The organism is Actinoplanes sp. G11-F43 (genome assembly GCF_050589265.1).
Classification (GTDB): domain Bacteria; phylum Actinomycetota; class Actinomycetes; order Mycobacteriales; family Micromonosporaceae; genus Actinoplanes.
This window is the reverse complement of the sequence record NZ_JBNZCE010000059.1, coordinates 1-57,671: the sequence shown is the minus strand read 5'-3', so window position 1 is coordinate 57,671 and position 57,671 is coordinate 1. Positions and strand designations below refer to the sequence as shown.

Sequence of the window (57,671 nt, the reverse complement as noted above, 5' to 3'; positions counted from 1 at the left end):
GGCCCGCGCCTGACCGTTGAACCGGGTGATCGTCGCGCTCAGCGCCGCCGCCGGCACCCCGATCTTCGCGGCCAGCCCGGCGATGGTCCAGTCCTTGACCAGGGCGCCGCTGGTGTACCAGTCGTCGGGGTAGGGCAGCAGCGGCGCGAGATCATTGAACAGATAGCGGTTCCGGTAGTCCTGGTCGGTGATCATCCAGCAGGGCACGTGGCCCTTCTCGTACATGGTGTGCACGACGTCGCTGTACGGGGCGGCCTCGTTGACGAACCGCTTCCCGGCCTGGTTGACGAAGATCGTGCCGGGCAGGGTGCGTTCGGAGAGGCAGAACCACGGCTCGCCGGGCAGCGGGATCATCGGCCCCCACCAGGAGTCGTCCATCAGAGCGAGCGCCGCCCCGGCCCGTTCACCGGCCTCGATGCCGTCGCCGGTGTTGGAGTCGGCGCCGATGGTCCAGTCGGTGCCGATCGGCGCGGCCTGGTACTGCTTGCGCATCCGCTCGTTGTGCTCGAAGCCGCCGCTGGCCACCACCACCCCGCGCCGGGCCCGGATCAGGGTCTCCACCCCGTCCTTGCGGACCAGCACCCCGGCGGCCCGGCCGTTCGCCACGTGCAGGTCGAGCAGTGGGGTGTTCAGCCAGACCGGCACCCCGGCCGCGATCAGCCCGGCCCGCAGCCCACCGGCCAGGGCCTGGCCCATCGTCACCGGTTTCTGCCCCTGCGCGGAGAGCTGAAGGTAGCGCCAGACCAGTTCGGTGGCGGTGGCCAGCCCTTTCGGGTGCCGGGCGATCAGCGACAGCCACTTGTAGTCGACCGTGTAGACCACGGTCCCGGCCGGGCTGGCCTGGTAGGCCGGGTTGAGGTGGGCCGCCTCGCCGCCGAGGGTGTTCAGGTCGAAGGCCCGGGGCTCGATCGAGCGGCCGTTCGGCATCCCGCCGGCCAGCTCCGGGTAGTAGTCCGGATAGCCCTCCATCCACGCGAACCGCAGCGGGGTCCAGCGCAGCAGGTAGGAGATGGTGCGCGGACCGTAGGTGAGGTAGGCCCGGCGGCGCGCGGCCGGCACTTCCGGCCCGACCACGGCGGCCATGTAGGTGTCGGCCTTGTCGAAGCTGTCCGGCACTCCCGCGGCGAGCAGCACCTCGTTGTTGGGCACCCAGATCCCGGCGCCGGAGCGGGCCGTCGAGCCGCCGAAGACGGCCGCCTTCTCGACGAGAACCGTGTTCAGTCCGCTGCGGGCGGTGGTCAGCGCGGCGGTCATACCGGCGGCGCCGGCACCCACCACGACCACGTCGTATTCCACGGTGACCGCCATGGCATCCCCATCCGCCGAGGTGTTTACGCCGCCGCAATAACTAGAACAGGTTATAGGAGTGTGATGAGATTCACTAGGTCCGATACTCCTGTGTAGAGGAGTCTGTTGCTGTGAGCGACAACGGTCTTCCGCGGCGCCGGGCCGCCATCAACGAGCTGGGTGAGGCGCTGCGGTCACTGGTCGAGCACGCGACCGCCACCGAGGCGCCCACCGAGGAGATCCTGCGCGCCGCCGAACGCATCCGGCGGGCGGCCGGCCCGCTCGCCGAGCACCGGCGGGGCCGCTTCGACACCGCGGCCGCCGACGACCTGCCCGGTGGGGTGCGCCTCTACAACCCGGTCACCGGTACGGGCAGCGCCTTCGCACCCCCGGTCGAGATGCACCGGGAGGGTGACCTGGCGATCGGGACGTGCACGCTCGGCCGCGCCTTCGAGGGTCCGCCCAGCTTCGCGCACGGCGGGGTGAGCGCGATGCTGCTGGACCAGATGCTCGGCTATGTGGTGACCACTTCCGGTCATCCCGGCATGACGGTCCGCCTGGACACCGGGTATCGCGGGCCGGTCCCGCTCTACACCCCACTGCTGATGACCGCCACGATCGCCACGGTCGACGGCCGCCGCGTGACGGCGACCGGCACGATAGCCACCGCCGACGCCCCGTCCACCACGCTGGTCGAGGCCACCGGAGTCTTCGTGTCCCTCCGCGCCGAACAGGCCGAACGCCTCTTCGGCCCGGTGCTGAACCGCCGCGGTTAGAAAGTTCGGTGTGCCGCGTTCCGGCGCGCTCCGCGCCGGAACGCGGCACACGAACCTGGCCCCGCGACCACCGCGCGACGCGGCACGGGCCCGGGACCACCGCGCGACGCGGCGCTGGCCCGGGACCACCGCATTCGCCCGGCGGTCGCCGGGCGGTCCGGTGGCGCGCCCACCTCGCGTGGACGAGACAGGGCGACCCGATTTCCGTGGAGCCGCCGGGCGTACCCACAAAAAGCTCGTGTGGTCTTTTCCGGCTCGGATCGCACCGCTAGTGGCCACGCGGTCCGGTCAGGCGGCTTCCTCGCGCAGGTGGGACAGGGTGTGGTCGCGGAGGGTGTCCGGGAGGGTGGTGCGTTCGGCCAGGTAGGTGACCCAGGCGGGAAGCAGGGAGAGCAGGGCGGGGGCGTCGTCGCGATGCTCGGCGCGGATCTGGGCGGACACCGCGGTCAGGCGGTGTGGGGAGCAGGTGTCGAAGAGTTCCGGGATCGCCGACGGCCAGGCGTCGAACAGGTCCTCGACCAGGAAGATCTCCGGCTCCGGTTCCATCCGGGTCCGGCGCCACCAGGTGACGAACGACTTCGGGCCGAGGTCCAGCGCGGTCTCCGGCGGGTCGAACGTCAGCACCTGCGGCAGCCGGCGGACCACCTCGGCCAGGCGGCGGCAGCGGTGGTACTCGGCGAGCTGGGCGGCCGTCTCGCCGCCGATCGGGCCGTACTCCTCCGGGGCCGGGAGCAGGCCGTCGAGCAGGCGGGAGTCGTCGACGCGCCGCCAGGACGTGCCGCCGGCCGCGAACGCGCCGGCGTCCACCTGCCAGGCGGCCAGGGCCTCCTCCGGTGAGGCGTAGAAGCCGGTGTGCGCCGGGCGCGGGAGGAAGTCGCAGGCGTCGACGTCCCACAGATACCACCGGACCGGGCCCTCGGGTGTGGTGAACGGTGCGGCGATCGCGAACCTGCTGCCGAACCGGTCACGGGCCCAGCGCACCTCGCCCGCCGTCTCCGGGCCGTCCACCTCGGCCCCGGTGCCCGACCGCAGCGGCATCGGCATGATCGCCGTGACCGCGCGGCGCACCTCGGCGGCCCGGGGATCGTCGTCGCGGTCCCGCAGGCCCTCGATCAGGGCGGCGGCCAGGTGGTCCGGGCCGGCGTAGGTCTCCATCGGCTGCCCGGCCAGCCCGGCCAGCAGCGGGCCGAGCAGCGCGCAGACCTCGTCCTCCAGGGCGGTGCCGGACCGCGGTGACGCCAGCAGGCTCTCGATCAGGGCGGCGGCGTGCGGGCGGGCCAGTTCCAGGCGCAGGGCCTGGCTCTGCTCGCGGGCGCCGGCGATCTCCAGCAGCGAGTTCGCCAGCCGCACCTGCCTGGTGTGCTGGCGGCGGCGTTCGGCCCGGACCGCGGCGGAGGACCTCTGAGACTTCTTGCGCTTACGAGAGACCGGCACGGGCCGAGAATATGTGGCGATCCCGGCCGCGACCGCCCGCCGTCACCCACCCGGGTGGATCACCGGCATTGCGGGCTCCACCCGTCCGCGCCGGTCAGGAACGCCGCCACGGTGTGCCCGGCGGCCTCCTCGGCGGTCAGTTGCGGTCGGTTGTCCGACACCAGCGCGCCCGGGCCGAAGTTGCGGTACTCACCGAACCGGGCGTCCTCCCACCGCCACGTGCCGAAGTCGGTCCACGCCTGGTCCGGGATGTGGGCGCCGATCCACGACTCCCGGATAATGGTCTGGCCGATCGCGTTGGGGTCCTGGCTCGGATGCCACGGGCGGCCCAGCAGGACGGTGCCGGCCGGGGCGTCCGAGGTGAACCGGCAGCGGTCGAAGAGCAGCCCGTGCGGGTTGGTGATGTCGGTGCTCGGCGCGGTGACGTAACCGTTCGGGCTGCTCCCCCGGTTCAGCGAGTGGATCCGGCTGCGGTGCAGGACCGCGGTGGCCCGGCCGAAGATGAAGTCGACGTCGCCTTCCACGTAGCAGTCGCGCAGGTAGACCCGGGCGACCACGCCGGCCGCGCTGCTGTTGAGGTAGAGGGTGTCCTGGTTGCCGAGGAACCGCACCCGGTCGAAGACCAGCCGGTCGGCCCGGGTCAGCACGGCCACCGCCTGCCGGTTGGTGATCTCCGGGTGGGCGGCCTCGTCGAACAGGTTCGCGAAGGTCAGGTTGACCGCCCGGAAACCGGCGCCGTCGACGGTGACCGAGGCGCTGCCGCTGGTTCCCCAGGTGGTGCCGTCCGGTTTGGGGGTGCCGTTGGCCCGGTCGTCGGCGACGATCACGTCCTCCGGGCGATGGCCCAGGCCGCGGAATTCCAGCAGCGGCCGGTCCCGGGGGACGATCACCTGGCCGTGGTAGGTGCCGGGGCGGAGGCCGATGACGTACGGCCTGGTGGCGTCCACCGGCGCCGCGTCCACGGCGGCCTGGACGATGTCGCCGGGTGCGAGGATCACGTCGGGCCGGCGGCCACCGGCCGACACCGGACCGGGCACCAGACCGGTGGCCACGATGCCGAGGCCGGAGGACATGCCGAGGAAGGTTCTCCGGCGCATGACAGGCTCCTATGAGGTGGGGATTGCGCTGGGGGAAAGCGCTTTCCTCAGCACGGTAGGACAGTCATCGACCGTCGTCAACGTGCTTCCCTCGGGTGGCACGTTGCGGCTCGATTCGAGCCGCAACGTGGCACACGCGCCTAGGCCACGTGGATGCCCAGGTCGGTGCGGCCGGGCAGCAGGTCCGGCCGTAGTGACCGGGTGCCGTGGTAGTCGCCGTCGCGCAGGCTTCGGAACCGCCGGGCCGGTTCGGCGTGCACGGTGCTCAGCCGTTGCCGCAGCCGCTCCGCCTCCCGGTCCGCGCCGGCCGCGTCCAGGCCGTCGGCGTCATGGACGACGTGCAGATCGAGGGTTTCGATGCCCACGTACCAGAGCACGCCGTGGGTGATCGGGAACAGCAGGGACTCCAGATCACCGCTGATGCCGCGGGGGCCGATCGACCGCGCGTCCTCACCCGCGGTCACCACCACCAGGGCGCGGCGGCCGGTCAGTCCGCCGTCGCCGTACCGTCGGGGCACGCCCAGCTCGGCATCCATGTCACCGTAGGCGAAGCCGCTGGTCAGGACCCGGTCGAACCAGCCTTTCAGGATCGCCGGCGGGCCGTACCACCACAGCGGGAACTGGATGACGAGCAGTTCGGCGGCGGCCAGTCTGGCCTGTTCCCGCTGGACGTCGCCGGGGGCCTGGCCGCGGGCGTACGCCTCCCCGGCCAGTTCGGCGATGTTGCCCGGCTCGTCCGCCAGGTCGCCGAGGTCACGGTCGCCGAGGACCGGGTCGAACCGCTGGGCGTGCAGGTCCGAGGTGGTCACGTCGTAGCGTTCGGACAGCGCTTTCACGCCCTCCTGGAACAGCCGGTCGTTCAGGGAGCCGCGACGGGGGTGCGCGTAGAGCCAGAGGGCGGTGCCCGGCGTCGGCGGATGGCTGATCGTCATGGTTTTACCTCCTTGAGTCCGTTGTGGTCCGATTCGGCGATCGCCGTGATCACCCGGGTCAGCGTGGCGCGGGCCCGGGTGGTGCTGATCCGGCCGGTCAGGGCGCCACGGGCCAGGGCGTCACCGGCACCGACGATCGCGTGCATGCCGGCCGCGTCGATCGGGCCGGCGAGTGGCTCCAGCGCCTGGCGGCACTGCATCAGATAGGCGTCCTCGGCCTCCTGCCGCAGCCGGCTCAGCGCGGACGATCCGGCGAGCGCGGCGACGACGTCGGCGAGTTCGCGGCCTTCGGCGAGGCAGCAGTCGATGTACGCGCCGGCGACGATGCCCGCCACCACCGGCAGTTCGGGTTCGGCTCCGGCGAGGGCCGCCGCCAGGGTCTTCAGCTGGCGGGCCTCGAACTCGCCGTACAGCTCGGCGAGCACTCCGGCCCGGTCGCCGAAGTGGTCGTAGACGAGTGGTTTGGTGACGCCGGCCCGTTCAGCGAGGCGCCCGAGGGTCAGCTCGTCGGTGCCGAGGTCGCGGATCAGCTCACGGGCGACCTCCAGCAGCTGAGCGTGCCGCTCCGGTTTGGACAGCCGCCGGCGTGGTGACGGGTCGGGCGTGGCGCTCATCGCGGATCCTCCGGCCAACTGACCATCAGTAACTTACGATGAGTAAGTTACCACAAGTAAGTTGTCGCCGGACCCGACCCGGACGTCAGGACTCCTCAGCGGCCGGCCAGCGGCGTTCGAGACGGCGCTCCTCCAGCTTGCGCCAGCGGTTGTAGACCAGGACCGCGGCCTCCACCGGCTCCGGCGCCCGGCCGGCCCGCCACTGCCGGGGCAGGTAGGACTCCGCGCCCAGCCAGAGCAGTTCGCTCATCGGAACGGTGCCGCCGTGCATGCGCATCAGCTCCTCGGCCACCTGAACCGCATGATCACTCCGGCGCCACATCTCCAGCGTCGAACTGCCGCTCAGCAACTCTTCGTGGTCGTCAGGGTGTAGGTCCATGTGTGGCAAGTTCCTTCACGTGCGGCAGAAAGTTGCAGTTCAGATGGGAAACCTTGCGCCGCGAAGGCCCTCCTGTCAAGGCGCGCAGTTCGAGATCAATAGTACTGAGCGTAATTTCGATCGTTTCGGCTAGAGTAATGATCGCCGCTGTGGGGCGGAGCTGGGGAATCAACGGGCACGGATGCGGCCGCGAGCCGGAAACAAGGCGTTGACAAGCATGAATGGCAACGGGCAGATTGGGAGCGCTCCCAGAAATCCGTCCCCAGGAGAGAGCGATGACCATCCCCCAGACACGGCTCAAGTGGTGGGCCGGGATCGCGGCGGCCGTATGCGCCGGCGCGATCGCCATGTTCGCCGCGCAACCACCGGCGCAGGCCGCCACCGGTTTCACCGTCTCCGGCACCCAGATCCTCGAAGGCAACGGCACACCCTTCGTGATGCGTGGCGTCAACCACGCGCACACCTGGTACACCAATCAGCTCAGCTCGCTCGCCAACAGCAAGGCGCTCGGGGCGAACACCGTCCGCGTGGTTCTGAGCAGTGGCAACCGGTGGACCCGCAACGACGCCGCCGACGTCACCAACGTCATCAACCAGTGCAAGGCGAACAAGCTGATCTGCGTGCTGGAGGTGCACGACACGACCGGCTACGGCGAGGAGGGCGCGGCGGCGTCACTCGCGCAGGCCGTCGACTACTGGATCTCGATCAAGAGCGCACTGGACGGCCAGGAGAACTACGTCATCCTCAACATCGGCAACGAGCCGTACGGCAACACCAACGCCTCGGGCTGGGTGGCCGACACCAAGAACGCGATCACCCGGCTGCGGGCGGCCGGCTTCGCGCACCAGATCATGGTGGACGCCCCGAACTGGGGCCAGGACTGGTCCTTCACCATGCGGGACAACGCGGCGAGCGTGTTCGCCACCGACCCGAACCGCAACGTGGTCTTCTCCGTCCACATGTACGGGGTGTTCGACACCGCCGCCGAGATCACCGACTATCTGGCCCGGTTCCGGGCCGCGAACCTGCCGCTGGTGATCGGCGAGTTCGGGCACAACCACTCCGACGGCAACCCGGACGAGGACACCATCCTGGCGACCGCCCAGCAGTACGGGGTCGGCTATCTGGGCTGGTCGTGGAGCGGTAACGGGGGCGGTGTCGAGTACCTGGACATGGTCACCGACTTCAACCCGGCGCAGTTGACCTCGTGGGGTCAGCGGCTGTTCAACGGCGCCAACGGGATCAAGGCGACGTCGAAGCAGGCGACGATCTACGGAGGCGTCCAGCCGTCCTCGCCGGCCCCGTCCTCGCCGTCGCCGTCACCGTCGGTCAGCACTCCCCCGCCCACGGGCGGTTGCACCGCGACGTACGCGGCGACGAACTCGTGGCAGGGCGGATTCCAGGGTGACGTGACGGTGAAGGCCGGCAACGCGGCGATCACCGCCTGGACCGTGACCTGGACCTGGCCGAACGGCCAGCGGTTCACCAACAACTGGAACGCGGTGGTGACCACCTCCGGTGAGACGGTGACCGCGAAGAACGCCGCCTACAACGGCCGCCTGGCCGCCGGCGCCTCGACCAGCTGGGGCTTCACCGCCTCCTGGACCGGCACCAACACCGCCCCGGCGACGGTGACCTGCACCGCGTCCTGACCGGAAACGGGGCCGGCCGCCACCGAGCGGCCGGTCCCACCGGTCGATCTTCTCAACACCGGTCACCACGGGCCGATCAGACCGGAGTGATCGGGAGCGGCTCGTTACGACAGGACCCGGTGCTCGCCGTGGCCTCCGCCTGGACCCTCCTGGTGGCGGTGCTGTTCTTCGTGCTGCACGGGAACCCGGACGCCCAGGTCAACGTCTTCTGGGCGTTCCAGCCGCCACTCGACGCGATGTTCGCCTTCTACTCGTGGCGGGTGTCCCGGATGGCGACCGGCCCGATCCGGCGGTTCTGGCGGATGCTGATGATCGCCGGCTGCCTGTTCACCGCCGGGGACACCACGCAGACCGTCATGTCGATACTGGAACCCGGTCAATGGTCGACGGCCGGTGGATCGATCCAGTCGGCGTGCTTCGCGGTCGGTCTCGGGCTGATCGTGGTCGCCATGTTGATCCATCCACATTCCGGTCGCAGTGGGCGGGACCGGATCGCGTTCTGGCTGGACTCGGCGACCGTGCTCGTCGGCGGTGCGGTGGTGGCCTGGTGTTTCGCCATCAACCCGGCCGACATGCGGGCCAACCCGGTCGGTGCGCTGTTCGGCGCCGGAGTGGTGCTGACCTCGGCGTTCGCCGCGGTCAAGATGATGCTCAGCGGCAACGCGCCGATGCACCGCAACGCCGCCCTCACGATGATCTTCGCAGCGATCATGAACGCGGTCGGGATCTTCGCGGCGCCCGGCGACGGCACCAGCCTGCCCGCGTACGTCTACGCGATCCGCTTCCTGCCGTCCCTGCTGATCGCCGTCGGTCCGCGGGTGCAGGAGATCACCGCGCGCTTCGACGAGACCGCGTTCGGGGCGAGGCGCCGCAAACCGTACAGTCTGCTGCCATACGGCTCGATCTTCGTGGTCTTCGTCGCGTTGATCCTGGTGCTGCCGGAGGGCCACGACGAGGACGCGCGGCTGTGGGGCGCGGTCGGCGGGCTCGGCATCATCGTGGCGATGGTGGTGGCCCGGCAGCTGCTGGCCTTCCACGACAACAAGCGGCTCATCGAGAGACTCGACCACACCCTCACCGAACTGCGCGAACACGAGGTCCGGCTACGCCGTCAGGCACTCTTCGACGATCTGACCGGGCTGGCCAACCGCACCCACTTCCGCGAGGAGGTCAGCCTCGCCCTGGTCGACGCGGAACCCGGGACGGTGTCCCTGCTTCTCGTCGATCTGGACGGATTCAAATCGGTCAACGACACCCTCGGGCATGCCGCCGGCGACGCCCTGCTGGCCGGGGTCGCCGACAAGCTGCGGGCCTCGGTGCGCACCGGTGACCTGCCCGCCCGGCTGGGTGGCGACGAGTTCGGCGTGCTGCTGCGCGACTGCGACGCCGTCGACGCCGATCGCACCGCGCAGCGCATCCTCCAGGCGCTGACCACGCCGATCCCCCTCGACGACGGCCCGCCGATCCGGGCCGGCGCCAGCATCGGGGTGGCCAGTTCGGAGGCGGGCGACGACATCCGGACATTGCTGCACGCCGCCGACACCGCGATGTACGCGGCGAAACACGAGGGCAAGGGCACCTGGATGCGTTACGACCACAGCATGGCTTCGTAAAACCCGATTTGGTACGGGCACCCAGAAAACGCCGACCGTGGCAGTCCCCGCGAGCCGGGCGGAACACCGGACCGTCCGGCGACCGCCGGGCGAATGCGGCCCGCACCGGGCCACCGGGACCTCGTCGGCTGCCCACGCCGCCAGACCCCGCCTGCCGCCCGCGCCGGCGGATCGTGCGCGGATGTCTGGTGACTCGTCCCGATGGCGTCGCACACACGTCGGCCGGTGAGCGCCGGCCGGGCCCTGGACGCCACCGCGGGCCCACGATCCGCCAGCGTGCGCATCGCCCGGCCGCCCCGGTACCCCCGGCCACCGCATTCGGCCCGGCGGTCGCCGGACGGTCCGCGGGTGACGCGGACGTCGCGGGGACGAGACAGGACTCCCCGATCTCTGCCGGCCCGAACGGCGTACCGAAACGGGTGGGAAAGCGACCACCGGCCCGGCGGCCGCCGCGGACCTGGAGAGAGACGGGCCGGGGTCCGGGAGAGAGACGGGCCGGGGTCCGGGATTCAGACGATGGCGGGGCCGAAGGTGTCGGACATGGCGGCCACGCCGAGGCATAACAGCGGGCCGGGGAACGCGTCGTCCACGTCGGCCAGGTCGTGCCACTGCTGGATCACCGGATCCCGGGAGTGGCGGCGCAGCGAGCGCAGGCCCGGATCCGGGACCTGGTGGCCGGCCGACCGCAGCATCGCCGCCACCCCGTCCAGCAGGCGCCGGACCGCGACGGCCAGGTTGCCGGCGGCGGTGTCCGGGGCGGGCAGCGCGTGAGCGGTCACCCAGGCCGCCAGCTCCGGACCGGACACCACGTGGCCGGGGGCCGTGGAGCCGTGGGTCCGGCCGTAGACCACCAGCGCCGTGGTCTGCACCAGCACCTGGTGGACGGGCAGCCGGCCGGTCACGGTGATCACCGGATGGGTGGGGGCGAGCAGGACGGCGGCGCGCCGGGTGGCCGTCCACCAGGTGCCGGTGTCACCCGCCGCGACCTGGTCGGCGTACTCCCAGATGCTTGGCATCGGATGATGGTGGCGACCGGAAACGACCTGGTCATCGGCCGTCGAGCCGGGGGCGGCGTCCCCCGAACGTGCGGATTCCGGTCACCGTTAGTACATCTGATCTAATCATGGGGTAAGGTGCCGCCATGAGCATCGACAGCGGTGCAGACCCCCGCCCACCTCTGACGGCCCGCCAGCAGCGCATCCTCGCGGTGATCCGGGAGTCGGTCCGCGACCGGGGCTATCCACCCACCGTCCGTGAGATCGGCGCGGCGGTCGGCCTGGTGTCCCCCTCGTCCGTCTCCTATCAGCTGGGCGTCCTGGAGAAACACGGTCTGATCCGCCGCAGCCCCAACAACTCGCGCGCCGTCGAGCTGCGCGGTGACATCCCCGGCGGCCCGGTCCCGGCGAGCGGCACCGTCACCGTCCCGGTGCTCGGCGCCATCGCGGCCGGCGCGCCGATCCTGGCCGAGGAGCACGTCGAGGATCACCTGACGGTGTCGGCGGCGATGGTCGGCGGCGGCACGCTGTTCGCCCTCAACGTCAAGGGCGACTCGATGATCGAGGCCGCGATCTGCGACGGCGACGTGGTGGTGGTCCGGCGGCAGCCGGTGGCCGAGAGCGGCGAGATCGTCGCCGCGATGATCGACAACGAGGCGACGGTCAAGGTGTTCCGCCAGCGTGACGGCCACACCGAGCTGCTTCCCCGCAACCCGGCCTACCAGCCGATCCCCGCCGACGACGCGATCATCCTCGGCAAGGTGGTGTGCGTCCTGCGCCGCCTCTAGAGACGCCGTGACCGAGGTCAGATCGCGTGCCGTCTTTCGGCTCGATCCGAGCCGTCAGCCGGCACGCCGAACTCGACCTGGAGCACCTCGGCGAGTCGGCGGCACATCCGCTCGTCGCGGGCGACCAGGGTGCCGTGTGCGACGCGTTCGGGACGGGCCAGCTCCGCGCGGATCCGCGGCAGCGCCGGCCGGGCGGCGGGTCCCATCCGCTTCAGGCATTCCGCGACCTCGTCACCCATCGACGGGGTCGATTCCCACACCGAGAGCAGGGTGTCGAGCACGATCGTCGCCTCCGGTTCCCCGCCGATGTCCCAGACCGCCCGGGCGACGTGCACCCGCTCCCAGTCGGAGTAGCCCCCCAGCAGTTCGCGCAGCCGGGGCAGGGTCTCGGCGGCGGCCGGCCCGATCCGCCCGAGGGCGCCCGCCGCGGACACGAGCCCGCCGGTGTCCAACAGGGCGACGGCGAGCGGCATGATCTCGTCGCGGTCCGCGCCGGCCGCCGCGAGCGCCGACACCGCCACCGACCGGGTCCACGGGTCGTCGTGAGTCAGCATCGATCTGATCAGGACCAGCGCGGGCGCGGCGGCCGGGCCGAACCGGCGCAGCTCGATCATCGCCGGGACAGCCGTCCGGTCGTCTCCACGGGCGATCGCGGCGGCCAGGACCCCGGTGATCACCGGTACCGCGCCGGGATCGCCGAGCTCGCCCAGGGCGGCCACGATGCCGCGCGGGTCCGAGGCTCCGGGCAGCCGGCCGGCCAGGCGGGGCAACAGCCGGTCCGAGGCCTGCCGAAGGTGGGCCGCCGCCGGCACGGCGAGCTGCCAGTCGACGTCACCGTCCAGCGCGGCCAGCAGACTCGGCAGGGCTCGCGGATCTCCGGTCCAGGCCAGCGCCGAGACCGATCGCTGATGGAGGCGGCGCAGATCCGCCCGTGGCGCCGACCAGGCCTCCGGGCCCTGCTCGGCGACCAGTGCGGCGAGGGTGTCCCGGGCCGGGCCGGCGAGCACCGCGTACCTCCCCAGCATCGTCGCCGCCTCGATCGCCGGTTCCGGATCGTCCGCGCTCAGCTGGGCGGCGACGAGACGGATCAGGGCGCTGTGGTCGCCGCGCCACGACCCGACCAGGTCCCCGGCCATCCGCACCGCGTCGCGGCGTGCCCCGGCCCGCGGATCGGCCAGCTGCGCGGTCAGCAGGGTGGTGCGGTCGGCGATGCGGGCGCCCAGCCGGTGGTGCAGCGTACGCAGGATGTCGGTGATCTCCTCGGCGGCCCCGGTGGTCGCCCGTAACAGCGGAAGCGCCGCCGGTACGAGCCCCGCGGTGTCCTCTTCCGGACCACGGTGGGCACCGTCTTCCTCCGGACCGCGGTGGGCACCGTCTTTCTCCGGACCGCGGCGGGCGCTGTGGACCAGCGCGGCCAGCCGGACCTCCGCCGACGGCGACGGGTCGGTGGACAGGTCGGCCAACCACGCCGTGGCGGCCGGGGCGATCGCCGGCAGCCGTCCGGCCAGGGTGGCCGTCACCCGCGCCACCTGCATCCGCTCGGCCCGGCATTCCGCCGCCGCCCAGCGTTGCTGGAGCAGGTCGAGGGAACGTTGTGCGTCGTCGAGGAACAGACCGAGGGCGGGTATCGCGGCCTGGCGGACTTCACACGACGTGTCGGCGGCGAGTGCGATCAGGATGTCCGCGTTCGCCCGCAGGAAGGCCGCCAGCTCCCGGTCCTCGGCGTCGACATGACCGGGATGCCGGGCCAGGACGGCGGACTGGCCGATCCCCACCAGCGATCGGAGAAGCCGGGCACGGTCCGGTACGGCCGGATCGGTGACCTGCCGCAGCAGGACGGGAAGACGCGCGGGTGAATGATCGAACACGGCCACACTATGTCAGGGAAGTGGGGATGGACGCCGCCGTGTTCTCCGGGCGGCCGGGGGCCGTACGCACGCTGGGGTTGATCGTGGCGATGACGGCGGCGGTGAGCATCACGGCGGACAGTGCCCACAGCGAACCCCGGGGTCCCGCCACGGTCAGCAGCACGCCTGCCGACAGCGATGCCAGGGGCATGACTCCCCAGGTCACCGTGCCGGCGGCGCTCATCACCCGGCCGAGCAGGTGGTTCGGGACGACCACCCCGGCGTACGCCATGATCACCACGTTCCAGAGTGGGCCGGCGAACGCGCACAGGGCTCCGATCAGACCGATCTGAATCGGACTCCCCGCCAGTAGCATTAGCGGGACCAGCGCCGCCCAGATCCAGTTGATCCCGACCAGCACGGTACGAAACGAGAAGTGCTGGTGCAGGCGCCCGGCAGCGACCGCTCCGAGCAGGCCGCCCGCGCTGTAGACGCCCATCATCACACCTATGCATAGACTTCTTCTCAAGATGACTGTCAAGGGGAAGTCACCGGGAAAGCGCTTTCCTACATCGACACTCATTGATTTGATGGGCCGCATGGGCATTCGACGGAGAACGTTGCTCCAGGCCGGCGCGTTCGCCGCGGTCCCCGGGCTCGGCGGGCGGCGGCACCCGACCGTCTTCGTGGCCGGTGACTCGACCGCCGCCACCTACGCGATCGCCGATCATCCCCGGGCCGGCTGGGGGCAGGCGCTGCACGTCTTCCTGCACGACCACGTGCGCGTGGTCAACGAGGCGCTGTCCGGCGCCAGCTCCAAGAGCTTCTACGACCTGGGGCGCCTCGACCGGATCCTGGCCGCCATCCGGCCCGGCGACACGCTGCTGATCCGATCGTCGTACGACCGGTGGGGCACGCTCGGCCCGGAAACCACCAAGGACTACTTCCTCTGGGTGAACGGCCTCGAGGACAACACCCACTTCCAGGCGCACGGTGCGATCGAGGTGGCCCGCCTGGTGGTCGCCGAGGGCCGGGCCATTCCCGGGCGGGACCGGCGGGCGCTGCGGCGGCCCGGGTTCCCCGATGAGGTGCTGACCTGGCCACCGACCCGCCCGGCGGAGAGTTGAGCCCTAGCCTCGGGGCATGACCCACACTCTCAAGGCCCCCGGCGCGCTCATCACCTACGACATCCGTGAACCGTCCGCGCCGTCCACCGAGACCCCGCTGATGCTGATCGGCTCGCCGATGGACGCGAGCGGCTTCGCCACCCTGGCCGGCCACTTCACCGACCGGCAGGTGATCACGTACGACCCCCGGGGCACCGGGCGCAGCACCCGCACCGATCCGGCCCCGGAGAGCACCCCGGAACAGCACGCGGACGACGTACGCCGGGTGATCGAGGCCTCCGGTGGCGGCCCGGTCGACCTGTTCGCCAGCAGTGGCGGCGCGGTCAACGCCCTGGCCCTGGTCGCCGCCCACCCCGGGCTGGTGCGCACGCTCGTCGCGCACGAGCCGCCGACGGTCCGGCTGCTACCCGAGGGGGCCGACGCCGTGGCCGCGGTCCAGGGCATCCGCGCCCTCTACGAGCGGTCCGGCCTGGGCCCGGCGATGGTCAAGTTCATCCAGATCGTCTCGATGAAGGGCCCGGTCCCACCCGGGTTCGCCGACGAGCCCGGCCCCGATCCGGCCGGGTTCGGGCTGCCCGCGGAGGATGACGGCGCCCGCGACGACGTACTGCTCGGCCAGAACCTGGTCACCTGCTGCCTGTACGAGCCGGATGTCGCGGCCCTGTCCGCCGCCTCCACCCGGATCGTGCTCGCGGTCGGTGCCGAGTCCACGGACGAGGTCGCGCACCGGGGCGGGCGTGCGGTCGCCGCCCTGCTGGGCCGGGAGCCGGTGGTGTTCCCCAGCAACCATTCGGGCTTCCTGGGCGGCGAGTACGGCCAGCACGGCGACCCGGTCCCGTTCGCCGCCGAGCTGCGCCGGGTTCTCGCGGACGCGCGCGAATAGTGCAGCTCCATCCGCGACGGGACGCCGGCGTCCCGTCCGGTGTCACCGGCCACTCTTCCGCGGGCCGGTCGTCCACCCCGTTCGGCCCACTCAAGATCATTTGCTCGGTGGGCCGCGACGGGGGAGACATTCTTGCGGGTACGGGGTATGCCGGCGGCACTGTGTGCGGCGCTGGCCATGACGGGCTGCGCGGCCGGCGGCAGCGAACCGCCGTCCTGGGCGGATCTCCGTGACGACGCCGCCCGGCAGAGCGCACGACTCGGCGGTGACCCGGTCGTCGCGATCGTCGACAGTGGCGTCGAGGACACCCATCCGGCCCTGACCGGCCGGATCGCCGCCACCTGGAGCGCACCCGGACTACCCGGGTCACGCTCGCCGCACGGCACCCAGATCGCCGGCCTGATCGCCGGCCGACCGCACGCCGAGTTCCCCGGCGGCCCGCTGGACCGGGCCCGCCTGCTCGACGTCCGCGTCCTCGACGACGCCGGGCAGGCCGGCCCCACCACGGTCGCCGACGGCGTCGACTGGGCCGTCCGGTCCGGCGCCGGCTACATCGTGACCAGCTTCGGCACCCGCCGCGACGACCCCGCCCTGAGCGCCGCCGTGGCCCGCGCGGTCGGCGCCGGAGTCGTGGTGGTCGCCGCGGCCGGCAACGGGTTCGGCTCGTTCGACTTCTACCCGGCCGCCTACCCCGGCGTCGTCGCGGTCACCGCCCACGACGGCACCGGCACCCGGCTGGCCATGGCCAACGGCCGCGCCGCCGACCTCGCCGCCCCCGGCAAAGACCTGCTCGCCCCCAGCACCGGCGGCCGGTACGAGCCGGTCAGCGGCACCTCCGCGGCCACCGCCGTCGCCGCCGGAGTACTCGCCGCGTGCGGCCGGCCGGCCGGCACCGGGCCCACCGTGTCCTTCCCGGAGGGTCCCGTCCCGGCACTCGAATGTCAGCAAGGATAGGAGTCACCACCCCCGTGTTCAGATTCGCCACCGGCGTCGGCATCACCGTCGCCACCTCCCTCGTACTGGGCCTCGGCGGCGTGCCGGCCATGGCATCCCCCGTCGCTCCCCCCGTCGACGACCTGGTCGTGGTCACCGGCATCGTCGACCCGGAGCTGGCCGACGTCGCCACCTTCAAAGCCGACGCCGACGTCACCGCGGTCGAGGTCGAGGACCCCGACGGTGTCTCCGGCACCGCGGTGGTCGCCCTGCAGGACGACGGTTTCGAACCCGTCGTCGTCGAGGCCGAGATCGACGGCGTGACGGTCCACGAGGAGTTCGCCGTCGAGGACTTCCTGCCGATCGGCGAGGACGACTTCGTCGCCCGGCTCCGCGCCACCAGCACCGGTGAGGTGCTGCGGATCGACACCACAGCGGTCGAGCAGCAGGCCATCCCGGTGATGATCGTGCTGGGCGCGCTGGCCCGGCTCGGCCTCAAATACGCGCTCCGCTGGTACGGCAAGACCCAGGTCAAGAAGGCCGTCAAGTCGTACCTGCTGAACAAGGTCTCCGCCGACAAGTGGCGGCACATCATGGAACCCAAGCACCTGTGGAACACCGTCGGCGGCAAGAGCAAGGAGCAGATCGCCGACCTGATGGCGCGGGCCATGTCCGAGGGCGTCCACGGCACGTACAAGAAGACCGGGATGTCGGCGGTGTGGAAGTACAAGGGCCGTATCATCGAGGTGACCTACGCCAAGAACACCGGGCACGTCTCCAACGGATGGGTGAGACCGTGACGGAGCTGCGCTCCCTCATCGCCGCGGGCGACCCGGTGGCTCGTTTCGACGCCCTCGGCGCGGCCTCGCAACTGTCCCTGAGCGCGATTCGCGACCAGCTCGACGGCGAGTTCCTCGACCACCACGCGGTGTCCGCGTCCGCGTTCTTCCAGGCGTGGCTGCCCCGCCTGGAGCCGTTCGAACGGATGCAGGCCGCCGAGTGGGTGGCCGGCGAGTACGTGCTGAGCATGGTGCACGTCCCGCACGCCTACGGCCTCGGCGCCCGGGTCCAGCTGGAGGCCGCCACCGCCGCGGCCACCGCGCTGGCCGAGACGCTGGAGGACTTCGGCGCCTTCGCCCACGGCCCGGACGCCGAGCTCACCCCCGACGTACCGGCCCGCCTGACCGCCCTGGCCCAGCCCCTCCGCGAGCTGTCCACCCAGCTGGCGGCCGAGGTCGACGGCCTGCCCCGCACCGCCTGACGTCCAGCGGCCGGAGCCTCCGCCACGCGGGAGCTCCGGCCGGTGGGCTCAGACTCCACCGGAGCGCAGCACCTCCAGCACCAGCGGATCGATCGCACCCGGCACGATCCGCTCCTCCAGGTTCTCGATGCCGGCCCAGCCCGCCAGGGCCTCGTCCAGATCGGCGCCGGCGTGCCCGGCGCCGGCCAGCCTCGACCGCACCTCGTCGGCGACCGCACCGGTGAGCGGGATCAGCGTCGCCGGGTCGGGCCGCTCGAAGTAGAGGGTGTGTAGCTCCAGCAGGCGGCTCAGCTCGGCCACCGGGTCCGGATGATCATCGACCCGCAGATCGACCAGGACATCGCTGGTGCCGCCGTAACCCCGCCCCTTCGCCACCACGAGCAGGGCCGCGCTCTGCCGCCCACGCCGGTCGCCGCCGGCCCGGTCACCGGCGTGCAGCGCGCCGAGCAGCCGGTGCTGGAATCGTGGCTGGTCCGCGCCGGCCAGCCAGGCCGCCTCCATGTCGGCGACCACCCGCGGGCCGGCCAGCATGTTGCCCTGGATCGCGTAGCCGTCGCCCGAAGTGCCGCCCGCCCACGGATGGCACTGGTCACCGGTGAAGGTGGCACCCGCACCGTCCGCGCCGACCACCCCGACCTGGCGGTGGGTGACCGGACCGTCGTCGCCGGCGATCAGCGCCCGGACCGTGCCGTCTGCGGTCATCCCGGTGCCCAGCAGGGTCAGCGCCTGCGGACGATAGGCGAGATTCGCGTACGACTGGGTGGCGACCGCACCGACGTCGGCCAGGGCGGCCGGGACGGCAGCGCCGACGCCGAGGAACTTACTGGCCACCGCCACCCCGTGCAGGGCTCCGTCGGCGGAGCGGGCGACGATCGAGAAGGTCATGCCGAGACGGTAGCCCCTCTCCCCTCCACCGTTGCGGTATGGCTACCCGGTGGACTCCGGGCCCATGTCGTGACGCTCGATCCGGACGGGAACGAGTTCTGCGTCGCCGGAAACCCGGCATGCGGGACCACCGGTGACCCGGCGGCCCCGCATCGGCGGTGATCAGACGCGGAAGGTGCCGACCAGCTTCGTCAGGTCGCTGGACATCCGGGAGAGTTCGGCGGTGGCCTGGCGGGTGTCGGCGACCCCGTCGCTGGTGGTGCGGGCCGACTCGGCCACGCCGGTGATCGCGGCCGAGATGTGGTTGCTGGCGGTGGCCGCCTCGGAGACACTGCGGTTCATCTCGGCCGTCGTGGCCGTCTGCTCCTCGACCGCCGAGGCGATCGTGGTCTGGAAGTCGCTGATCCGGCCGATCACCTCGGTGATCATCTCGATGGCGTTGACGGCGCCGCTCGCGTCGGCCTGAATCGCCTCGACCCGGCGGGAGATCTCGTCGGTGGCCTTCGCGGTCTCCTGGGCCAGGTCCTTGACCTCGGTGGCGACCACCGCGAAGCCCTTGCCGGCCTCCCCGGCGCGGGCCGCCTCGATGGTGGCGTTCAGGGCCAGCAGGTTGGTCTGCTCGGCGATCGCGGTGATCACCTTGATCACGTTGCCGATCTCGGCGGACGAGACGCCCAGCTGGTTCATGGTGGCGGCGGTGGCGGCCGCCGCGGACACCGCCTCGTGGGCGACCCGGGCACCCTCGGCGGCGTTCTGGGAGATCTCCCGGATGGCCGCGGCCATCTCCTCACCGCCGGCCGCGACCGTGGACACGCTGGTCGACACCTCCTCGGAGCCCTGCGCCACCACCTGGGACTGGCGGGACGTCTCCTGCGCCGAGCCGGCGATCTGCTCGGCGGTGGCCGAGATCTCCTCGGTGGCGCCGGCCAGGGCCAGCGCCGAACTCTCGATGGTGCCGACCGTCTCGCGCAGCCGGGTCACCGCCGAGTCCAGGGCCCGGCCCACCCGGCCGGACTCGTCCCGGCTGGTCAGGCCGCTGGAGCGGGTGAGGTCACCGTCGGCCAGGCCGATGGCCACATCCTCCACCTTGGCCAGCGAGCGGACGATGCCCCGGGACACCACCACACCGGCGGACAAAGCGGCGATCAGGCCGCCGATGAGAAGAGCGAGGTCCAGCGTACGGCTGGATTCGTAGATGTCCTGGGCCTCGGCGGCCGCCTTGGCGGCGTCGGCGTCCTCGGCGGCGAGCATCCCGTCGACCGCGGGGCTGATCTTGTCCATGATCGGCAGCACCGAGGCGTCCCGGACCTTCTCCCACGCCTTGATGTCGTAGTCGGCGCCGGCCGGCAGCAACTCGTCCCGGACCACCTTGACGTACGACTCCCACAGCCTCTCCAGGGAGTCCAGCGCGGCCTGGTCGCTGGCCGGCCCGGCCGCCCGGTACTGCGCCATCGCCTCGTCGAAAGCGGTCACGTCGGCGTCGAACGCCTTGTTGTACTTCTCGGTGCTCGCCGTGTCCTGCGCGAGCGCCTGGTTCGACACGTCCAGGCGGGCCTTGAGCACCGCCGCCCGCACCCGTGAGATCGCGGCGACAGCCGTCAGGTTCCGGCTGTAGATCCGGTTCGCCGAGGCGCTCACCGAGGAGAGCGCCATCAGCCCGGCGACGCCGACGGAGAGCGCGACCAGCGCCGCCAGCCCGACAGCGGTGAAGATCTTGACGCCGGTCGGCAGGTCACCGAAGCGGGGCCGGGAAGCTTGAGCGGTCATGCGGGTCCTTCACGGAAGCGGGGGGTGCTGACAAGTGCCCCACATCGGCGGCTCCGCCCGGAAGGTGTGGCTGGTTTCCTATGGATCCGGTTGCCGTCGGGTGCCGCTCCGCAACCCGGTCAGACCATCGCGGCGGTGTAGCCCCAGGCGAACAGGCCGGCTGCCGGAAGCAGGCTGAGCAGCCAGCCACCGGTCGCGGCCAGCCGGGCCCGGGGGAACCGCCACAGCATCGCGCCCAGGAACAGCAGCAGGAAGAACGCCCACAGCCCGGCGGTGGCCAGAACCGATCCGGTGCCGTTGTCGATCAGGTTCTCCATCCACTGGACCTCGGCCGCGTACACCATGACGCCGTACGGCACCGCGCCCGCGATCACCCACAGGGTCCGCCCGAACACCGAGGCCGTCACCCGTACACCCTGCTCTTCCGCTCGCATGCGGCGCATCCAAACACAGGCCCGCAAGGAATAGCCAGGTACGGACCGGGATTGCCAGGGGTATGACCGAAGCCGAGTTCGATCCGCGTGAATTGCTGGCCGGAAGCAAGATCGGGGTGCTGGCGACCATCAAGTCCAGCGGGCTGCCACAGCTGTCGCCGGTGACGCCCTACTACGACCGCGACGCCGGGGTGATCCTGGTGTCGATGACCGAGGGGCGGGCCAAGACCGTCAACCTGCGCCGGGATCCGCGTGCCGCGCTGGAGGTGACCAGCGCCGACGGCTGGTCGTGGGCGACCGCCGAGGGCGACGTGACGCTGACCGGGCCGAGCACCGACCCGCACGGGCCGGAGGTGGAGGCGCTCGTCGACTACTACCGGCGGGCGGCCGGCGAACATCCCGACTGGGACGAGTACCGGCAGGTGATGGTCGACGACCGGCGGGTGCTGATGACATTGACGGTCGGCAAGGTGTACGGGGCGAGCATCAACCGGTAAATGCGTTGAGAAGCCGCCGGGGATCCCGCATGATCGATGTGGCCCCGGCGGCATCAGAAGCCGGCACTTAACCAGCGGGCGCACTGGAGATCAAACCGCGCTCGTCCGCTGGAATCATCTGTGACCGGTCCTTCACATCGGGACCGCTACGGGGCCACCTCAACGTTTCCTGTCATGAAAATCGAAGGTGTGCCATGTCCAAAGAGGTGATCATCCGCAGCGGTTTCCAGGGTCTGCGCTATGTCGACGGCCGATTCGACCGGGTGGTGGAGCCGGGCCGCCATCAGCTGTCGCGGCACCGCCCGTTCCAGCGGGTGGCGAAGGTCGAGATCGTGCCGGTCGACCTGCGCGAACGCGAGCTGAACATCAAAGGCCAGGAGATCCTCACCGCCGACAAGGTCGCGGTCCGGGTCAACATCATCACGCATTTCCGGGTGACCGATCCGGTCGCCGCGATGGAGCGGGTCACCGACTACGAGGACCGCGTCTACAGCGACGTGCAGCTGGCCGCCCGCAGGTCCCTCGCGTCGATGACCCTGGAGGCCATCCTCACCAACCGCAACCAGCTGTCCGAGGACATCCTGCGCGACGTCGAGGGCGTCTCCGCGAGCTACGGCGTGCGGATCATCCGGGCCGACGTGAAGGACCTGGTGTTCCCGGGCAACCTGCAGGACGTGATGAACCGGGTGCTGACCGCGCAGCGGATGGCCGAGGCGCAGATGGTCGAGGCCCGCACCAGGGCCGACCGGGAGACCCTGGAGGCGGCGTCGCGGGCCGAGGCCGCCCGGGTCACCGCGGAGGCCGACGCCGCCGCCAAACGGATCCGGGCCGACGCCGAGGTCGACGCGCTGCGCCGGCTGGCCGAGGCCGCCCAGGCGTACGCGGAACATCCGGCCCTGCTCCGGCTGCGCGAGCTGGAGACGATGAGCGCGCTGGGCGCCAACGCCGAGGCGCGGCTCTACATCGGCTTCGACAAGCACGTGGCCGAATAGTTCTCACCTGGTCGCGGGCCGGGTCGATGGTGGGGGGCTGCCGCCACTTGCCGTGGCCTGATTCGATGGGCGGGACCATGGACCTGATCGAGAACCCACCCCTGGCCGTCGTCATCGACCTCGACGACACGCTCTACCCGACGTCGAGTTTTGTGTACGGTGCGACGCGTGCCGTCGGCCGGGCCGGAGCCGCGGCCGGCCTCGACCCGGTGCGGCTCACCCGGGCCGTCCGGCGCGGCATGCTGGGCGGCGCCGGCATCGACGGCTCCCTCGCCGCGTCCGGCGTCGACCCCGAACTGATCCCCGCGCTGGTGGCGGCGTTCAGCACCTACCGGCCGCGCCGCCTGCCCGCCTATCCCGGCGCCACCGCCGCCCTGTCGGCGATCAGCGCCCGCTACCCGGTGGCCTGCCTGACCGACGGCGAACCGGCCGTCCAGCGGGCGAAACTGGCCGCCACCGGTTTGCTGAACTCGTTCCGGGCCGTGGTCATCACGGATGAGCTGGGTGGGCGTACGCTGCGAAAACCGCATCCGGAGGGCTTGCGGCAGGCGGCCGAGTCGCTGGGGGTCGCCCCCACCGACCTGGTGGTGATCGGTGACCGCCCCAACACGGACATGGCGGTGGCGGCGGCCCTGGGTGCCCGCTCCATCCGAGTCCGGACCGGCAACCACGCCGACGCCCCCGACGCTCCCCCGGCCACCGCCACCGTCGCCGACCTTCCCGCCGCGGCGGCCCTGCTGGGCGCCGCCTGACGGGTTCCGGACGCCGACCGCTCCGGGCCACACGAACGCGTGATATCTCTCGCGATGGATGTTCAGCTCGAACTGACTTCACCTTGCGCCTGACCGTGGAGGGCACCGATGGGTGATCAGGGTGACGAGCGAGGTGTGCCGGTTGCGGGAACCGGGCGGACGCCCGGGACCGGGCTTGCTCGGTTTCGGTGCACGCGCTGGCGAGGCGCTGGTCGCGTGCAGGCTCCGAAACCCCGTCGCACCCGCGCCGGGGTGAGCCGCTGTGGTGGCACCGGGCGCTCCCACGGCCGGCGCAAGTCCTGGGCGAGGGGTCGGGCCAGGCACAGCTGAGTATGCGCGGCCGGAATCAGCCACGTCCACCGGTCGGCCGCCGCCGGGTCGCGCAGCTTCGGGGCGGTCCAGCCCAGCGTCTGCTTGATCATGCGGAAGGTGTGCTCAAGATCGAAGCGGCGTGGGAACGCCTGCCAGCAGCGGTCCACGTCCGCAGCGGTGGCGTCGGCCTTGGACCACCACAGCCACACCGGCTTGGGTTCGCCCCGGCTGGGCAAATGGTCGACGGTGAGCCGGATGACCGTGCCGGCGATGATCGGCAACGGCCCGTCGTGATCGGCCCACGCGGCCCGGTGGGTCCGCCGCGGGTGGAGCCGGTCCCAGGCCTGCGCCCGGGCCTGGCCGTAAAGCCGGGTGTCGGTCTGCGTGACCGCCTGCTCGCTGTCCCAGGTGGCCGGGTCACCGAAAGACGAACTCAGCCCCGTGCTTGGCCGGCCGGCCACCCAAGGGCTGATAGACGCGGGGCGGCGTCGGACGGCGCAGCAGCCAGGCGATGCGCGGGGCCTCGTAGCCGGCGTCCAGCACGATCAGGATGTCGCGGTCACCGTCCGGGCGCAGCCACGGCGAGACATCCACCGCGAGGACCAGACGACCCGGTGTCTTGGACAGCTGCCGGCGCAGCGCCACAACCTCGATACGGCCGTGGTCGAGCGCGTCATACAACGCGCCGTGCCCGCGCCGGTGCTCCGGTGCCAGCGACAGTCCGACCAGGGTGTTGACCGGCCCGTCGGTACACAACAGCGCCTCGGCCGACTCGAACAGCGCATCCGCCCGCGCAGTCAGGCACCGGTAGAACCGCAGCCGAAACCCCGCCATCGCATCGATCGCTTCCGCTCGATCCGTCATGCCGGCGACAACGAAACTCCGATACGGCTGGACATGGCTGGAGATTTGTCAGGGCTGCCTGCTTCGCGACGCCCTGTCTGAGGTCGTTGCGATGCCGCTTCTCCGGGGTGGCACACATCGGCAGGGGCCGGTAAGGTCGCCGCAGTTGGATCCGCAACGTTGATCTCAGTGGTGCGCGGAAGTCGCCCGGCTGCGCCACTACCGATCACGCGCAAGATCCCCGCCAACTCTTGGAGGGTCTTGCCATGGACAGATCTCACTTGTCCCAAAGCCGGCCAACCGCTGAGGTCGTCAAGCTCCTCACGGTCGTCGCGCCGAGCAAGGATGAGGGCTGCAGCCCTACGGGGCTTGTCGGACAACGCTTGGCACGGCAGTTGCTTGCTGCCGGGGACCCCGTCAGAGTGCTCGCAGAGCCCGAGGAGTGCAGTGGCTGGCCGGCCGAGGTACAGGTGGTAACCGGCTCCATCAGCCAGCCGTTGCCGTCTGCCGAGGTCTTCGCCGGCGTTGACGCGGTATTCCTCGCCGGCGCGCATCCCTCAACCGTCGGAGCGTCATTGAGGCTGGCGCGTGACGCCGGTGTCCGACGGATCGTGCTGCTGTCGTCCCACGGGCCCGAGTACGAGCAGTACAACCCGCCGGAGACCTGGCACTGGCTCGCCATCGAACGCGCTGTAGAGCGTTCCGGGATCGAGTGGACTCATATCCGGCCATCCGCCGTGATGGGCTCCGCCAGGAGCGGCACGTATCCCGCGACCGGCTCCGACTGGCCGCAGTCCATCCGAACGGAGGGAGTCGTCCGGGAGGCCTTCTCGACACCGGGCACTACCCGTTCATCCATGAAGACGATCTCGCCGCTATCGCTGCGGCGGCGATGCACACTGACCACTACGCCGGCACCGTGATCGAGGCGGTGGGCTTGCCTTAGTCAACCCAGTCTCGAGTACGCAGCATCGCTGACGCCATCGGTTGCGACGTTCAGGCCATCAACGTGACGGCTGCTGAGAGCCGGGCAACGTGGCAACGTAACGGCTGGCCGGAAGGCGCCATCGAGGTAACGCTGTACGCCCTCCAGGAGTACGGTGCGCGCCTGACCGAACTCACCGAATGGACGGCCGCGCAACGGCCCTCCGTCCGGGACATCATCGGCCGCTCGCCGCGTACCTACGACGAATGGGCCGCTGAGAACGCCGACCTATTTCTCTGAACAGATACGCCACCCGCCGGCGCAGCTGAGCCGTCCGAACTCGGTCGCCTTCGATGCAAACGGTGATCTAGCGTGAAGCCGTGAGCGAGTCCCTGGCTGCCGCGATCAACTCGCTATACGCCGCATTTGCCCGAGTTCCTCGACCAATCTCTATCGACTATTGCCAGTGCTGCTTCACGCCCGAAGATGGACGGGCCGTGCTGACAGACATGCCCATACGGCAGCTTCCGGCCGAGGCGCTACGGCCATACGCGGCCAACGTCATGTTCACCGTCGGGAGTGTCGCCGACCTCCGCTACTTCCTGCCGCGACTACTGGAGATCGCCTGCGGCGAGGGGTTCAGCTGGCCGGACTTGGAGTCAGTAGTGGGCAGATTGCGCTTTGCCGAGTGGAGTAGTTGGCAGGACGAGGAGCGAGACGCCATCCGCACCTTCTTGGCGGCCTTGTGGGCGAATGCTCTGGCTCGCGGCCCTGACGAAGAAGACGTCGACACCGTTCTCTGCGCGATCGGCAACGCCGAGGATGACCTCAAGCCCTACCTCACCGAATGGGCTTCAGCCCTTACCCGCCCGCCGGACAGACCCGCAGCGGCGGCGCAGCTACGGTCACTCCTCGATAGCGGCTACCGCTCGGACCGCAACAAGCGACGGCTCACCAATGCCTTCTGGCAAGACCGTGACCGCCAGGCCGAGCAAGTCATCACCTGGCTGTCCAGCGCCGATCTTCAGTTGACGCTGTTCGCGGCGTTCGACGCTGCCGACAGCGAGGAGACCCTGCAAACTCTCGCTGACATCGACGACCTGGTGTGATTGCGGAACTCCCCGAGCCGACCGGATCCCACTCCTCAGGGCCGGCGATGAGGTCACCACCAGCCAAACTCGCGACACTTCGATGCGCGATGCCGTCAGTAAAGATCGCGATGCCGTCACCAGTGGCGCGGCAGCTGCTGGAGAGCCCTGGCAGTACTGCGACGCCGGCGCCGCGTCAGATCGGCATCCCCGCCACGGCAACGCTGCTGCCCATCATCGATGTCCGGCACGGACACACCTGAGCCGGCACCGATCCGGACGCAATCTGTCACCCGCGCCGGCGTGGCGCGGCCGGTTCCGGCCGATGCAAGTCCGCTGCCCTGGTCGCAGCGCGCCGGACCTCGGGCTCGGGTCACGGCTTGCGGTCAGTGTTCTAGCCTTTGGCTGATGACCGACATACAGCCTACCGACGCGTCCGACGGGACCTGGACCAGGCTGACTGCCGCTACCGACCTCGACCGGCGAGTAGCCCTGTCTTGGCTCTCCGGGCTCGGTTTCAATCGCGCGGCGCCTGTCGGCGTGCTCCTCAGCCTCCTGGATGCCGGCGAGGCCGGCTTTCTTTGGCGGGAGGACCTACCGCCCGAGGTCATGGATGCTGCGGTCGTCCACAATGCCAGGTACGTACGCGCCATGGCCGCGGATTCCGGTCACCTCTCCGTCACGCAGTGGGACCGGCTTGTCGCCACCACTCCGGATCCGCGGCAGCGAGAACTCTTCGCGGAGTTCGCGGGAGAGCAACTGGCCGCACGGCGGCTTTCCCGCGGTCGTCGTGGTGTCAGCCGTGCTCCGCACCCCGACGCCACGCCGCCCCAGACGCCGGCGGATATCGCGGCGATGGCCGCCGAAGCGCCTGACATTGACCCGGGCGACCGGACGATGGCGCTCTGGTGGATCGGCGCCCTGCACGAGAACGCCGAAGCCATGCGCCAACTCGCGGCCTCGCCGAAACTGCTGATCCGACGCAGCCTCGCAAGGGCGCCACGTCTGCCCACCGACGTGGTGGCCACGCTGGCCCGCGACCAGGACCGCATCGTGCGGCTTTTCCTCGCCGAGTCATGCGACGATGCCCCACCAGAGATGCTCCTGGAGGTGGCCGCGTGGTGGGAAGGGAGCCTGTCCTTCCCCGGCCGGCCGCACAATCACCCCAACTTCCCCCGCGACGGTTTGCGGCGCTACGTGACAGACCCGAACCCTCGTTTGCGGGCCCTCGCCCTCACCGACCCGGCCTCCACGAATGCGGTCGCCGAGCGGCTCGGCTGCGACCCCGATCCGATCGTGCGCAGAGCCGCCGGGCAGGACCAGCGCCTCTCGCCAGACTCGCTCCAGAGACTTGCTGCCGACACCGACCAAGGCGTCCGCCGGCGAGCCTGGCTCAATCCCTCGATGCCGCTCGAAGCCCTCGTGACGCTGCTGCTCGATGCGGGCAGTGCCGATTATGCTGCCCGCAACCCGGTCATCCCGATCCCGGTCATGCGCCGTATGGTCGCGCTCGGAAGGCTCCAATCCACAGGCTGAACCCCGTGAGCGCCGGCGGCACCATGTCGTTCCTCGCTTGTTACCGATGCCTGCGAACCGGCCAAACCAACCCCCCGTTCCACGGCCACGAACTTGACAAACAGATTCCACAGACCGCGGCGCTGGATTGTGGAACGCTCACTGTCCTGGCTGATGCGCGCCCGCCGCAACTCCCGCGGCTACGAACGCCTGCCTGAACACTCCGAAGCCCACATCACCTGGGCCAACATCACCCTGATGACCCGACGGCTTGCCCGCGCCCAACAACAGCGCCACGCCGCCGAACCGTTGCCGCTGGCCGTCTAGCCCAGCTCCTCTCCGAGATCGTCGCTGAACTGTTCGCCGTCACCGCATGGGGACAATCCGAGCCAGCAGAGGACTCGGCTACTCCCCGGGGTCGACCCGACCGCACCCGCCCCGGCCGAGGCACGCGAACTCCTCGACCGTCTCGGCATGGAACTCCTGGAAGCCGACGCCTACCTGTTCGCGGTGCCGCTGTACGACTGGAACGTTCCGTCCCAGCTCAAGACCTGGCTCGACCTGATCCTGAACCACCCCCGGCTCGGCGTTCACGGTGACTGGCCACTCAAAGGCCGGCCCGCGGTGCTGGCGTTGAGCCGTGGCGGCGGCTACGGGCCGGCACCCCGAAGGAGGGCTGGGACCACGCCACCCCCTACCTGCGCCGAATTCTGGCCGAGGTCTTCGGCCTGGACCTGCACGTCGCCGAAGCAGAACCGACCCACGCATTCTGGAATCCGGAAATGGCGTCGCTGCGAGGGCTGGCCGAGGAGTCGATGAAAACCGGGCACGAGCAGGCCGCCGAGCACGGGCTGCGGGCCGCCGCACTGAGCCGGGCCTGACCGACCGTCCCGAAACGCATGTCACAGATCGTGGTCCGGCTCCGATCGGGTTTCCTCGGGGCCAGACCACGAAGTGCGCGTTCTCCTGGTGCGTCGGCCAGATGTGTGCCAGGACGTCGTCGTCGACTGGCGGCCGGACTGGCGCAGCGCGGCTACGCCGAGGTACTCGGTCGACCGGCACCCGGTCGCGTTTGGTGGCGAGGGTGAGGCACCACCACATCTGTTCGGTCTGCTGCACCGATCCACCGGCGCCCGCGCAGCCGTTCGGTGCGACGTCACCGTGACGCTCCATCGAACGCCACAGGCGCTCACAACACGCCGAAAATGTTTCTACCTGCGAAACGGGTAGAGAAACAGGCACTTATGCAAGCGTCGCGGGGACCGGACGGGGCGACCCGATTTCTGGGGCCCGATTGGCGTGCGGCCAACGTTCCTGCATTTTGACCAATGGCCCGAAGACGGCAGCGGACCGGGGGAACGCGGACCCGGGCCGCGGGGTGAGTTCGTGCTCGCCAGGGTGGCCGGGAAGCGACTGGGGGGCCGGCCACCCTGGCGAGGTCTCACGGACCGGTCACGTGGCGTCCCACCGTCCGGTCACGCGTTGTCTCACGGACCGGTCACGCCGGTTGCCACGCAGCTGGTGCCGTCCGGGCCTTCGCCGATCTTGGTCGGCTCGTCGCCGGTGTCGTTGCCCTCGAACCGGTCGCAGAGGCTGATCTCGTCGCCGACGATGGTGATGCCGTCCAGGGTGACCGTGTCGCCGAGGTTGGTGTTGATGCCGGCGAGGGTGCCGCCGGGGGCGTTCGCGACGATGTTCGAGATGGTCACCGTGCGGGCGGCCTGGGTCGAGCAGTTGCCGCACGAGCGGTAGAGCTTGCCGAAGTCGGAGACCTCGAAGTCACGGATGGTGACTGAACCGCCGGCACCCCGGTTGTCCTGGAACACCTTGTCGTCGGCCTTCGCCGCGCTGCCGCCCTCGATCACCACTGTCGCGTCGGTGCCGCGGAAGGTGGCCGCGTCCTCGCCGACGTCCTCCCAGTGCACGTTGTTGATCGTGCAGCTGCCGGAGCAGTGCACGCCGTCAGCGGCCGGGCTGCCCAGGATCACGTTACGCAGCGTGGCCCCGTCGGCGAGCTTGAACATCGGGTCCTGGCCCTCGTCCTGGCCGCCGTCGCCGAGCGCGCCGCCGCCGATGAACCGCTGGTTCTCGCCGTCGAACTCCCCGGTGACCTCGATCGTCTCGGTCACCACCTGCTCGCCGGTCGCCTCGGGCACCGCGGCCGACGCGAAGTTCGTGAAGACGACAGCCGCGCCGAGGCCGAGAGCGACCACCGCCGCCCCGATCACACGGCCTCTGTTTCGCCGGGAATGTGCCATCACGTGCCTTTCGGTAGCCGGGACGGGTTTCTTCCCATGAGCACGGATCTTGCGGGAAAGCGGTTTCCTTGATCGCCCAGACTTAAGGACTTCTTAAGGTCCGCCGTGCTCGCCTCGGCTACCGCCGGGCTGGTTCGCGGCGGCGGTTGAGGCGCGTTGCAGCAGGTCAGCGAACCAGCGGGCTTCGTCGATCGGCACCATCTCGGTACGCGACCAGAACTCGGCCGCCTCGTCGGTCTCCCGGTCACCGGCTCGGGGCGCGGTGTTGACGTTCCCGGTGAAGTAGACGGTCACGTGCGAGAACCCCGACACGTTGCTCTCGATATCGGCGTCCCGCACACACATCGACGAGGTGTCGTCGGCCTCGTCACAGGTGACGGTCGGCTGGGGCGAGAGTTCCACGACGGCGTGCAGCCACTGCGCGCCGAACTGGTAGTTGGTCACGAAGGAACCGCCGTCACCGTGACTGCCCCCGGCCGGCATCCGCAGCAGCCCCGGCGGCCGGGTGGCCGGAACCAGAGCGAACGCCGGCGACGACTCGTTCCGCCGCTGGTAGTCGATCTGCAGCACGTCGTTGAGCAGCGCATGGTCGGCAATCGACTCGTCGGTGACCACGGGCACGGACATCGGCTCGGCGTTCGGGGAGCACCCAGCGGCGGCGACCACCACAACGAGGCCGGCCAGGATCTGTCGCATCGGAACTCTCATAGGAGCCGACACGATAGCTCAGATGATCATCAAAAGCGCTGCTCGGCCCGCGTTCTCCTGATCACGTCAGGGTCTGGGATCGTGTGCCGATCCGCGGCTCGAATCGAGCCGCGGATCGGCACACGACCTGACCTGGACGCTCAACTAGCTGATCATTTCCGGTTCCAGCGCAACGGTCCTGGCCGGATGTTCCACCAGATCCGCCGCCACCACGACCGTCGCATCCGCAAGGCCTCGGCGTAGGCGACCACCTGGTCACCGGCCCGTTCCGCCTNCACGACCTGACCTGGACGCTCAACTAGCTGATCATTTCCGGTTCCAGCGCAACGGTCCTGGCCGGATGTTCCACCAGATCCGCCGCCACCACGACCGTCGCATCCGCAAGGCCTCGGCGTAGGCGACCACCTGGTCACCGGCCCGTTCCGCCTGCGCGGCATCCGCCGCCCCCGGCGCGAATCCGGCCGTATTGACCGCCTCCACCAGCGCATCCAGTGGCGGCAACGGCTCCGCCGGCCCAGCCGTCGGCGTCGCCCGGTCTGCGGTCTCGCGCTCCTTCACATCCGCCCCGTCCACCGGGATCAACGGGCCGCTTCTCTCGTCCGCGGCCGCCGCTGTCTCCTCGGGGGTGGGTGGGACTGCGCGGCGGAGCAGACCGGTGCGCTGGGCCGGGCGTGGCAGGACCGCCGCGTGCCGGGCCGCCTCGGTGGCCGACAGGTGGCCGGGGATCGGGCGGCCGGCCAGACGTAGCGCGTCGGTCAGTTCCAGCCAGGCGCCGGTGATCCGTACGCCCGGGTCACCGGTGGTCAGACGCCGTCGCCGCTGGGCGCCCCGCAACCCGGCGATCCCGAACGCCAGCGCGGTGAGCAGCAGCAACACCCCACCGGAGGTACCGGACACGACCAGGATCGTGGACGCGCCCTCCTGTGGGGCGGGTGCCGCGACATCGGCCGGTGGTGCCGACGAGGCGGCCTCGGTGGGTTCCGGTTCGTCCGACGGGGACGGTGGTGGTGACGGGGTGGGCGGCGTGAAGTCCTCCTCGACCGGCCGTACCTCGTCACTCTTCGGCAACGGGTCGAACGGCACCCAGCCGACCTGGTCGAAGTACACCTCGGGCCACGCCAGCGCGTCCCCGGCGGTGACCGCCCCGCCCGCGGCCGGCGCGACGAACCCGACGACCACCCGGCTGGGCAGTCCGGTCAGGCGGGCGAGCACCGCGTAGGCCGCGGCGAACTGCTCCGACGTCCCCTTCTGCCCGCCCAGGTCACGGCGACCGAAGAGAAAATGCCCGAGATTGGGATACGCGTGACCGCTCGGCGCATCAGCCTCGTGCCGATAGTGCCCGGCCAGGAAGTCCTCGATCGCCACGGCCCGGTCGTAGGGCGCCCCGTTCCCGTCGCCGAGATGATCGGCCAGTTTCTCGATCTGCTCCGGGACGTTGGTGCCCTGGGCGAGATAGCGGGCCACCGCGTCACCGGACGGCACGTCAGCCACCGGGAGCAGGTTGAGGTCGGGTTTCTGCACCTGGGAGACGGCCGTGTAGCGCAGTCCCTCGCTGAGCCCCTCCGGCCGGATCAGGGTCCCACTGGCCGCGTCGTAGGCGACCCGCGCCCCGGTGATCCGGGTCGGTGTGGGCAGGGCCGGAAGCAGCCGCCCGGTCAGCCCGGTGATGGTGATCTGGTGCTGGGTCTCGGAGACCTCGGTCCCGTCCGGCACATCGGGACCGGGCAGAACCCGTCCGGCGTTCCGGTAGAGCCCGCCGACCCGCCAGGTGACCCCGTCGAAATCGGACAGCACCGCGAGCCGCAGCCGCACCCCACGCTGAGCCGCCGCCCCGTTCACGGCGCCGTCGGTACCACCGTCGTCCTCGGCGCGGCCGGCGTCTTCGCTGGCGGTGTCCTCAGCGGTTTCGCTTCCGGTGGGCGCGGAACTGGCCGCCGGGGCTTTGATCGGAACGGCGCCCGCGCCCCCGCCCTGGCCACCGCCGGGGTTCGTCTCCGCGTCATCGCCACGGTTTGCGCCCGCGCCGCTGTCATTGTTCGTCCCCGCGTTGCCGCTGTTCGTTCCCGCGTTGCCGCTGTTCGTCCCCGCGTTGCCGCTGTTCGTTCCCGCGTTGCCGCTGTTCGTCCCCGCGCCGTTCTCAGCGGCGGCGCTGCGGTTCGTGCCCGCGCGACGGGACGGGTTCGTCTTGCCGGATTTCGACGGGCCGGCGCTCTTCGACGTGGCGGTCGGCAGTGGCAGTGGCGCCGGGTCGGCCGGGTCGCCGGGGCGGTATTCGAGCAGTGGCTGGTTCGGGTAGAGCGCCCACCCGGAGATCCGGTTCAGTGGGCTCTCGTCCAGGCTGTCCACCCGGGGCGGCTGCACGTACTGCCGTGGGTCGACGGGTGTCCGGTCCACCCGGCCGCCGATCCACGGCCCGGCCGCGGCGATCAGTGCGACCACCACGAGCAGGCCGGCGGCGGCACTGCCGAGCGCTCGGGCCCGTACCGCCGCGTGGGTGGAACCCCCGGCACCGGAGACCGCGGCCAGTGCCGCGACGACGAGTCCCGCGAAGATCAGGGTGTGGCCGGTCGCGGCCGAGGCGTTGGGGCCGACCACGTAGATCGCCGCCGCGTAGACCGCCACCGCCGGCACACATCCCAGCAGCACCCGCCCACTGCGGACGGCGACCTCGGTGGCCGCCAGCCCGGCGACCCAGACAGCGGCGACCGCGATGACCACGGTGTCCGGGGTGACCTCGACCGGGATCATGGCGGTGAGCAGGCGGGGAATGCCGTTGGTCAGAGCGTCCCGGACCGTCTCGGCGGTGAGCCCGCCCGGTCCGGCCGCCAGGTACATGGAGAGCAGCAGATATCCGGCGAGCAGCAGGGCCGACAGCGGCGCGACCGCCCACGACGGCAGCCGGCGCATGGCGACACCCACACCGACCGAGCCGACCGCGGCGCCTGCCGTCAGATACCACAGCAGGTCGTCGGCGTAGATCCGTCCCAGCACGGCCCCGGCCAGCATCAACATCCCGGCCAGCGCGACCGGCACGACGGCCCGGCGCAACCTCCCCGCTATCCCCACGTCCCGACCTCACATCCGCCCACCCGCATGTTCCCGCCGAGTCCACCCGGGCTCACCGTCCGCGCAGCGCACCCGGCCGGCCTCGCCGTCCGCACACCACGCCCACCCGGGCTCACCGTTCGCACACCGCACCCGGCCGGCCCCGCCGTCCGCACACCACGCCCACCCCGGCTCACCGTCCGCGCAACGCACCCGGCCGGGCTCGCCGTTCGCACACCACGCCCGCCCCGGCTCACCATCCGCGCATCCCGTCCCAGGCCGCGGCGAACTCGGCGCCGTCGGCCGCTTCGATCACCAGCAGGCGGTCGGTGGGTGAGGAGGGGGACGAGTCGCGGTCGCCGAGGATTCCGGCGAGAGCCACCGGGTACGCCCCTCGCAGCCCACTCACCGCCCCCAGATCGGAGCGGCCCCCCGGCCCGGTCAGGAAGATCAACGTGTCACCGAGCCGCTGGGCTCGCAACTGCCGCAGGGTGGCGTCGAGGTCCCCGTCGCCGAGCACCGCCTCGGTGAGCACATCCAGGTGCGGCCCGCTGCCACGGCCGGCCACCAGGTGCAGGCTGACCGGCAGATCCTCCCGAACCGCCGCGACCACGATCGACGCGGCGGCCTCGCACGCGTCCTCGAAGCTGTCCCCGCTGTGTGCCGTGGCCCGGTCGTCGAGCAGGACGACGATCGTCGGTTCGGCGGTGTCGAGCTGTTCCCGGACCATCAGCTCGCCGACCTTGGCACTGCTGCGCCAGTGGATGCGCCGGATCTCGTCGCCGGGGACGTACTCCCGGAGGGTGTCGAACGTGATCGTGCCCTGGGGCACCTTGTCGACGCTGCCGTCCAGGCTGCGGGTGAGCCCGGCCGGAACCGCGCGCAGCGGGTGCACCTTGGGGTAGACCCGCACGACGGTGGCGCCGCCGTACCCCCGGGCCAGGGTGATCAGCCCGAGCGGATCACGCCGGGTGACGTGCAGTGGCCCGATCGGCACCAGCCCGCGCCGGTGGGTCGGCACCGGATAGCTCTCCACGGTGTCGTGTCCGGCCCGTAGCCGCAGCAACGGGACCTCGACACTCGCCGTTCCGCAGCGATCGGTGGCGACCAGGGTGGCCGCGCGCACCCGGCTGGTGTTGCTGATGGTGAGGGTGACATCGGCCGGTTCGCCGCGGGCGACCCAATCGGGATCGGCCACCCGGGTGACACCGAGGCGGGGCCGCCACAGCGCGAACACCAGTGCCGCGAGCACCGCGACCCCGGCGGCCGCCCCGAGCAGGGCCAGATCCGGGTAGCCGAACCGGAATCCGGCGCCGAGCAGCACGACGGTGGCCAGGATCAGCCCGGCGCCGCGGGCCGTCAACCCGCTGCGCTGCCCTCCTCCGCGGAACATGTCAGACCGGCACGTGCTGGTCGGGCAACGGGACAGGGACCGAGCGCAGCGCGTCGGCGAGCACGTCGGTGGCCGACACCCCGCGCAGCTGGGCGTCGGCGGAGAGCAGGACGCGGTGCGCGAACACCGGCTCGACCAGGTCCTTGAAATCCTCCGGGAGCACATAACCACGGCCGTTGATCAGCGCGTACGCCGCGGCGGCCCGGGTCAGCGCGATCACCCCACGAGGGCTGACCCCGACGCGGACCTGCGGATGGTTGCGGGTGGAGGCGGCGAGACGGACTGCGTACGTGTACAGCGGATCGGCGATGTGCACGGCCGCGACCATCCGGGTCATCTCGCCGATCATGGTGGTGTCGGTGACCGGATCCAGGCTGTCCGGCGACCGCATCGCGGCACCGCGCAGCACTTCGATCTCGACGTCCTCGGACGGGTAGCCGACGGACAGTTTCACCAGGAACCGGTCGAGCTGCGCCTCGGGCAGCCGGTAGGTGCCGTCCATCTCGACCGGGTTCTGGGTGGCCACCACCAGGAACGGTTGCGGGACCGGGTGCGGCACCCCGTCGATGGTGACCCGCCGCTCCTCCATCACCTCCAGCAGCGACGACTGGGTCTTCGGCGACGCCCGGTTGATCTCGTCGGCGATCACCAGGTTGGCGAAGACCGGCCCGGGATGGAACTCGAACCCGCCGTTGGACTGGTTGAAGACGGTCACGCCGGACACGTCGGAGGGCAGCAGGTCGGGGGTGAACTGGATGCGCCGCCACTGCCCGCGGATGGATGCGGCCAGCGCCCGGGCGAGGGTGGTCTTGCCGACCCCGGGCACGTCCTCCAGCAGGACGTGCCCCTGGGCGAACATCGCGGTCAGGGTGAGCCGGACCACCTCGGGCTTGCCGAGCACGACGGTGCCGATCCGGGCGGCGAGCTGCCCGGCGACGTCGGCGAACCCTTGGACGTGGGCGGGTGTCAGCATGTCGGCAGGTTCCCCAGATCGTCGCCGCCGTCGAGGTTCAGCCACGCCCACGGGATGTAGGTCTTGCCGCTGTAGTTCACCTGGATCCACCACGTGCTTCGCTTGTTCTTGTTGTAGACGAACGCGTAGACCTCTTCACCGGACTTCTTGCAGTACGTCTGGAGTCGCGTCCCGTTCTTCACCCAGCCTGCCTGCTGAGAGTCGTTCTGGGTGGTGCCCCGGAAGATCTCGTTGCCGTTGCGGCCGTCGACGTCGGAGTTGCAGTAGGTCCGCTGGTCGCCGTCGTCGCCGTTGATGCAGGTGGCCGTGCCGTACAGGATGTCGGTGGTCTTCGCCGACGCCTTGTTCGCGCTGCCCGCGGCGTTCTTCGCGGTGACCGTGAAGGTGTAGGCGGTGCTCGGCTTCAGCCCGGTCGCGTTCAGCGCGGTGCAACTGCCGGACGAGCCCTTGCCGCCGCCGGACACGGTGAGCGTGCACGTGGTCGTGCCACCGCCACCGTTCACGTTGAACGCCACCCTCGCCGTGTTGAATGTCGGGTCCACCCCGGTCACCGTGACCGTCGGCGCCGCCACGGTCCGCGCGGTCGCGCCGGCAGCCTCACCCGGGCCGGCCTCGTTCACCGCCACCACCTGGACCTGCACGGTCGCACCGGTGCCGAGCCCGGTCAAGGTGGCCGTCGTCTCGGTGACCTCGGTCTCCTTGCCACCGGCGGTCACCACGTACTTCGTGATCGGCCGCCCGTTCTCGGCCGGCGCCGTCCAGGTCACCCGCACCGCACCGGCCTGATCGGCGACCGTGGCCGCCTGCACCCCGTCGGGTTTGGCCGGGACCGCGAACGGGACCACGGTGTTGCTGACACCGGAGGCCTTGGAGCCGGCGCCGATGTCGTTGATCGCGACGACGGTGAACGCGTACTGCTTGCCGAACTCCAACTGCCCCGCCGGGATCGCCAGCGTGGTGCTCGTCGACTCGCCGACCGGGGCACCGCCACCCTCGGTGACCGCGGTCACCGCGTACCGCTGGATCTTGTGGCCCTGACCGTTGGCCTCCGGCCAGGTCACCGCGACCGTGCCGTCCGGTTTCGCCTCGGCCACCGGCGGGGTGGCCGGCGGGTCCGGGACCTCCGAGGTCGGCACCACCGGGTTGCTCTGCTTGGCCGGACCGTCGCCCTTGCGGTTCACCGCGTGCACCTCGAACCGGTAGGTCTCACCGTTCGTCAGGTTGGGCACCACCAGCGACCGCTGATCGGCCCCCACCGGGAAGGTCTGGTCCGCGCCGGTCACCACGTAGCGGGTGATCGCTGCGCCGTTCGGCGCGGCCGCCTGCCAGGTCACCCGCACCTCGGCGTTGCCTGCCGCGGCCCGCACCGCGCGGGGTGCGCTCGGCTTGCTGACCACCGGCTTCTTCGGCTTCTTCGGTTTCGGTGGCTCCGGCTGGGACTTCACCGGCGGCGGGTCACCACCGAGGACCTCGTCGTCATACTTGTCGACGCTGCGCACCGTGTGCTGGTCGTTGACGACGCGGGCGGTGGACGAGCCCGGCGCGTTGATGAACAGGTGGTTCTCCCGGACGTCCAGCTCCAGGTCACCACCCGGGCGCCGGATGTCGAACGGCTCCTCCGGCTGCCCGTTCTCGTCGAAGACGTGCACGGTCCCGTCGTTCTCCGGGACGTAGACATAGCCCTCGTAGGCCACAGCGGTCCGCAACTCGCCACCGGAACCCGCCGGGACGACCATCTCCCTGATCCCCGACCCGCCGACCGTGTAGACCCGGCGGTCGTCCGGCACGGTCACCGCGATCAGGTCGCCGTCGGTGCGTGGGGGCAGCTCACCCGGCCCGGTCAACGGCAGCGTCACCGTCTCACCAGCACCGGTCTCGGTGACCTTGACCAGCCCGTTCGTCGTCCGGTCCAGCACGGCCACGCCCTTGTCCATGGCGCTGACCGCCAGATCGTGACTGGGCGCGGCGACCGGGTCGGTGCGCACCCGCGACGGCGGCACCCCCTCGCCCTCCCCCGGCTTGACCGCGGTCACGGTGCCCTCACTCGGCGCCGCGATCCACAGGACGCCCGCACCGTCGAACACCCCGCCGCTGATGCCCGGCGGGAACTGGAGTGGGTCGCCGACCGGCTGCAGACTCGACGGGTCGACCTGCTGCACCTTGCCCTGCACCGCGTCGACCACGAACGCGAACCTGTCGTGCAGCGCCACACTCACACCGATGCCGGCCTGGGACTCCGCGTTCCAATACGCCTGGAGATCGGTCAGATCCATCGACGCGATCGCACCCGTGTTGACGTCGCGCAGGATCACGAACCGGTCGCTCTGACTCACCTGCAACTGGTGCCCGCGAGTGGACTGGCCGACGTCGGCGCGGGTGTCCACCCGGGCCGAGGTGCCGTTGATCCGGGCCAGCTCGGCCTTGCCCTTGCTCCACAGCCAGGAGGCCGCGTCGAAGCTGGCCAGCGCCTGATCGGCGGACCCGAGCCCGCGCACGGTGATGCCCAGCCCGGCCACCAACGCCAGGACGGTCGCCATCGTGACCAGCTGGCCCTTGCTCGGCCTACGCCTTTTTCCGGTGCCATCAGTGCTGGTCACAGCGTTTGTCCTCCCCGTGGTGCGCCTTCAGGACGCAGGCCATCATAGGGAAGTGGGGGTCTCCGTCGATACCCGGCTCGTCAAGCCTGTGGATAAGCTATGCACGTTCCGTACACACCTGCTTGGAGCTCGCGAACTGGTTCGTGGAGTAGACCGCGACCACGGCGAAGCAGTACTCCAGGTCAGGATTGAGTCCGGCGACGTACGTCGTGGTCTTGCCCGGACCGACCTGTGACACAGGTCGCAGCTGCTGTCCCTCCCGCGCCATCGTGACCATGAACCCGTTCCGCCCGTCCGTCGGATCAGCCCAGTTGACGTGCACGGTCGAACCCTGATCATCCAGCTCGACCTTGGTCGGGGCCTGACCGCTGAGCACCGGGGCACTCGGACTCCCGGGGCCGGCGACCGGCTCATCTTGTGACCGGTCCGCCAACACCACCACCAGGGCACCCACCGCGACGGCGGAGATCAAGGTGGCGACGGCGGTCAAGGTGATCGCGACGGCACGGTTGCCGGATCTGCTTTCCGTGTACGGCTGGGACACCACTGTCACGGGCTGCGGCGGGATGGGCCATCCCTGCTGCTGTGGAACGATTACCTGCTGGTGGTGGACCGGCGGTGGGGGCTGGTGAACCGGTGGCTGCGGGTAGCGGGCGTCGTTCCGCTGATCCACCGGACGAGTGACCGGCAGCATCTCGGTCGAGTGCTCCATGGCCGTGCGCACATCCGGTCGCGCCGGCTCGACAATTTCAACGACCGGAGCTTGCGGTACGGGGTCAGGAACGGCCACAACCGGCGCCGGAGTCACGGGAGCTGGTGTCACGGAGGCTGGTGTCACCGGGGCCGGTGCGGCAGGAGCCGGTAGGACGGGGCTCGGAGTGGGCGTGACCTCCGGCCGTACCGAAGCGAGGGAAGGTTGCTCCTCCCCCAGATAATCCCGAGCCCGGGCGACGAACTCGTGCCCCTCCCCCAACACCGCCGGAGCGTTGGCCAGCACCCGCCCGAACGCCTTGCGAGCCTCGTGCTTGTTCCCGAGCTCCTGAGCGACAACCCCGATGTCGTGCGAAATGTGCAGCATGACCGGGTCGCTGTCCCCGAGACGCCACTGCCCGGCCGCATAGGCGTCCTCGAGAACCCGCCGGGCCGCCATCGGATCATCGGTGCGCAGATAGACGCCGGCCAGCTCCCGGGCCGCGGTGAGCACGATCGGCTCATCCTCACCCAGCTTCTCCCGGCCCACCTCGACGGCGCGCTCGAGAAGCACTTGGGCGGAATCGAACTGCCCCGAGGCGATCAGCGAACGAGCACGGTCGAGCACCGGAGCGAGAGGGGACGGCTGAGACACGCCAGCCATGCTGCCGGGTATCCCGCCCCAACGCCACACCCGATCTCCATGACCACGGCCACCCACCCCCGCTTCGAGGGGTCAAGGGGGCCATGTAAAGTTCTGTCCTGTGCGGCCGACAGGGCAGCCGAAACCCAGACGAAAGTCCGGCGGGACGGCTCAGGTAGGCTGCAGTGCAGGTCCGGGTGGCGGAATGGCAGACGCGCTAGCTTGAGGTGCTAGTGTCCTTTATCGGACGTGGGGGTTCAAGTCCCCCCTCGGACACACGTTAAGCACACGGCCGAAGTCGTCAGAGACGATTTCGGCCTTCAGTGTTTCTAGGCCTGGTTGGTACGTCATCCGCAGGCCGATGCGACTGTAAAGCTCGGCCTTGTCGCGAGGGTCGGCCTCTCGCAGGACGGTCAGTAGGCCGCCGAGTCCGTCAACGATCGCCGCGATCTGTCCCTCGTTGACCCGCTGCGGCGGTACCGCGCTCAGACGAAGAGCGGCGGTCGCGTTGTCTCGTTCGGTTGAGGTCTCGCTGATCCAGGACGCGATGAGCACGGGATCGCCGCCTGCGTCGAGGGCGGCCCGGTAGCGCTTGATCTTGTTGTCGCAGTCGTCGATCGTCTGCCGGAGTTGCCGACTCTGGTCGGTGCCTTGATGCCGAGCGAGTTCGGCGCGGTAGTGGGCGTCGGCGAGTCCGCGCAGGGTGGCGGTGAGGGTGTCGCCGGTGAGTTCTTGCCGGAGGAACTTGTCGACGGGTTCAGTGATGGTGTCTTCGCGCAGATAGAGCACGGGCGGATGGGTGATCTCGTGCTGGCGAACGAAGTCACGTGATGCCTTGCACCGGTAGTAGAGACGGTCATGGTTCGGATTGCCGACCATGTTGCGTCCGCAGAGCCCACACTCAATCAAGCCCCGGAAGAGGTACGGGCGGACGCTGCGGCGCGGCGCACGGCCTGTCTCACCGTTGGTCCCGCGCGTCTTGATGCCGTTCTGTGCTCGCTCGTAGAGATCGGCGGTGATCAGAGGCGCGTGAGCCTCGTGCTGCGACCAGACCCACTGGCTCGGGTCGTTCCACCGTTGCTTGTTCTCGTGACCGAGCGCGATGTCCTCGACGTCGATCAGGACCTCGTCGGTCCGCTGCTTGTTCCAGACTTGGCGGCCGGTGTAGCGCGGGTTACGGAGTATGGCGCGGACGGCTGATAGTTCTCAGACCTGGGTCTTGCGGTGGGAGTTCCGCTCGCGGTCGTAGGCGGACGGGCACAGGATGCCATCCTGGGTGAGGCCGCGAGCGATAGTGGTCATGCCGCGCCCGGCGGCGTACTCCTCGAAGATGCGTTTGACGATCGGTGCGGTGACCGGGTCGGGATCGAGTTGGTGCAGGCGCTTGCCTTCGGCGGCTTTGCCGGGGTTGGGGTGTGGGCAGGCGTCGGTGAGGCGGTAGCCGTAGGGCGGGCGTCCGCCGAGGTAGCGGCCTTCGAGTTCGGTCTGTGCCTTCATCGCGGAATGAACGCGGATCTTGATGCGGTTGCGTTCGCCTTTGCTCATACCGCCGTACAGCGCCATGACGAGATCATGGGCGTCGGAGCCCGGATCGATGGCGCCGCCGATCTCCGGTACCCAGAGGCTGACGCCGTAGTGCACGAAGACGGGGAAGGTCATGCCGAACTGGCTGCCGTAGAACGCGCGCTGCCGCTCACCGATGACGACGGCCTCGAAGTCGCGTCCCGCGCTCTTGATCGCGTCGAGCAGGCGCGTCGCTTCCGGTCGCCGTTTCCACGGCAGGGCGCGGGACAGCCCGATGCCGAAGAACTCGGCGACGACTTCACCGCCGGCCGGTTCGATCAGGCTGCGGGCGCGGGTCAGCTAGGCGATGGTGAGGGCGGACATCGCCTGGTCGAGAACGACACTGAACGGCTCGGCCTGGTCACCGGCGATCCAGATGTTCTTGGCCGCGATCAGGCAGGACAGCGCGGCGCCGGTGATGGCGGCCGGGCGCGGGTCGGCCGGTGAGTCTCCGGTGAGGCGGGCGCTGAGCAGCGTGGCGAGCTGGTCTTGGACGCGGGCGACGCGTTCGAGTTCCCCGGCGCCGAGGACGGGGTTGTCCTTGATGACCTTCTCCATGGCGAGGGTACGGGCGAGCTGGTCGCTGTCGGAGAAGGAGTCGGCGACGACGTCGAAGGCGCGGCGCAGCGATTGCCAGACCGGTTCGTCGGCGGGCCGGGCGGCGAAGGCTTCGACGAGGCGTTCGGCCCAGACGTCGTATTTGCCGAGGACGAGGTCTTCCTTGGAGGTGAAGTAGCGGAAGAATGTCCGTTTGGAGATGCCGGCGGCGGCGACGAGGTCGTCGATGGTGGTCTGCTCGTAGCCCTTGGCCGCGAACAGGTCCTGGCCGAGCATCGCCAGCTCGGCGCGCATGGCGCGCCGGGCTCGCTCACGGACCGGGATCGGGGCCTGCACGCGACCGAACGTATCACCCGGTGGCGCAGACGCTCCCGGGTGGCGCGACCGGGTCACGATGCCGGCGTGCCGACGGCGCCGAGGACTATCCCGGTGCCGTCGTCCACGAAGGAGGCGGGGTTCACCGGATCAGACACCGGCGGTGTTGAGCATGGCTTCACTGCGCTCCCAGAGGCCACGGGCGAGAGCGTCATCGCGTACCTGCGGGTTCTGTTTCGCTTCGGGTTTGATCTTGTTGTTCTCGTAGTAGGCGCCGGACTGCCAGGTGGTGCCGGGGGTGCCCTCGGCCAGCCAGGTCAGTGCCTGGCCGCCCTTGTCGGAGCTGATGAGGAACAGTCTGGCCAGCGGGGTGCGGTACATGAACCGGATCGGGCTGGTGGTGTCGCTGGCGAAGTTGGTGGCGACGGTGCCGGGGTGGAACGCCACCGCGGACAGGCCCTGGGAGTGGTAGCGGCGGTGCAGTTCCCTGGTGAACAGGATGTTGGCGAGTTTGCCGTCGCCGTACGCCTTGTTCGGGTTCCACTTCTTGGCGTTGTTCAGGTCGTCGAGGTCGATGTGCCCGAATGCCTTGGCGCCGATGCTGGAGGACTGGATCACCGCAGCGTTCGAAGCGATCAGCCGATCCATCACCCACCGCAACGATAGCTACCGAAGGACAAACACGCCGCCCAGTGGCGTGTTCGCTGCTGAGTGCCTGCTCAGCTCAGCCGCTCCACTGACGATGTGGAAATCAGCGAACGGCCGAGCGGCAGGAGGGAGAGCGGTACGTGTGGGAGCGGGCGAAGCGCTTGATGCAGCCCTTGGCAATCGCCTCTGAGGCTGTCCTCTTCGCCGCGGCCGTGGTGCTGCTGAACGTCGCCGGCGTCGGCGACGCCGACCTGTCCTGGGCTCTGCCGCTCATCGCGTTCGCCGGACTGCAACTCCAACCGGCCGTCCAGAGATGGCTGGCCGGCCCCGGTGGCCACGGCCGGCCTCGCCGGCGGCTGGTCCTGTTGATGCTCACCGCGGTCGCCGCCGTCTACAGCACCGGATGGGGTCCGGTCCTGACCTCGGCCGTCCTCTTCGTCGCCGTGATTCACATGAAGGGAAGCGGCGCACGGATGTGGCCGGTCGCCGCCTGGTCGGCCACGGTTCTGATCGCGGCAGCTCAGCTCTGCACCAGCTCCGGCTGGATACCCAGTGTCCTGCCCTCGACTGAGGCGAACGCCTGCGCTGCCCTCGGTGTGGTGGTGGCCGTGCTGGTGATCCGTGCGATGGGCCGCTTCAGCGTCGAACGGGAGCAGGCGGAACTGGCCTTGCGACTCAGCGAGGAACGCTTCCGCGCCCTGGTTCACGACTCCGCGGACGGCATCGCACTGCTCGACACCACCGGCAGGATCCTCTACCTCAGCCCCGCCGCCGAACACTTGAGCAACGCCACCGGGCAGCCATCCGTCGGCGACCAGGCACGCGCGTGGCTGCACCGGGAGGATCAGCCCACCTTCGACGCATGGCTCCGCTCTCTCGCCCGGGAGGCCGGTGGATCGCACCGTATCGAGCTGCGCGGACGCCACGCCGACGGCACCGTCGTCTGGCTGGAGATCAACGGACGCAACCTGACCGCCAACCCCGCCGTCGGCGGCATCGTCGCCAACTTCCGCGATGTCAGCATGCGCCGTCATCAACAGGAGAAGGAAGCGTACGCCGCACGCCACGACAGCCTCACCGGCCTGAAGAACAGGTCGGCGATCCACGAGATCCTGGCCGCCCGGCTGAACGCGGACGCCGCCGCACTCTTCATCGACTTGAACGGCTTCAAACAGGTCAACGACCGCCTCGGCCACGACGCCGGGGACCACCTGCTCTGTGCCGCCGCCGACATGATCCGCCGGAGTGCCGGCGACCACGGCGTCGCCGGCCGCCTCGGTGGCGACGAGTTCGTCATCTTCCTGCCGGCCGGCGGCACCGACGCCGCCCTGGCCGCGGCAGCCCGCTTCCAGCACGAGATGACCCACCCCGTGCTGGTCCACGACGAGCTGGTCCACGTGCGGGCGAGCATCGGCGCCGCCTCGGCGGCAGGATGCCCTACCGGCGATGAGCTGCTGCGCCGAGCCGATCACGCGATGTACCGCGCCAAACGAGCGGGCACCCCGGACGTCGCCACCTACGTCGAGCCGGCTCTGACCTGAAGCGGTCAGCGGTTGCGCCAGATCGGCTTGCGTTTCTGGGCGAACGCGGTCAGGCCCTCGATCGCGTCCTCGCTGACCATCAGGTCGTCGAGGGCCGGGCTGTGATGCCGGACCGCGTCGACCACGTCAGCGATGCCGCGGGTCTCCTCCATGACTTGCAGCGACACCCGCACTGAGGTGGGTGAGCCGTCCAGAATCTCGGCTGCCAGCACCCGCGGACGACCGCGTCGTCGCCGTGCCGGCCCGGCCTGCGGCTGATCATCCATTCCGCGGAACCCGGTGCCCCTGACGGCGACAGACTGGACCGCGTCTGCCGATCCTGATCGTCCGTCAGACCCGGCGACCTCACATCACGACGGCGTACGGCACACCACTCGACCGGCACCGTCCATGTTGTACCTTCCCGTGGACGTGCGATGGCGGTGCGAAAGAAGAGGGATGATGAAGTCGTGGCGGGTGGCCGGGGCCGGGGTGTGGGCGGTCGCGGTCAGTGTCGTGGCGCAGTGGCTGGCGTGGCAGGCCGGGCAGGACACGATCAAGACCGCCGGGGAGCAGCCCGGCGGCTTGACCGCGGTCGCGTACGGGGTGCTCGGCGCGGTCCTGGCCGCGATGCCGTCCGTGCTGCTGGCGGTCTGGGCGCGGGACCCGGTGGCCCGTGTCTGGGTGTGGGCCGCTGCGGGCGGCCTGGTGCTCGGCACGGCGCGGTTCGTGCCGGTCGCCGAGCATGAGCTCTACCTGTCGGTGCTCGCCGGGCTGGCTGTTCTGGGCGCGCTCGTCGCGCGGACCCGCCGGCCGGCCCGAGCCGGGAACCGGACCGTCGCCGCCGCGATCGTCGCCGGGACGGGGCTGCTGCTGCCCTGGCTGTGGGTGGGCGCGCTCGGTGGGCCGGTCGAGACGGTGCTGGCGGTGGGCGCGGCGGGCGCGGTCGGGTGGCTGGCCGCGGCGGTGCTCGCCCCGGCGTACCCAAGCAATGGGTTGGTTCTGGGTGTTGGTCTGATTCTGATCGCCGCCGGCGTGGGTCAGCCGGGGGCGGGCCTGGCGGTGTTGGCGTTGGGGCCGGCCGGGTTCGTGGCCGCCCGGACGCGTGGGCGGGTGGCGGTCGGGGTGCTGGCCGGGGCGGGCGTGCTCGGGCCGCTGGCGTTCGTCGGGCCGGAGGAGGTGACCGTGATGCTGACCGGCCGGGACGTGCCGATCTGGACCACGATCGCCGGGGTGGGGGCAGCCGCGATCGCGGTGCTGGCCGGTGTGGTCTTCCGTTTCGGGCTTCCCGGGCCACGGTACGCGGCGGTGCTGCTGTTGCTCGGCACGGTGGTGCACGCCGGCGCCGGGCAGCCGGGGTTCCACGGCGACCGGCTGTTCGTGATCCTCGCCGACCAGGCCGACCTGTCCGATATCGACACGTCACGGATCGGGCCGTCCGGACGGGCCGCGCGGACCGGTGAGGTGCATGATCGGCTGGTGGCGCAGGCCGAGCGCACCCAGGCCGGGCTGCGCCGCGATCTGGACCGCCTCGGGATCGGCTACAGCCGGTACTACCTGGTCAACGCGCTGGAGGTGGACGCCGGCCCGTGGCTGCGGCCCTGGCTGGAACGGCGAGCCGATGTCGGCCGGGTGCTGCTCAGCCCGCACCTGCGGCCCCTGCCGCTGCCCCGCGAGACCGGCGACGGGCTGGTCGACCCGGCGCCCGGCGACGGCTGGAACATCACCGCGATCGGGGCCGACCGGGTCTGGTCCGGGCTGGGGGTCCGCGGTGCCGGTGTGGTCGTCGGCGCCTCGGACAGCGGGGTGGACGGCACCCATCCGGCGCTGTCGGCGAACTTCCGGGGCGGCGACGACTCCTGGCTGGATCCGTGGAACGGCACCCGGGCCCCGGTCGATCACGGCGGCCACGGCACCCACACACTCGGTTCGGCGGTCGGTGGCGAGGGCATCGGGGTGGCGCCGGACGCCCGATGGGTCGGGTGCGTGAACATGGACCGCAATCTGAGCAGCCCGGCCCGCTATCTGGACTGCCTGCAGTTCATGATGGCGCCGTTCCCGGCCGGCGGTGATCCGATCGCGGACGGGCGGCCCGGCCGTGGTCCGCAGGTGCTGACCAACTCGTGGAACTGCCCGGTGGTCGAAGGCTGTGACCTGGCGACGTTCGCCCCGGCCACCGCCGCGTTCGCGGTCGCCGGGACATTCGTGGTCGCCTCGGCCGGCAACAGTGGGCCCGGCTGCGCGACGGTCGATCTGCCGCCGGGGCCGTACCCGGACGTGGTCACCGTCGGCGCGACCGACCGGGCGGGTGCGGTGGCGGCGTTCTCCAGCCGGGGGCCGGGCACCAAACCGGACCTGGTCGCGCCGGGCGCCCGCGTCCGGTCGGCACTACCGGGCGGCGGGTACGGCGAGATGTCCGGTACGTCGATGGCAACGCCGCATGTCGCGGGGGTGGTGGCGCTGATCTGGTCGGCGGTCCCGGCGCTGATCGGCGACCTGCCGCGAACCCGGGCGCTGCTGACCTCCACAGCGACGCCCGTGACCGGGTCCGCGGCCGGATGTGATGCGGCCGGCGCCGGTCTGGTGAACGCTCCGGCGGCGGTTCACGCCGCTCGCAAGCTGGGTCTCGAGGCGAAGCCCGGGTGAGGCGGGTGCTTCAGGAGGTGCACGGCGGTCCTGGCCGACCTGGCCACCACCGGATGAACCGGGGTCGTCAACCACGAACCCAGGACGCCGCACCGTCCGCCAGGTGCAACTCCCGGTCGCACGATGCCGCAGCCTCCGGATCATGGGTCGCCAGCACCACCACGGCGCCCCGCTGCGCCTCGGCCCGCAGCAACTCCAGCACCTTCTGCCGGTTCGCCGCGTCCAGCTCGCTCGTCACCTCGTCGGCCAGCAGCACGCCGCCCCGCAACGCCAGCCCGCGAGCGATCGCCGTGCGCTGCTGCTGGCCGCCGGACAGTTCGTCGACCAGCTGATCCGTCTGCGCGGACAACCCCACCGCGTCCAGCGTCTCCGCCGAATAGCGGCGCGCGTCCGCCGGTGACCCGCCGGTCGCCAGCACCGCCACCGCCACGTTCTCGGCGGCCGTCAGAATCGACGCCAGGCCGTTGTCCTGCGGGACCAGGACCACACCCAGGCCCATCGCGTGGTCGCGGCCGGCCAGTGGCACACCGTCCACCGACACCGCGCCCGACCGTGGCGTCAGCAGCCCCGCCATCGCGCTCAACAGCGTCGACTTGCCGGCACCCGATGTGCCGGTCACCGCCAGCAGCTCGCCGGGCCGGGCCTGGACCGCCACGCCGCGCAGCACCGGGGCGGCGTCCCCGTACGCCAGGTCCGCCGCGTCCACCGTCAGTGTTCTCATCGCACTCCCCTTGTCGCAAGCGTCACCCGGCGGCGCAGATCGCGGCCGGTGGCGACGGCCACGGCCGTCAGCACCAGCAGGACCGCCGCACCCACCGCGAGCAGCACGGTCACCCGCGGCCGGCCGGGCAGTGGAAGATCCGGCGGGTACGGGCCGGCCAGCGGCAGGGCCCAGCCGGTGACCAGCCACGCGACCGCCGCGACCAGCAGCCCGACCACCACGGCGACGGTGACCAGCGCCGGGTACGTCCAGAGCATCGCCTGTCCGGCCGGCGCGGGCCGCAGCCCCTGGTTGCGCAGCGCGGACAGGTCCTCGACCCGGCGGCGCCGGTCCACCGCCGCCGCCAGCACCAGGGCGCCAGCGCCCAGCAGGACGGCCAGCGCACCGGCCAGTACGTGGAACCAGAGCGCCAGGGCCGGCCCCTGCTGTTCGAGGCGCTCGCGGAGCTGATCGGTGCGGGCGTCGGCGATGACGGTGAGGCCCTCGGCCGACACCCGGTCCAGGATGTCCGGCGGTGCCGCCGCGTTGAGCCAGATCTGTGGCGTGTTGCCGAGGCCGGCGTTCATGGTGATCCGGTCCGCGTACTCCAGGTCGACCACGACGGCCCGGCGGCCCAGCTGCGGCACCACCGGCAGGGTCCCGGCGCCGGTGAACAGCATGGGTTTGGCGTCCAGGCCGCTGATGACGTCCTCGGCGAGGCGGCCACCGGCCACCACGACCGGGATCGGGTCCGGGGTGCTGGCCGGCTTGATCCAGATGAGCTGGGAGACGCTGATCGATGCGTCGAAGTCGAGCCGCAGGCCGTCCGGCGCCGGCGCCAGCCGCACCTCCGGGCCGGCCCGCCAGCTGTCCGGGTCGGCCAGCCGGGCCACCGGCAGCACCTCCCGGTCCGGACCGGTGGCGCGCACACCCTGGATCACCACCTCGGCGGTGATCCGTGACGAGCCGGTCCGGGCGAACCCGATGCCGTCGATCCGGCATCCCTCCTGACAGACCGCGATCCTCTGCCGGTACGTGGCCGGCCGGTTCTGCAGCTCGCCGAGTTCGATCACCGCGTCACCGGTCCCGTTCAGCGACGAGACCGACACCTGGAGCCGCAGGCCCCGCGTACCCGGCTGCAGGCCGGACGCCGACACGTCGACGGCGATGTCCGGGCCGGGGAACTCCGGTGGAGCCGGCAACTCCGGGCGTAGCCGGCCGGCGACCTCGGCCGGGCCGGGCCCGTCACCCGGCCACGCCGCGACCGCCGCCAGCCGGGTGGAGTCCACGGCCAGGCCGGGCCGGGCGGTGGCGGATTCGCCCGGGGGCAGCCGGGTGGCCGCCATGGCGAAGTCACCGTCCGGGTCGATCCGGCGCACCGCGGCCAGCAGCTGCTGGGGTTGCGCCGTCTGCACGGTGAGGACCCGGTCCGCGCCGGTGCCGAGGGTCGCCTCGACGGCACGGCCGGTGGCGGCGGTGTCCACCGCGCTCGTCGCGTACCCGGCGACGGCCACGGTGGCCACCAGCAGTGCGAAGAGCCGGCCGGCGCCGGGCCGGCGGGCGAGCTGCAGACCGGCCAGCGCGACACCGAGCCGGCCGCGGTGCAGGGCGCGGACCGCGTACCGGCTGATCAACGGGAGCAGGACGCGGGCGGCGAGCAGGCCCAGGGCGAGCATCAGGAGGGCGGGTGCGAACAGGCCCACCCCGGTCAGTGAACCCTGGGAGAGCACGAGCTGAGCCGAGGCGACGACGGCCAGGAGCACGGCGAGCGCGTCCGCCACGATCGCCCACCGGCCGTCGGCGGTGGCGGGGTTGCGGCGCAGCAGCCCGGCCACCGAGCCGGTGAGACGGCGCTGGGCCACCAGCACCGACAGCAGTGCCACCCCCGCGGCCAGTGGGGCGTAGCGCAGTGAGCTCCAGTCGGAGGGGATGTCGCCGTCCGGGAAGACGATCGTCGCGACCGCGTTCACCAGCAGCTGCCCGGCCAGGCAGCCGACCAGGGCACCGGCCAGCACCGCGACGAGGCTCTCACCGGACGCCAGCCACCACCGCGTCCACCATCGCGAGCCGCGCAGCGCGACGACCGCCAGCTCGTTCTGCCGGCCCTGGAGGCCGTAGCCGACGGTGAGGGAGATGGTGAAGCAGGCGAGCAGGATCAGTGGCACGGCCAGGACCGGCACGAGCAGACGGGTCGACGACTGTCCGACGTCGATGCGGTCCAGCAGGGCCGGCATGCCGGTGTCGATCTGCACCGCGAGGCCGACGTCGGCGGTGGTCTGCTCCAGTTTCCGCAGGTCGGCCCGGAGCTGGCCGAGCCGGTCGGGGTGCAGCGCGGCCGGGCCGGCCCGGCCGTCCATGGCCAGGGTGATCCGGCCGTGGTCCATCGTCTGCTGCGTCACCGCGGCGGTGAAGATCGGTTCGCCCGGTCCGGTCTCCGGGGTCGCGGTGAAGTAGCCGCGGGCACCCCAGTATCCGGCACCCGGTTCGGCCGGCCGGTAGGTGCCGGCGATCAGCAGGCGCCGCGGCTTGCCGTCCGGAAGCCAGACCTTGCGCCGCGGATCGGGGCTCGGTACCGCCGCCCGTAACTCGACCGAGTCGCCCGCCTGGAGTTCCAGCCGCTGCGCGGTGTGCTCCCCGATCAGCACATCACCCTCGGCGGCCAGGCAGCGGCCGGTGAGGATCCGCAGGTGGGCACAGACGTCCTGGCGGTAGACGAAGCGCCCGGCGTTGGCCGGATTCGAGTCGATGCCGATGACCGAGTACTCCGCCGAGTAGACGTAGGTGAAGCCGGGCAGTGCGACAAGTGCCGTGGCCACGTCGCCGAACTGCAACCCGCCCTGCACCGCCTGGTTCGGGTCCTGGCCCGGCTCCAGGGTGCCGTCGTCGGTGATCACGCGCTCGTCCTGTACCGCGCTCGCCACCAGGCCGAGTTCGTTCGGCGCGGCGGTGGCGATCTGCCCGGCGGCGACCGCCCGGTCGACCGCGATCAGATAGGCCGGGGCGGCGACCGCGGAGGTGACCGCCAGCAGGCCGAGCAGTGCCAGGGTGACGGCCTGCCCGCGGCGGTGCCAGAGCATGACGAAGACCAGCTGGATCATCGGCGGTCCTCCTTCGAGCCGGGCGTACGCAGGCCGCGCAGGAGGGGCAGCACCGACAGCCACCCGGTCACCCCGAGCACGGCCAGGGCGGCCAGCGCGGACATGGCGAGCACAGCGCCGCTGAGCGTGGGCGGCGGCGGCAGCACCGCCCAGCCGTCGGTGAACGGTGGCACGGCGATCCGGGTGAGCGGCCCGACCAGCGAGGCGGCGAACACCCCGACCGACAGACCGGCCAGTACGAGGGCGGCCGTACCCGCATAGCCGGTGGTGACCGCGACCGGGGCGGGCAGTCCCTGCAGGCGCAGCGCCTCGAGCTGCCCGCGCAGCACGGGCCGGTCGACGGCGACCGCGACGGCGGTGGTGGCCGCGGCGAGCAGCAGTGCCGCCACACCGGCCAGCAACCCGAACCGGGCGACGGCCGCCGGACCCTGGTCGCCGAGGACGCCGGCTCGGTCCGCGGCGGTGTCGTCGGTGAGCACGGTGAGCCCGGCCGCGGTCAGGTCGGCCACCAAGCCCGGCCGGGCGCCGGCGGAGAGCCAGACCTGGAACTCGCCGGGCGGCTCGCTCTCCCCCGCGACACGGCGGGTGGCGTCCAGGTCGACGAGGATCCCGGTGGTGCCCAGCGCGGGCAGGGCCCGCACGGTGCCGGCGACCCGTGCCGGGACCCGGCCGAACGAGGTCAGCACCGGGTCGGTGAGCCGCCACTCGGCCGGTGCCTCGCCGGCCAGCACCACCGGCACGGGCACCGAGGTGTCGGACGCCCAGACCTCGGTGCCGCTCACCTGTTTCGCCAGCTCGTTGCGGTCGGTGGAGAGCCGCAGCCCGTCGCCGGTCGCGGCGAGGTCGATGGCGACGGCCCCGACGGCGGGCCGCCACCAGCCGATGTCGCCGAACCGGGCGGGATCCAGCACCTCCGCCGCCGGGCTGTCCTGCCGCAGGCTCCGCAACGTCACCGCGGTGTCCGGCGGGAGCGGGCTCAGCCTGCTCGAGAAGCCCGGCGCGGTCAGCCCCCAGCGGACCAGGCGACAGCCGGGCGCGACGGCGCAGCCGGGCGCCGATGCCGAGACCGTGTCCTCCCCCTCGCCCAGGACACCGAAGTCGGCGGACACCGGCAGGCCGGTGCCCTCGTGCTGGAGCAGCAGTTCGGCGGTGACCGGGACGGTGCCCTCGCGCAGCGTCCGGAGGGTCAGCCGGTCACCGGTGACCAGCGGCAGCGGCCTCACCGCGCCGGCCGCCGTCGCGTCCGGGAGCAGGCCGGCCGGCCCGAACTCGGGGCGCCACCCGGCGACCGCGGTGAGCCGCGTGGTGTCCACCGCCAGCACCGGCGGCAGGGTCGTGGTGTCGGCCACCACCGCCATCGCCTCCCGGCCGCCCGGGTCAGCCCGCCGGACCGCCGCGAGCAGCGCCGTACGGTTCGGCGCCTCCACCTTCAGCACCCGGGCGGCGCCCAGCTCGGCGGTGCTGCGATCGGCCCGGACGGTACGGTCGGCGGCCAGCCCGCCGGCCGCCGTGGCGAAACTCGCGACGGCCACCACGATCAGGGCGAACACCCGGTCGGCGCCGCGCTGCCGGGAGACCTGCACGGCGGTCAGGCCGAGCCGGAGCCGTCCGTTGCGCAACGCCGCGCTGCCGGCCCGGTCGGCGACGCGGACCAGCAGCCGCACGGCCAGCAGTGCCACCGCCAGCGCGGCGAGCGCGGGCGCGGCGGACTTGAGACCGTCCTCCGGCCCGCCGGACCGGGCCTGGTAGACCGCGGCGGCGGCGACGGCGGCGAGGACCGTGTCGATCAGGGTGGTACGCCAGTCGGCGCGGCCCGTCGCCGAGCGCCGCAACAGCACCGCGACCGGCTGCCGCAGCGCCAGCGCCTCACCGATGACCAGCACGAGCAGGCTGCCCAGCAGTACCGCGGCGACGGCGGCTCCGACGAGCGCCAGCGCGGCACCCTGATCACTCGGGTGCACCGGCCCGGCCAGGCCGGCGGCGAGCAGTAGCCCGGCGGGCGCACCGGCCAGCACCCCGGACAGCAGCGGCACCAGATGTTGCCCCCAGGCCAGCCGCAGGATGTCGCGCCGGCTCAGGCCGCGCAGTTTGAGCAGCGCCAGGTCGGTACGCCGGTCCCGTCCGGTGCAGCGCCCGGCGATCCCGATCGCGAACCAGGTGAGGATCAGCGTCTGCAGGCTCGCGGTCAGAACACCGCGGCGCACCGTGTCCCGGTCCCCGGCGATGCGTTCCAGCACCGTGTCGACGCCGGTGGTCATCCGCAGCCGGTTCTGGCTCAGCCGGTCCTCGGCGGCGGCCAGCGCGACACCGAGGCGCTGCGCGCCGTCGCCGCGGACCAGCTCCGGCGGGACCTGGACGTCGTACGTGAGAGTCGGGTCCGGGAACCGGGCGGTGCCGAACGTCTCGACCGGTGTGAACAGCGGGTCCAGTCCGGGGGCCTCGGCCCGGAACAGCGGATTGCTCCAGTACGGGTCGGACGGGTCGCGCATCGAATACCGGGCGACGACAGTGAACTGGAACGGGGTGCTCAACGCGTCCAGCAGGGTCAGCTTGTCGCCGGTGTCCAGCCCCAGGTTCTGGGCGGTGGCGTCGCTGACCGCGATCTGCAGGGGTGCGGACGGACAGGGCCCGTCGAGGCGTACGTGCCGGCAGAGGTCGTCCCGGTAGGCGACCGCGATGGTGGCGTCGCCGCCGGCCCGGGTGACGGTCAGCGGCAGCCGGATCCCGAGCACCGGCTGGTCCAGGGAGCGGGACAGCTCACCGGCGGTGACGTCGGCGAACCGGGCGAGCGCGCCGGCCGCGTCGTTCTGGGTGGTGGTCTCGGTCTGGATCGAGACGTTGCGCTGGGCCGCCGGGGCGACGCTCAACTGTGCCTCGGCGGCGCGGGTCGCGGACGCGTAGGAATACCACGGGCCGGCGGCGGCGACCGCGGCGGCCAGGGCGGTCAACACGAAGATCGTCAGTACTTGCGCGGTTCGCGCCCGCACCGCATCGACAACGAGCGCGAACAAACTCCACCCCTCCCCCGATCAACGGGCAGGCTACGCGATGGCCACGACGCGTGGGGGGCGCCCGGGTGACGAGTGGTGACTCGATCCGAGCCACCACTCGCCACACTTCGCTAGTCGCGTCCTGGCGGGGTGCCGCCGCCGGGGCCGGGGCCGTCCTTCTTGTCCGGGCCGTTGCTGATCTCCAGGCCCACCACACCGTTCTTGACGGTACGGCCGGCCGGGTTGGTGCCGGCGACGGTCCCTTCCGGGCAGCTGGAGGGGACCTGCGCGCCGGTCGAGACCGTGAAGCCGGCGTTCTCCAGGCGGTTGGTGGCCGCGGAGACCGAGTCGCAGGTCACGTCCGGGATCGAGCGCTGTTCGCCGTACGCAATCTTGGAACTGCGTGGTTTCTTGAACTGGACCTTGGGTTTGCCGTCCATGAAGTCGGCGACCGTCTCCCACACCGCGGGGTTGATGATGTCGTGGTCCATCTGGTCCTTGTGGTCCGGATAGTCCGGGTTGGCCATGTAGCCGGCGACGACGATCTTGGTGGTGCCGACGATCAGTGAGGCGGTCTTCGACGCGTCGGTGGTCCCGGACTTGCCGAAGACCGGATGGCCGACGGCGCCCCGGGCCTCGGGTGCGGTCGCCCCGTTGCAGGAACCGAGCTGAGCCGAGTCGCCGACCGGGCAGCGGGCCGCGTCGAGGGCGGCACGGGCCACGTCCTTGGTGGTGGCCTGGATGCAGTACGGCCTGCCGACGTCGATCTTCTTGCCGTCGGCGGTCTTGATCTGCTCGATCGGGGTGGGCACGCAGTACTTGCCGTCACCGGCCAGGGTGGCGTAGGCGTTCGCCATGTCCATCGGGGTGGACGCCGTGACACCCAGGGAGAACGCTCCGAACATCTCGGAGCCGCCCTGCTTGGTGGTCATCTTGGCCTCGGTCGGGTCCCGGAACTGGACGCCGAAACGCTTGGCCACCTCGATGACCTTGTCCGAGCCGACCCGTTCCTGCAGCGGGATGAAATACGTGTTGATCGACTTCGCGAAGGCGGACCACATGTTGTAAAGGCCCTCACCACCACCGCCGGAGTTCTTCGGGCAGTAGAAACCACCGCAGGACGCCGGGCCGGGGCCGACCGGATACCCGGATTTGTACCGCTTCTGCGCGGCGATCGGATAGGCGAGGGGATAACCGGCCTCCAGCGCGGCGATGATCGGGAAGATCTTGAACACCGAGCCGGCCTGGTAGCCGGTGATGTCGCCGCCGCCGGTCATCAGCGGGTTCGTGGTGTACGGGTGGGTGCCCCGGACCTTCTTCGCCCGCTTCTTCGGATCCGAGGACATCTTGTTCTTCGGGTTCTCGCTGTCGTCCAGCTTGTACTTGCGGTTGGTGGCGAGCAGCCGCACCTTGCCGGTGCTGGGCTCGACACCGGCCAGCAGCAGGGCGTTCTGGCTGTTGTCGGACTGCCGGTCGGCGACCTGCTTACGCGCGGCGGCCTGACCCTTGACGTCCAGCGTGGTGACGATCCGGTAGCCGCCGGACTTCAACCGCCGTTCCCGGTCGTACGTCGTCGCACCGAACGCGTCCTGATCGTTCCACCAGCGGGTGAAGTAGTCACAGAAGAAACCCCAGTGGTTCTTGGCCACCCAGGCGCAGCCCCGGCCGGACTGCTTGACCTTCGTGGGGATCTTCTCCTTCTTCCCCTTCTCCGCCTGCTCCGCGGTGATCGCACCCATCTCCAGCATGGCCGGGATGATGTAGTCGTTACGGCGATCGGTGATCAGTTTCAGACCACTCGGCACCGTCGGGTTGAAGTTGCTCGGCGCCTTCACCATGCCGGCCAGCATCGCGGCCTCACCGACGGTCAGGTCCTTCGGCTTCTTCTTGAAGTAGACCTGACTGGCGGCGAAGACACCGTAGGTCTGGTTGCCGTACGGCGCGATGTTGAGGTAGCGCTCCAGGATCTGATCCTTGGTGAGCTGCTTCTCGACCTGTAGCGCGTACTTCATCTCGTTGATCTTGCGTTTGCCGGTGTTCTCGGTGGCCGCGATGACATCCTGCGGATTGGTGGCCGAATAGGCCAGCGACGCCCGCACGTACTGCATCGTCAGCGTGGAGGCACCCTGCTGGCTGCCACCCTGACTGTTGCTGATCATGGCCCGGACGGCGCCCGGGACATCGACGCCGTTGTGCTGCCGGAACTTGCGGTCCTCGGCGGCCAGGATCGCCGCCTGCATGTGCGGCGAGATCTCCTTCAGCGGTACGTCACTGCGGAACTCGTCGTAGAACACCGCGATCTGGGTCTTGCCGTCGGAGGCGTAAGCCCGCGTGATCTGCGGCGAACTGAACTCCTTCAGCTCACTGGGCAGACTCGCGAACGTCTCACCGCCCGCCTTCGCGGCCAGACCGGTCATGGCCGCGGCCGGAAACGCGGCAGCCGCCACCACGACACCGGCCAGCAGGCCACAGACCAGTAAGGAGGTGGAATTGGTGAAGATGTTGTGATCGCGTCGGCGATACCAGGGGGTCACCCCGGGCAGGGTAGGCGACGCGCGCACGCATTCGCCCGCATCTCCGCGTACGCGGCCGGCACCTCGACCACGACCGCACCCGGAGGCGATCCAGACCCCTGATCAGGTACGGGCCATCGCGCACTTCGCCAACGGGTACGGCGCGGGCCATCTCGCCGCCCGGATCGCCGCACCCGTACCGCCGTCCAGTCGGCGTCCTAGTCCTGGTCCTGCCCCTGGTTCGCCAGCGCCGCGATGACGCGCTGCTGGTGGGTGTCCAGCTCCTCGTCGGACATCGCGCCGGCCCTGGCGAAGTCGAAATCGGACATCGCCTCGGCGGTGAAGACGTGCACGTGCGCGTGCGGCACCTCGAATCCGGCGATCACCAGGCCCACGCGGGGCGCCCGGTAGGCCCGCTTGAGCGCCCCGCCGATGGTGTGCGCCACCGACAGCACGTGCCCGGCGAGGGCCGGTTCGAGGTCGGTCCACTCGTCCACTTCGGCCCGGGGGACGACAAGGGTGTGCCCAGCGGTAAGCGGCTGAATGGTGAGAAAAGCAGCCACCCGGTCGTCGGAGTAGACGATCCGGCCGGGCAACTCGCCGTTGATGATCTTCGTGAAGATGGTGGACATCCCCTGATTCGATCACCATCAGGCGTAGTCCGCCACGCTTCCCCCGAGCGGGCGACACCCCACGGGCGTCACGGGACCCGAGGTGGGCGGGCTCTCCGGCCGCGGGAGCCAGAAAGAACGTTCTCCCCAGTCTCCCGGCGGCGCAGCCGATCCCACACGCGGGCCCAACCCCTCCCATCCTGAGCGCCCCCGCCCCACCCTCCCGACCCGGCGACCACTCCACCCATCCCGACCCCCGCCACCCATCCCGACCAACTCCACCCCACCCGACCCCGGCCGACCACTCCACCCATCCCAACCAGAACCACCCCACCCGACTGCGGCCGACCGGTCCACCCATCCCAACCAGATCCACCCCGCCCGCCCATCCCGACCAGATCCACACCGGCCGACCCGGTCCGGTCCCGCCCGGCCCTGGCCGACCCGCCCACTAGACAGCCATCCACAAGACAGAACGTTCTCCCCAGCAACTCAACCAAGCACCGCCAAACCCCCGCGCCATCCCGCCACCCACCAATCGCAACCCACCCACCACAAGACAGAACGTTCTCCC

The 57,671-nt window shown here is 71.0% G+C and carries 47 protein-coding genes, 1 tRNA gene and 3 pseudogenes (1 of these 51 running past the window's edge); 21 read left to right on the top strand and 30 right to left on the bottom strand.

The window, feature by feature from the left end:
• On the bottom strand, window positions 1-1,308 hold the 5' portion of the coding sequence (gene kstD / locus ACQ0O7_RS42675) for a 3-oxosteroid 1-dehydrogenase (protein WP_430791629.1). It extends 339 nt beyond the left edge of the window; only the first 1,308 of its 1,647 coding nucleotides appear in the window; its start codon is at window positions 1,306-1,308; the stop codon falls past the left edge of the window.
• 110 nt (window positions 1,309-1,418) lie between these two features.
• Here kstD and ACQ0O7_RS42670 point away from each other — a divergent pair, with 110 nt between their 5' ends.
• Complete coding sequence (locus ACQ0O7_RS42670) at window positions 1,419-2,063, top strand: PaaI family thioesterase (protein ID WP_430791628.1); 645 nt, start codon at window positions 1,419-1,421, stop codon at window positions 2,061-2,063.
• A gap of 288 nt (window positions 2,064-2,351) precedes the next feature.
• Here ACQ0O7_RS42670 and ACQ0O7_RS42665 read toward each other — a convergent pair whose 3' ends face one another.
• From ACQ0O7_RS42665 to ACQ0O7_RS42645, 5 genes are all read right to left on the bottom strand, one after another.
• The gene (locus ACQ0O7_RS42665; RefSeq protein WP_430791627.1) at window positions 2,352-3,497 is read right to left on the bottom strand and encodes a hypothetical protein; all 1,146 of its coding nucleotides are present in this window, start codon (window positions 3,495-3,497) and stop codon (window positions 2,352-2,354) included.
• A gap of 59 nt (window positions 3,498-3,556) precedes the next feature.
• The gene (locus ACQ0O7_RS42660; RefSeq protein WP_430791626.1) at window positions 3,557-4,594 is read right to left on the bottom strand and encodes a pectinesterase family protein; all 1,038 of its coding nucleotides are present in this window, start codon (window positions 4,592-4,594) and stop codon (window positions 3,557-3,559) included.
• Between the two features lie 140 nt (window positions 4,595-4,734).
• Window positions 4,735-5,526: an NAD(P)H-dependent oxidoreductase gene (locus ACQ0O7_RS42655; protein WP_430791625.1), complete on the bottom strand. Its 792-nt coding sequence runs from the start codon at window positions 5,524-5,526 to the stop codon at window positions 4,735-4,737.
• Window positions 5,523-6,140: a TetR/AcrR family transcriptional regulator gene (locus tag ACQ0O7_RS42650; protein ID WP_430791624.1), complete on the bottom strand. Its 618-nt coding sequence runs from the start codon at window positions 6,138-6,140 to the stop codon at window positions 5,523-5,525. The genes ACQ0O7_RS42655 and ACQ0O7_RS42650 overlap by 4 nt, the downstream gene beginning before the upstream one ends.
• A gap of 85 nt (window positions 6,141-6,225) precedes the next feature.
• Entirely contained in the window at window positions 6,226-6,519 is a 294-nt protein-coding gene (locus tag ACQ0O7_RS42645; protein WP_430791623.1) for a hypothetical protein, read from the bottom strand.
• Between the two features lie 275 nt (window positions 6,520-6,794).
• Here ACQ0O7_RS42645 and ACQ0O7_RS42640 point away from each other — a divergent pair, with 275 nt between their 5' ends.
• Together ACQ0O7_RS42640 and ACQ0O7_RS42635 are read left to right on the top strand one after the other, a co-directional pair.
• Window positions 6,795-8,171 carry a cellulase family glycosylhydrolase gene (locus ACQ0O7_RS42640; protein WP_430791622.1) on the top strand — a complete coding sequence of 459 codons (1,377 nt, stop codon included), beginning with the start codon at window positions 6,795-6,797 and terminating at the stop codon, window positions 8,169-8,171.
• 119 nt (window positions 8,172-8,290) lie between these two features.
• On the top strand, window positions 8,291-9,784 hold the full coding sequence (locus ACQ0O7_RS42635) for a diguanylate cyclase domain-containing protein (protein ID WP_430791621.1): 1,494 nt from the start codon (window positions 8,291-8,293) through the stop codon (window positions 9,782-9,784).
• Between the two features lie 509 nt (window positions 9,785-10,293).
• Here ACQ0O7_RS42635 and ACQ0O7_RS42630 read toward each other — a convergent pair.
• Window positions 10,294-10,800 (bottom strand): hypothetical protein, encoded by a 507-nt coding sequence (locus ACQ0O7_RS42630; RefSeq protein ID WP_430791620.1) that lies wholly within the window; start codon window positions 10,798-10,800, stop codon window positions 10,294-10,296.
• A 125-nt stretch (window positions 10,801-10,925) separates the two neighbouring features.
• On the opposite strand from ACQ0O7_RS42630, the gene lexA reads away from it, so the two are divergent.
• Complete coding sequence (gene lexA / locus ACQ0O7_RS42625; protein ID WP_430791619.1) at window positions 10,926-11,567, top strand: transcriptional repressor LexA; 642 nt, start codon at window positions 10,926-10,928, stop codon at window positions 11,565-11,567.
• 17 nt (window positions 11,568-11,584) lie between these two features.
• Here lexA and ACQ0O7_RS42620 read toward each other — a convergent pair whose 3' ends face one another.
• Window positions 11,585-13,435 carry a hypothetical protein gene (locus tag ACQ0O7_RS42620; RefSeq protein ID WP_430791618.1) on the bottom strand — a complete coding sequence of 617 codons (1,851 nt, stop codon included), beginning with the start codon at window positions 13,433-13,435 and terminating at the stop codon, window positions 11,585-11,587.
• Window positions 13,436-13,442: 7 nt separating this feature from the next.
• Entirely contained in the window at window positions 13,443-13,913 is a 471-nt protein-coding gene (locus ACQ0O7_RS42615; protein ID WP_430791617.1) for an MFS transporter, read from the bottom strand.
• Between the two features lie 100 nt (window positions 13,914-14,013).
• On the opposite strand from ACQ0O7_RS42615, the gene ACQ0O7_RS42610 reads away from it, so the two are divergent.
• The 5 genes from ACQ0O7_RS42610 to ACQ0O7_RS42590 all read left to right on the top strand — a co-directional run bounded on the left by ACQ0O7_RS42610 (window position 14,014) and on the right by ACQ0O7_RS42590 (window position 17,618).
• Complete coding sequence (locus ACQ0O7_RS42610) at window positions 14,014-14,541, top strand: hypothetical protein (protein ID WP_430791616.1); 528 nt, start codon at window positions 14,014-14,016, stop codon at window positions 14,539-14,541.
• Between the two features lie 16 nt (window positions 14,542-14,557).
• A complete protein-coding gene (locus ACQ0O7_RS42605) occupies window positions 14,558-15,424 on the top strand; it encodes an alpha/beta fold hydrolase (RefSeq protein WP_430791615.1) in 867 nt (288 codons plus the stop codon).
• A gap of 132 nt (window positions 15,425-15,556) precedes the next feature.
• On the top strand, window positions 15,557-16,378 hold the full coding sequence (locus ACQ0O7_RS42600; RefSeq protein WP_430791614.1) for a S8 family serine peptidase: 822 nt from the start codon (window positions 15,557-15,559) through the stop codon (window positions 16,376-16,378).
• Between the two features lie 14 nt (window positions 16,379-16,392).
• The gene (locus ACQ0O7_RS42595) at window positions 16,393-17,157 is read left to right on the top strand and encodes an SAR2788 family putative toxin (protein ID WP_430791613.1); all 765 of its coding nucleotides are present in this window, start codon (window positions 16,393-16,395) and stop codon (window positions 17,155-17,157) included.
• Window positions 17,154-17,618 carry a hypothetical protein gene (locus ACQ0O7_RS42590; protein WP_430791612.1) on the top strand — a complete coding sequence of 155 codons (465 nt, stop codon included), beginning with the start codon at window positions 17,154-17,156 and terminating at the stop codon, window positions 17,616-17,618. Before ACQ0O7_RS42595 ends, ACQ0O7_RS42590 begins: the two co-directional genes overlap by 4 nt.
• Window positions 17,619-17,666: 48 nt before the next feature.
• Here ACQ0O7_RS42590 and ACQ0O7_RS42585 read toward each other — a convergent pair whose 3' ends face one another.
• The 3 genes from ACQ0O7_RS42585 to ACQ0O7_RS42575 form a co-directional block, all read right to left on the bottom strand.
• Window positions 17,667-18,503 carry a DUF1028 domain-containing protein gene (locus ACQ0O7_RS42585; protein ID WP_430791611.1) on the bottom strand — a complete coding sequence of 279 codons (837 nt, stop codon included), beginning with the start codon at window positions 18,501-18,503 and terminating at the stop codon, window positions 17,667-17,669.
• 162 nt (window positions 18,504-18,665) lie between these two features.
• Window positions 18,666-20,270: a methyl-accepting chemotaxis protein gene (locus ACQ0O7_RS42580; RefSeq protein WP_430791610.1), complete on the bottom strand. Its 1,605-nt coding sequence runs from the start codon at window positions 20,268-20,270 to the stop codon at window positions 18,666-18,668.
• A gap of 119 nt (window positions 20,271-20,389) precedes the next feature.
• Window positions 20,390-20,704, bottom strand: coding sequence for a hypothetical protein (locus ACQ0O7_RS42575; RefSeq protein WP_430791609.1), 315 nt, complete (start codon window positions 20,702-20,704; stop codon window positions 20,390-20,392).
• A 62-nt stretch (window positions 20,705-20,766) separates the two neighbouring features.
• Between ACQ0O7_RS42575 and ACQ0O7_RS42570 the strand changes: the two genes are divergently transcribed.
• The 3 genes from ACQ0O7_RS42570 to ACQ0O7_RS42560 all read left to right on the top strand — a co-directional run bounded on the left by ACQ0O7_RS42570 (window position 20,767) and on the right by ACQ0O7_RS42560 (window position 22,945).
• Entirely contained in the window at window positions 20,767-21,201 is a 435-nt protein-coding gene (locus ACQ0O7_RS42570) for a PPOX class F420-dependent oxidoreductase (RefSeq protein WP_430791608.1), read from the top strand.
• A gap of 194 nt (window positions 21,202-21,395) precedes the next feature.
• Entirely contained in the window at window positions 21,396-22,193 is a 798-nt protein-coding gene (locus ACQ0O7_RS42565) for a slipin family protein (protein WP_430791607.1), read from the top strand.
• A 65-nt stretch (window positions 22,194-22,258) separates the two neighbouring features.
• A complete protein-coding gene (locus tag ACQ0O7_RS42560; protein ID WP_430791606.1) occupies window positions 22,259-22,945 on the top strand; it encodes an HAD family hydrolase in 687 nt (228 codons plus the stop codon).
• Between the two features lie 138 nt (window positions 22,946-23,083).
• Here the strand turns inward: ACQ0O7_RS42560 and ACQ0O7_RS42555 are convergent.
• Window positions 23,084-24,121 (bottom strand): annotated as a pseudogene (locus ACQ0O7_RS42555) (transposase); the annotation flags it as partial.
• 245 nt (window positions 24,122-24,366) lie between these two features.
• Between ACQ0O7_RS42555 and ACQ0O7_RS42550 the strand changes: the two are divergent.
• The 6 genes and pseudogenes from ACQ0O7_RS42550 to ACQ0O7_RS42525 all read left to right on the top strand — a co-directional run bounded on the left by ACQ0O7_RS42550 (window position 24,367) and on the right by ACQ0O7_RS42525 (window position 28,447).
• The gene (locus ACQ0O7_RS42550) at window positions 24,367-25,023 is read left to right on the top strand and encodes an SDR family oxidoreductase (protein WP_430791605.1); all 657 of its coding nucleotides are present in this window, start codon (window positions 24,367-24,369) and stop codon (window positions 25,021-25,023) included.
• Between the two features lie 86 nt (window positions 25,024-25,109).
• Window positions 25,110-25,325, top strand: coding sequence for a hypothetical protein (locus tag ACQ0O7_RS42545; RefSeq protein WP_430791604.1), 216 nt, complete (start codon window positions 25,110-25,112; stop codon window positions 25,323-25,325).
• An 80-nt stretch (window positions 25,326-25,405) separates the two neighbouring features.
• Window positions 25,406-26,134, top strand: a complete 729-nt coding sequence (locus ACQ0O7_RS42540) for a hypothetical protein (protein WP_430791603.1) — start codon at window positions 25,406-25,408, stop codon at window positions 26,132-26,134.
• Between the two features lie 387 nt (window positions 26,135-26,521).
• Window positions 26,522-27,649, top strand: a complete 1,128-nt coding sequence (locus ACQ0O7_RS42535; protein WP_430791602.1) for a hypothetical protein — start codon at window positions 26,522-26,524, stop codon at window positions 27,647-27,649.
• 114 nt (window positions 27,650-27,763) lie between these two features.
• Window positions 27,764-27,907: pseudogene (locus tag ACQ0O7_RS42530) on the top strand (IS5-like element IS4811 family transposase); the annotation flags it as partial.
• Between the two features lie 72 nt (window positions 27,908-27,979).
• Entirely contained in the window at window positions 27,980-28,447 is a 468-nt protein-coding gene (locus ACQ0O7_RS42525) for an NAD(P)H-dependent oxidoreductase (protein ID WP_430791658.1), read from the top strand.
• A 668-nt stretch (window positions 28,448-29,115) separates the two neighbouring features.
• On the opposite strand, the gene ACQ0O7_RS42520 is transcribed toward ACQ0O7_RS42525, so the two are convergent.
• The 7 genes from ACQ0O7_RS42520 to ACQ0O7_RS42490 form a co-directional block, all read right to left on the bottom strand.
• Window positions 29,116-29,856, bottom strand: coding sequence for a pectate lyase (locus tag ACQ0O7_RS42520; RefSeq protein ID WP_430791601.1), 741 nt, complete (start codon window positions 29,854-29,856; stop codon window positions 29,116-29,118).
• 123 nt (window positions 29,857-29,979) lie between these two features.
• Complete coding sequence (locus tag ACQ0O7_RS42515; RefSeq protein WP_430791600.1) at window positions 29,980-30,582, bottom strand: hypothetical protein; 603 nt, start codon at window positions 30,580-30,582, stop codon at window positions 29,980-29,982.
• Window positions 30,583-30,900: 318 nt separating this feature from the next.
• On the bottom strand, window positions 30,901-33,660 hold the full coding sequence (locus tag ACQ0O7_RS42510; protein ID WP_430791599.1) for a DUF3488 and transglutaminase-like domain-containing protein: 2,760 nt from the start codon (window positions 33,658-33,660) through the stop codon (window positions 30,901-30,903).
• A 232-nt stretch (window positions 33,661-33,892) separates the two neighbouring features.
• Window positions 33,893-35,032, bottom strand: a complete 1,140-nt coding sequence (locus ACQ0O7_RS42505) for a DUF58 domain-containing protein (protein ID WP_430791598.1) — start codon at window positions 35,030-35,032, stop codon at window positions 33,893-33,895.
• Between the two features lies 1 nt (window position 35,033).
• Window positions 35,034-36,005, bottom strand: coding sequence for an AAA family ATPase (locus ACQ0O7_RS42500; RefSeq protein WP_430791597.1), 972 nt, complete (start codon window positions 36,003-36,005; stop codon window positions 35,034-35,036).
• Window positions 35,999-38,602, bottom strand: a complete 2,604-nt coding sequence (locus ACQ0O7_RS42495) for a fibronectin type III domain-containing protein (RefSeq protein ID WP_430791596.1) — start codon at window positions 38,600-38,602, stop codon at window positions 35,999-36,001. The genes ACQ0O7_RS42500 and ACQ0O7_RS42495 overlap by 7 nt, the downstream gene beginning before the upstream one ends.
• A gap of 97 nt (window positions 38,603-38,699) precedes the next feature.
• Window positions 38,700-39,947, bottom strand: coding sequence for a tetratricopeptide repeat protein (locus ACQ0O7_RS42490; protein WP_430791595.1), 1,248 nt, complete (start codon window positions 39,945-39,947; stop codon window positions 38,700-38,702).
• A 179-nt stretch (window positions 39,948-40,126) separates the two neighbouring features.
• On the opposite strand from ACQ0O7_RS42490, the gene ACQ0O7_RS42485 reads away from it, so the two are divergent.
• A tRNA-Leu gene (locus tag ACQ0O7_RS42485) sits at window positions 40,127-40,211 on the top strand.
• Here ACQ0O7_RS42485 and ACQ0O7_RS42480 read toward each other — a convergent pair.
• The 4 genes and pseudogenes from ACQ0O7_RS42480 to ACQ0O7_RS42465 form a co-directional block, all read right to left on the bottom strand.
• Window positions 40,176-40,844 carry a zinc ribbon domain-containing protein gene (locus tag ACQ0O7_RS42480; protein WP_430791657.1) on the bottom strand — a complete coding sequence of 223 codons (669 nt, stop codon included), beginning with the start codon at window positions 40,842-40,844 and terminating at the stop codon, window positions 40,176-40,178. The genes ACQ0O7_RS42485 and ACQ0O7_RS42480 overlap by 36 nt on opposite strands.
• A 75-nt stretch (window positions 40,845-40,919) precedes the next feature.
• Window positions 40,920-41,432 (bottom strand): annotated as a pseudogene (locus tag ACQ0O7_RS42475) (recombinase family protein); the annotation flags it as partial.
• 366 nt (window positions 41,433-41,798) lie between these two features.
• Window positions 41,799-42,392: a TetR family transcriptional regulator gene (locus ACQ0O7_RS42470; RefSeq protein WP_430791594.1), complete on the bottom strand. Its 594-nt coding sequence runs from the start codon at window positions 42,390-42,392 to the stop codon at window positions 41,799-41,801.
• 190 nt (window positions 42,393-42,582) lie between these two features.
• Entirely contained in the window at window positions 42,583-43,026 is a 444-nt protein-coding gene (locus tag ACQ0O7_RS42465) for a hypothetical protein (RefSeq protein WP_430791656.1), read from the bottom strand.
• A 157-nt stretch (window positions 43,027-43,183) separates the two neighbouring features.
• On the opposite strand from ACQ0O7_RS42465, the gene ACQ0O7_RS42460 reads away from it, so the two are divergent.
• A complete protein-coding gene (locus ACQ0O7_RS42460; RefSeq protein ID WP_430791593.1) occupies window positions 43,184-44,560 on the top strand; it encodes a diguanylate cyclase in 1,377 nt (458 codons plus the stop codon).
• A gap of 5 nt (window positions 44,561-44,565) precedes the next feature.
• Here the strand turns inward: ACQ0O7_RS42460 and ACQ0O7_RS42455 are convergent, their stop codons facing one another.
• Window positions 44,566-44,826, bottom strand: a complete 261-nt coding sequence (locus tag ACQ0O7_RS42455) for a hypothetical protein (RefSeq protein WP_430791592.1) — start codon at window positions 44,824-44,826, stop codon at window positions 44,566-44,568.
• 172 nt (window positions 44,827-44,998) lie between these two features.
• Here ACQ0O7_RS42455 and ACQ0O7_RS42450 point away from each other — a divergent pair, with 172 nt between their 5' ends.
• Window positions 44,999-47,185 (top strand): S8 family serine peptidase, encoded by a 2,187-nt coding sequence (locus ACQ0O7_RS42450; protein ID WP_430791591.1) that lies wholly within the window; start codon window positions 44,999-45,001, stop codon window positions 47,183-47,185.
• A gap of 67 nt (window positions 47,186-47,252) precedes the next feature.
• Here the strand turns inward: ACQ0O7_RS42450 and ACQ0O7_RS42445 are convergent, their stop codons facing one another.
• From ACQ0O7_RS42445 to ACQ0O7_RS42425, 5 genes are all read right to left on the bottom strand, one after another.
• On the bottom strand, window positions 47,253-47,906 hold the full coding sequence (locus ACQ0O7_RS42445) for an ABC transporter ATP-binding protein (RefSeq protein ID WP_430791590.1): 654 nt from the start codon (window positions 47,904-47,906) through the stop codon (window positions 47,253-47,255).
• Entirely contained in the window at window positions 47,903-50,983 is a 3,081-nt protein-coding gene (locus ACQ0O7_RS42440; RefSeq protein ID WP_430791589.1) for an FtsX-like permease family protein, read from the bottom strand. Before ACQ0O7_RS42440 ends, ACQ0O7_RS42445 begins: the two co-directional genes overlap by 4 nt.
• Window positions 50,980-53,994 carry an FtsX-like permease family protein gene (locus tag ACQ0O7_RS42435; protein ID WP_430791588.1) on the bottom strand — a complete coding sequence of 1,005 codons (3,015 nt, stop codon included), beginning with the start codon at window positions 53,992-53,994 and terminating at the stop codon, window positions 50,980-50,982. Before ACQ0O7_RS42435 ends, ACQ0O7_RS42440 begins: the two co-directional genes overlap by 4 nt.
• Before the next feature lie 110 nt (window positions 53,995-54,104).
• Window positions 54,105-56,507: a penicillin-binding protein gene (locus tag ACQ0O7_RS42430; RefSeq protein ID WP_430791587.1), complete on the bottom strand. Its 2,403-nt coding sequence runs from the start codon at window positions 56,505-56,507 to the stop codon at window positions 54,105-54,107.
• Between the two features lie 197 nt (window positions 56,508-56,704).
• Complete coding sequence (locus ACQ0O7_RS42425; protein ID WP_430791586.1) at window positions 56,705-57,118, bottom strand: HIT family protein; 414 nt, start codon at window positions 57,116-57,118, stop codon at window positions 56,705-56,707.
• Between the last annotated feature and the right edge of the window lie 553 nt (window positions 57,119-57,671).

Coding starts and splice junctions, on each gene's coding strand:
- ACQ0O7_RS42450 (WP_430791591.1), top strand. CDS start 44,999: ATGATGAAGTCGTGGCGGGTGGCCGGGGCCGGGGTGTGGGCGGTCGCG.
- ACQ0O7_RS42650 (WP_430791624.1), bottom strand. CDS start 6,140: ATGAGCGCCACGCCCGACCCGTCACCACGCCGGCGGCTGTCCAAACCG.
- ACQ0O7_RS42455 (WP_430791592.1), bottom strand. CDS start 44,826: ATGGATGATCAGCCGCAGGCCGGGCCGGCACGGCGACGACGCGGTCGT.
- ACQ0O7_RS42425 (WP_430791586.1), bottom strand. CDS start 57,118: ATGTCCACCATCTTCACGAAGATCATCAACGGCGAGTTGCCCGGCCGG.
- ACQ0O7_RS42615 (WP_430791617.1), bottom strand. CDS start 13,913: ATGGGCGTCTACAGCGCGGGCGGCCTGCTCGGAGCGGTCGCTGCCGGG.
- ACQ0O7_RS42585 (WP_430791611.1), bottom strand. CDS start 18,503: ATGACCTTCTCGATCGTCGCCCGCTCCGCCGACGGAGCCCTGCACGGG.
- ACQ0O7_RS42645 (WP_430791623.1), bottom strand. CDS start 6,519: ATGGACCTACACCCTGACGACCACGAAGAGTTGCTGAGCGGCAGTTCG.
- ACQ0O7_RS42515 (WP_430791600.1), bottom strand. CDS start 30,582: ATGCGACAGATCCTGGCCGGCCTCGTTGTGGTGGTCGCCGCCGCTGGG.
- ACQ0O7_RS42660 (WP_430791626.1), bottom strand. CDS start 4,594: ATGCGCCGGAGAACCTTCCTCGGCATGTCCTCCGGCCTCGGCATCGTG.
- ACQ0O7_RS42630 (WP_430791620.1), bottom strand. CDS start 10,800: ATGCCAAGCATCTGGGAGTACGCCGACCAGGTCGCGGCGGGTGACACC.
- ACQ0O7_RS42440 (WP_430791589.1), bottom strand. CDS start 50,983: ATGATCCAGCTGGTCTTCGTCATGCTCTGGCACCGCCGCGGGCAGGCC.
- ACQ0O7_RS42610 (WP_430791616.1), top strand. CDS start 14,014: ATGGGCATTCGACGGAGAACGTTGCTCCAGGCCGGCGCGTTCGCCGCG.
- ACQ0O7_RS42505 (WP_430791598.1), bottom strand. CDS start 35,032: ATGTTCCGCGGAGGAGGGCAGCGCAGCGGGTTGACGGCCCGCGGCGCC.
- ACQ0O7_RS42580 (WP_430791610.1), bottom strand. CDS start 20,270: ATGACCGCTCAAGCTTCCCGGCCCCGCTTCGGTGACCTGCCGACCGGC.
- ACQ0O7_RS42605 (WP_430791615.1), top strand. CDS start 14,558: ATGACCCACACTCTCAAGGCCCCCGGCGCGCTCATCACCTACGACATC.
- ACQ0O7_RS42560 (WP_430791606.1), top strand. CDS start 22,259: ATGGGCGGGACCATGGACCTGATCGAGAACCCACCCCTGGCCGTCGTC.
- ACQ0O7_RS42640 (WP_430791622.1), top strand. CDS start 6,795: ATGACCATCCCCCAGACACGGCTCAAGTGGTGGGCCGGGATCGCGGCG.
- ACQ0O7_RS42655 (WP_430791625.1), bottom strand. CDS start 5,526: ATGACGATCAGCCATCCGCCGACGCCGGGCACCGCCCTCTGGCTCTAC.
- ACQ0O7_RS42460 (WP_430791593.1), top strand. CDS start 43,184: ATGCAGCCCTTGGCAATCGCCTCTGAGGCTGTCCTCTTCGCCGCGGCC.
- ACQ0O7_RS42500 (WP_430791597.1), bottom strand. CDS start 36,005: ATGCTGACACCCGCCCACGTCCAAGGGTTCGCCGACGTCGCCGGGCAG.
- ACQ0O7_RS42445 (WP_430791590.1), bottom strand. CDS start 47,906: ATGAGAACACTGACGGTGGACGCGGCGGACCTGGCGTACGGGGACGCC.
- ACQ0O7_RS42575 (WP_430791609.1), bottom strand. CDS start 20,704: ATGCGAGCGGAAGAGCAGGGTGTACGGGTGACGGCCTCGGTGTTCGGG.
- ACQ0O7_RS42550 (WP_430791605.1), top strand. CDS start 24,367: ATGGACAGATCTCACTTGTCCCAAAGCCGGCCAACCGCTGAGGTCGTC.
- ACQ0O7_RS42535 (WP_430791602.1), top strand. CDS start 26,522: ATGACCGACATACAGCCTACCGACGCGTCCGACGGGACCTGGACCAGG.
- ACQ0O7_RS42570 (WP_430791608.1), top strand. CDS start 20,767: ATGACCGAAGCCGAGTTCGATCCGCGTGAATTGCTGGCCGGAAGCAAG.
- lexA (WP_430791619.1), top strand. CDS start 10,926: ATGAGCATCGACAGCGGTGCAGACCCCCGCCCACCTCTGACGGCCCGC.
- ACQ0O7_RS42565 (WP_430791607.1), top strand. CDS start 21,396: ATGTCCAAAGAGGTGATCATCCGCAGCGGTTTCCAGGGTCTGCGCTAT.